This window comes from Streptomyces sp. ST2-7A (genome assembly GCF_021390475.1).
Taxonomy (GTDB): Bacteria; Actinomycetota; Actinomycetes; order Streptomycetales; family Streptomycetaceae; genus Streptomyces.
Genome location: NZ_JAJUWS010000026.1, coordinates 1 through 55759 on the forward strand (window position 1 = coordinate 1; position 55759 = coordinate 55759).

Annotated in this window: 58 protein-coding genes, 3 pseudogenes and 2 CRISPR repeat arrays (1 of these 63 cut by a window edge); of the genes and pseudogenes, 18 read left to right on the plus strand and 43 right to left on the minus strand. The window is 71.3% G+C overall.

The features are described from left to right. The first annotated feature begins 183 nt into the window (after window positions 1-183). Window positions 184-1797: a CRISPR direct-repeat array (repeat unit 29 nt; unit sequence GTGCTCTCCGCGCGAGCGGAGGTGACCCG). Window positions 1798-1961: 164 nt separating this feature from the next. The 11 genes from cas2e to LZF96_RS16420 all read right to left on the minus strand — a co-directional run bounded on the left by cas2e (window position 1962) and on the right by LZF96_RS16420 (window position 15244). After that, window positions 1962-2318 (minus strand): type I-E CRISPR-associated endoribonuclease Cas2e, encoded by a 357-nt coding sequence (gene cas2e / locus LZF96_RS16370; protein WP_233872495.1) that lies wholly within the window; start codon window positions 2316-2318, stop codon window positions 1962-1964. A 17-nt stretch (window positions 2319-2335) separates the two neighbouring features. Next, window positions 2336-3253: a type I-E CRISPR-associated endonuclease Cas1e gene (gene cas1e, locus LZF96_RS16375; protein ID WP_233872727.1), complete on the minus strand. Its 918-nt coding sequence runs from the start codon at window positions 3251-3253 to the stop codon at window positions 2336-2338. A 59-nt stretch (window positions 3254-3312) separates the two neighbouring features. Beyond that, the gene (gene cas6e / locus LZF96_RS16380; protein WP_233872498.1) at window positions 3313-3984 is read right to left on the minus strand and encodes a type I-E CRISPR-associated protein Cas6/Cse3/CasE; all 672 of its coding nucleotides are present in this window, start codon (window positions 3982-3984) and stop codon (window positions 3313-3315) included. Further along, window positions 3981-4814, minus strand: a complete 834-nt coding sequence (cas5e, locus tag LZF96_RS16385) for a type I-E CRISPR-associated protein Cas5/CasD (RefSeq protein ID WP_233872501.1) — start codon at window positions 4812-4814, stop codon at window positions 3981-3983. Before cas5e ends, cas6e begins: the two co-directional genes overlap by 4 nt. After that, window positions 4811-5977: a type I-E CRISPR-associated protein Cas7/Cse4/CasC gene (cas7e, locus tag LZF96_RS16390; RefSeq protein WP_233872504.1), complete on the minus strand. Its 1167-nt coding sequence runs from the start codon at window positions 5975-5977 to the stop codon at window positions 4811-4813. Before cas7e ends, cas5e begins: the two co-directional genes overlap by 4 nt. A 52-nt stretch (window positions 5978-6029) precedes the next feature. Continuing rightward, a complete protein-coding gene (gene casB / locus LZF96_RS16395; RefSeq protein ID WP_233872508.1) occupies window positions 6030-6770 on the minus strand; it encodes a type I-E CRISPR-associated protein Cse2/CasB in 741 nt (246 codons plus the stop codon). A 49-nt stretch (window positions 6771-6819) separates the two neighbouring features. Continuing rightward, on the minus strand, window positions 6820-8376 hold the full coding sequence (casA, locus tag LZF96_RS16400) for a type I-E CRISPR-associated protein Cse1/CasA (protein ID WP_233872511.1): 1557 nt from the start codon (window positions 8374-8376) through the stop codon (window positions 6820-6822). Window positions 8377-8635: 259 nt separating this feature from the next. Further along, window positions 8636-11485, minus strand: coding sequence for a CRISPR-associated helicase Cas3' (gene cas3, locus LZF96_RS16405; protein WP_233872514.1), 2850 nt, complete (start codon window positions 11483-11485; stop codon window positions 8636-8638). 178 nt (window positions 11486-11663) lie between these two features. Next, window positions 11664-12667: direct repeats of the CRISPR family, unit length 29 nt; unit sequence GTGCTCTCCGCGCGAGCGGAGGTGACCCG. 44 nt (window positions 12668-12711) lie between these two features. After that, window positions 12712-13824, minus strand: a complete 1113-nt coding sequence (locus LZF96_RS16410) for a DnaB-like helicase N-terminal domain-containing protein (RefSeq protein WP_233872517.1) — start codon at window positions 13822-13824, stop codon at window positions 12712-12714. Next, window positions 13824-14888 (minus strand): DNA cytosine methyltransferase, encoded by a 1065-nt coding sequence (locus LZF96_RS16415; RefSeq protein ID WP_233872730.1) that lies wholly within the window; start codon window positions 14886-14888, stop codon window positions 13824-13826. Before LZF96_RS16415 ends, LZF96_RS16410 begins: the two co-directional genes overlap by 1 nt. Beyond that, window positions 14885-15244, minus strand: coding sequence for a hypothetical protein (locus tag LZF96_RS16420; RefSeq protein ID WP_233872520.1), 360 nt, complete (start codon window positions 15242-15244; stop codon window positions 14885-14887). Before LZF96_RS16420 ends, LZF96_RS16415 begins: the two co-directional genes overlap by 4 nt. 180 nt (window positions 15245-15424) lie before the next feature. On the opposite strand from LZF96_RS16420, the gene LZF96_RS16425 reads away from it, so the two are divergent. Further along, window positions 15425-15973, plus strand: a complete 549-nt coding sequence (locus tag LZF96_RS16425; protein ID WP_233872523.1) for a DUF4262 domain-containing protein — start codon at window positions 15425-15427, stop codon at window positions 15971-15973. Window positions 15974-16463: 490 nt separating this feature from the next. Here the strand turns inward: LZF96_RS16425 and LZF96_RS16430 are convergent, their stop codons facing one another. The 4 genes from LZF96_RS16430 to LZF96_RS16445 form a co-directional block, all read right to left on the minus strand. Continuing rightward, window positions 16464-18263: a TraM recognition domain-containing protein gene (locus tag LZF96_RS16430; protein ID WP_374203258.1), complete on the minus strand. Its 1800-nt coding sequence runs from the start codon at window positions 18261-18263 to the stop codon at window positions 16464-16466. 136 nt (window positions 18264-18399) lie between these two features. Continuing rightward, window positions 18400-19215, minus strand: coding sequence for a DUF317 domain-containing protein (locus LZF96_RS16435; protein ID WP_308294219.1), 816 nt, complete (start codon window positions 19213-19215; stop codon window positions 18400-18402). A 49-nt stretch (window positions 19216-19264) separates the two neighbouring features. Continuing rightward, the gene (locus LZF96_RS16440; protein WP_233872528.1) at window positions 19265-19654 is read right to left on the minus strand and encodes a hypothetical protein; all 390 of its coding nucleotides are present in this window, start codon (window positions 19652-19654) and stop codon (window positions 19265-19267) included. Between the two features lie 75 nt (window positions 19655-19729). Continuing rightward, entirely contained in the window at window positions 19730-20479 is a 750-nt protein-coding gene (locus LZF96_RS16445) for a hypothetical protein (RefSeq protein WP_233872531.1), read from the minus strand. Between the two features lie 275 nt (window positions 20480-20754). Between LZF96_RS16445 and LZF96_RS27065 the strand changes: the two genes are divergently transcribed. Together LZF96_RS27065 and LZF96_RS27070 are read left to right on the plus strand one after the other, a co-directional pair. Then, window positions 20755-20928, plus strand: a complete 174-nt coding sequence (locus LZF96_RS27065) for a hypothetical protein (RefSeq protein ID WP_308294220.1) — start codon at window positions 20755-20757, stop codon at window positions 20926-20928. Then, window positions 20922-21179: a GNAT family N-acetyltransferase gene (locus LZF96_RS27070; RefSeq protein WP_308294221.1), complete on the plus strand. Its 258-nt coding sequence runs from the start codon at window positions 20922-20924 to the stop codon at window positions 21177-21179. Before LZF96_RS27065 ends, LZF96_RS27070 begins: the two co-directional genes overlap by 7 nt. 61 nt (window positions 21180-21240) lie before the next feature. On the opposite strand, the pseudogene LZF96_RS16455 reads toward LZF96_RS27070, so the two are convergent. The 17 genes and pseudogenes from LZF96_RS16455 to LZF96_RS16535 all read right to left on the minus strand — a co-directional run bounded on the left by LZF96_RS16455 (window position 21241) and on the right by LZF96_RS16535 (window position 36110). After that, window positions 21241-21661 (minus strand): annotated as a pseudogene (locus tag LZF96_RS16455) (hypothetical protein). A 119-nt stretch (window positions 21662-21780) separates the two neighbouring features. Next, window positions 21781-22278, minus strand: coding sequence for a hypothetical protein (locus tag LZF96_RS16460; protein ID WP_233872534.1), 498 nt, complete (start codon window positions 22276-22278; stop codon window positions 21781-21783). Between the two features lie 152 nt (window positions 22279-22430). Then, the gene (locus LZF96_RS16465) at window positions 22431-23522 is read right to left on the minus strand and encodes a hypothetical protein (protein ID WP_233872537.1); all 1092 of its coding nucleotides are present in this window, start codon (window positions 23520-23522) and stop codon (window positions 22431-22433) included. 188 nt (window positions 23523-23710) lie between these two features. After that, window positions 23711-24826, minus strand: a complete 1116-nt coding sequence (locus tag LZF96_RS26615) for a GNAT family N-acetyltransferase (protein ID WP_267940990.1) — start codon at window positions 24824-24826, stop codon at window positions 23711-23713. Continuing rightward, window positions 24823-25356 (minus strand): hypothetical protein, encoded by a 534-nt coding sequence (locus LZF96_RS16475; protein ID WP_233872540.1) that lies wholly within the window; start codon window positions 25354-25356, stop codon window positions 24823-24825. The genes LZF96_RS26615 and LZF96_RS16475 overlap by 4 nt, the downstream gene beginning before the upstream one ends. Next, entirely contained in the window at window positions 25284-26060 is a 777-nt protein-coding gene (locus LZF96_RS16480; protein WP_233872542.1) for an ATP-grasp domain-containing protein, read from the minus strand. Before LZF96_RS16480 ends, LZF96_RS16475 begins: the two co-directional genes overlap by 73 nt. 11 nt (window positions 26061-26071) lie before the next feature. Beyond that, window positions 26072-27322, minus strand: coding sequence for an MFS transporter (locus tag LZF96_RS16485; protein WP_233872545.1), 1251 nt, complete (start codon window positions 27320-27322; stop codon window positions 26072-26074). Between the two features lie 86 nt (window positions 27323-27408). Further along, window positions 27409-28080 carry a hypothetical protein gene (locus LZF96_RS16490; protein ID WP_233872548.1) on the minus strand — a complete coding sequence of 224 codons (672 nt, stop codon included), beginning with the start codon at window positions 28078-28080 and terminating at the stop codon, window positions 27409-27411. Then, complete coding sequence (locus LZF96_RS16495) at window positions 28077-28235, minus strand: hypothetical protein (protein WP_233872551.1); 159 nt, start codon at window positions 28233-28235, stop codon at window positions 28077-28079. Before LZF96_RS16495 ends, LZF96_RS16490 begins: the two co-directional genes overlap by 4 nt. A 204-nt stretch (window positions 28236-28439) precedes the next feature. Then, window positions 28440-28784, minus strand: a complete 345-nt coding sequence (locus LZF96_RS16500) for a hypothetical protein (RefSeq protein ID WP_233872554.1) — start codon at window positions 28782-28784, stop codon at window positions 28440-28442. Between the two features lie 104 nt (window positions 28785-28888). Next, a complete protein-coding gene (locus LZF96_RS16505; RefSeq protein WP_233872557.1) occupies window positions 28889-30394 on the minus strand; it encodes a VirB4 family type IV secretion system protein in 1506 nt (501 codons plus the stop codon). A 37-nt stretch (window positions 30395-30431) separates the two neighbouring features. Beyond that, window positions 30432-30914: a DUF6238 family protein gene (locus tag LZF96_RS16510; RefSeq protein ID WP_233872560.1), complete on the minus strand. Its 483-nt coding sequence runs from the start codon at window positions 30912-30914 to the stop codon at window positions 30432-30434. A 35-nt stretch (window positions 30915-30949) separates the two neighbouring features. Beyond that, window positions 30950-32422 carry an SCO6880 family protein gene (locus tag LZF96_RS16515; RefSeq protein WP_233872563.1) on the minus strand — a complete coding sequence of 491 codons (1473 nt, stop codon included), beginning with the start codon at window positions 32420-32422 and terminating at the stop codon, window positions 30950-30952. A gap of 81 nt (window positions 32423-32503) precedes the next feature. Further along, window positions 32504-33883 carry an ATP-binding protein gene (locus tag LZF96_RS16520; RefSeq protein ID WP_233872566.1) on the minus strand — a complete coding sequence of 460 codons (1380 nt, stop codon included), beginning with the start codon at window positions 33881-33883 and terminating at the stop codon, window positions 32504-32506. 35 nt (window positions 33884-33918) lie between these two features. After that, window positions 33919-34614: a hypothetical protein gene (locus LZF96_RS16525; protein ID WP_233872569.1), complete on the minus strand. Its 696-nt coding sequence runs from the start codon at window positions 34612-34614 to the stop codon at window positions 33919-33921. Beyond that, window positions 34614-34922, minus strand: a complete 309-nt coding sequence (locus tag LZF96_RS16530; RefSeq protein WP_233872572.1) for a DUF6112 family protein — start codon at window positions 34920-34922, stop codon at window positions 34614-34616. Before LZF96_RS16530 ends, LZF96_RS16525 begins: the two co-directional genes overlap by 1 nt. Window positions 34923-34997: 75 nt before the next feature. Beyond that, window positions 34998-36110, minus strand: a complete 1113-nt coding sequence (locus LZF96_RS16535) for a C40 family peptidase (RefSeq protein WP_233872575.1) — start codon at window positions 36108-36110, stop codon at window positions 34998-35000. Window positions 36111-36584: 474 nt separating this feature from the next. Between LZF96_RS16535 and LZF96_RS16540 the strand changes: the two genes are divergently transcribed. From LZF96_RS16540 to LZF96_RS16590, 11 genes are all read left to right on the plus strand, one after another. Then, window positions 36585-37340, plus strand: coding sequence for a site-specific DNA-methyltransferase (locus tag LZF96_RS16540; protein ID WP_233872578.1), 756 nt, complete (start codon window positions 36585-36587; stop codon window positions 37338-37340). Window positions 37341-37524: 184 nt separating this feature from the next. Then, window positions 37525-38073, plus strand: a complete 549-nt coding sequence (locus LZF96_RS16545; RefSeq protein ID WP_233872739.1) for a DUF4913 domain-containing protein — start codon at window positions 37525-37527, stop codon at window positions 38071-38073. Further along, window positions 38070-38543 carry a hypothetical protein gene (locus LZF96_RS16550; RefSeq protein ID WP_233872581.1) on the plus strand — a complete coding sequence of 158 codons (474 nt, stop codon included), beginning with the start codon at window positions 38070-38072 and terminating at the stop codon, window positions 38541-38543. The genes LZF96_RS16545 and LZF96_RS16550 overlap by 4 nt, the downstream gene beginning before the upstream one ends. A gap of 98 nt (window positions 38544-38641) precedes the next feature. Continuing rightward, on the plus strand, window positions 38642-39361 hold the full coding sequence (locus LZF96_RS16555; RefSeq protein WP_233872583.1) for a hypothetical protein: 720 nt from the start codon (window positions 38642-38644) through the stop codon (window positions 39359-39361). 262 nt (window positions 39362-39623) lie between these two features. After that, window positions 39624-40085, plus strand: coding sequence for a hypothetical protein (locus LZF96_RS16560; RefSeq protein ID WP_233872586.1), 462 nt, complete (start codon window positions 39624-39626; stop codon window positions 40083-40085). Then, window positions 40082-40525 (plus strand): hypothetical protein, encoded by a 444-nt coding sequence (locus LZF96_RS16565; protein ID WP_233872589.1) that lies wholly within the window; start codon window positions 40082-40084, stop codon window positions 40523-40525. Before LZF96_RS16560 ends, LZF96_RS16565 begins: the two co-directional genes overlap by 4 nt. After that, on the plus strand, window positions 40522-40953 hold the full coding sequence (locus LZF96_RS16570) for a hypothetical protein (RefSeq protein ID WP_233872592.1): 432 nt from the start codon (window positions 40522-40524) through the stop codon (window positions 40951-40953). The genes LZF96_RS16565 and LZF96_RS16570 overlap by 4 nt, the downstream gene beginning before the upstream one ends. A gap of 42 nt (window positions 40954-40995) precedes the next feature. Continuing rightward, window positions 40996-41859 carry a winged helix-turn-helix transcriptional regulator gene (locus LZF96_RS16575; protein ID WP_233872595.1) on the plus strand — a complete coding sequence of 288 codons (864 nt, stop codon included), beginning with the start codon at window positions 40996-40998 and terminating at the stop codon, window positions 41857-41859. Continuing rightward, window positions 41856-42332 carry a hypothetical protein gene (locus LZF96_RS16580; RefSeq protein WP_233872598.1) on the plus strand — a complete coding sequence of 159 codons (477 nt, stop codon included), beginning with the start codon at window positions 41856-41858 and terminating at the stop codon, window positions 42330-42332. Before LZF96_RS16575 ends, LZF96_RS16580 begins: the two co-directional genes overlap by 4 nt. A gap of 77 nt (window positions 42333-42409) precedes the next feature. Then, window positions 42410-43276, plus strand: coding sequence for a DUF317 domain-containing protein (locus LZF96_RS16585; RefSeq protein WP_233872601.1), 867 nt, complete (start codon window positions 42410-42412; stop codon window positions 43274-43276). Between the two features lie 31 nt (window positions 43277-43307). Beyond that, window positions 43308-43646, plus strand: coding sequence for a hypothetical protein (locus tag LZF96_RS16590; protein ID WP_374203259.1), 339 nt, complete (start codon window positions 43308-43310; stop codon window positions 43644-43646). Here LZF96_RS16590 and LZF96_RS16595 read toward each other — a convergent pair. From LZF96_RS16595 to LZF96_RS16605, 3 genes and pseudogenes are all read right to left on the minus strand, one after another. Then, window positions 43634-43837 carry a hypothetical protein gene (locus LZF96_RS16595; protein WP_308294222.1) on the minus strand — a complete coding sequence of 68 codons (204 nt, stop codon included), beginning with the start codon at window positions 43835-43837 and terminating at the stop codon, window positions 43634-43636. The genes LZF96_RS16590 and LZF96_RS16595 overlap by 13 nt on opposite strands. Window positions 43838-43934: 97 nt before the next feature. Then, a pseudogene (locus LZF96_RS16600) lies at window positions 43935-44469 on the minus strand (DUF234 domain-containing protein); the annotation flags it as partial. 183 nt (window positions 44470-44652) lie between these two features. After that, a complete protein-coding gene (locus tag LZF96_RS16605; protein WP_233872606.1) occupies window positions 44653-44826 on the minus strand; it encodes a hypothetical protein in 174 nt (57 codons plus the stop codon). A gap of 454 nt (window positions 44827-45280) precedes the next feature. Here LZF96_RS16605 and LZF96_RS16610 point away from each other — a divergent pair, with 454 nt between their 5' ends. The 4 genes from LZF96_RS16610 (at window position 45281) to LZF96_RS16625 (ending at window position 48125) form a co-directional block, all read left to right on the plus strand. After that, complete coding sequence (locus LZF96_RS16610; protein ID WP_233872609.1) at window positions 45281-46309, plus strand: IS630 family transposase; 1029 nt, start codon at window positions 45281-45283, stop codon at window positions 46307-46309. Window positions 46310-46537: 228 nt separating this feature from the next. After that, the gene (locus LZF96_RS16615; RefSeq protein ID WP_233872613.1) at window positions 46538-46891 is read left to right on the plus strand and encodes a DUF317 domain-containing protein; all 354 of its coding nucleotides are present in this window, start codon (window positions 46538-46540) and stop codon (window positions 46889-46891) included. A 108-nt stretch (window positions 46892-46999) separates the two neighbouring features. Further along, complete coding sequence (locus tag LZF96_RS16620) at window positions 47000-47290, plus strand: hypothetical protein (protein WP_233872616.1); 291 nt, start codon at window positions 47000-47002, stop codon at window positions 47288-47290. Between the two features lie 7 nt (window positions 47291-47297). Then, window positions 47298-48125 carry a DUF317 domain-containing protein gene (locus LZF96_RS16625; RefSeq protein ID WP_374203261.1) on the plus strand — a complete coding sequence of 276 codons (828 nt, stop codon included), beginning with the start codon at window positions 47298-47300 and terminating at the stop codon, window positions 48123-48125. A 622-nt stretch (window positions 48126-48747) separates the two neighbouring features. On the opposite strand, the gene LZF96_RS16630 is transcribed toward LZF96_RS16625, so the two are convergent. The 8 genes and pseudogenes from LZF96_RS16630 to LZF96_RS16665 all read right to left on the minus strand — a co-directional run. After that, the gene (locus tag LZF96_RS16630) at window positions 48748-49191 is read right to left on the minus strand and encodes a hypothetical protein (protein WP_233872619.1); all 444 of its coding nucleotides are present in this window, start codon (window positions 49189-49191) and stop codon (window positions 48748-48750) included. A gap of 62 nt (window positions 49192-49253) precedes the next feature. After that, window positions 49254-50955, minus strand: a pseudogene (locus tag LZF96_RS16635) (relaxase/mobilization nuclease domain-containing protein). Between the two features lie 4 nt (window positions 50956-50959). After that, window positions 50960-51757 carry a plasmid mobilization relaxosome protein MobC gene (gene mobC / locus LZF96_RS27380; RefSeq protein WP_374203260.1) on the minus strand — a complete coding sequence of 266 codons (798 nt, stop codon included), beginning with the start codon at window positions 51755-51757 and terminating at the stop codon, window positions 50960-50962. Next, complete coding sequence (locus tag LZF96_RS16645) at window positions 51739-51930, minus strand: hypothetical protein (RefSeq protein WP_182608467.1); 192 nt, start codon at window positions 51928-51930, stop codon at window positions 51739-51741. Before LZF96_RS16645 ends, mobC begins: the two co-directional genes overlap by 19 nt. Beyond that, window positions 51927-53696 carry a hypothetical protein gene (locus tag LZF96_RS16650; protein ID WP_233872624.1) on the minus strand — a complete coding sequence of 590 codons (1770 nt, stop codon included), beginning with the start codon at window positions 53694-53696 and terminating at the stop codon, window positions 51927-51929. Before LZF96_RS16650 ends, LZF96_RS16645 begins: the two co-directional genes overlap by 4 nt. Next, window positions 53693-54325 carry a WhiB family transcriptional regulator gene (locus tag LZF96_RS16655; RefSeq protein ID WP_233872627.1) on the minus strand — a complete coding sequence of 211 codons (633 nt, stop codon included), beginning with the start codon at window positions 54323-54325 and terminating at the stop codon, window positions 53693-53695. Before LZF96_RS16655 ends, LZF96_RS16650 begins: the two co-directional genes overlap by 4 nt. Window positions 54326-54396: 71 nt before the next feature. Continuing rightward, the gene (locus LZF96_RS16660; RefSeq protein ID WP_233872630.1) at window positions 54397-55089 is read right to left on the minus strand and encodes a hypothetical protein; all 693 of its coding nucleotides are present in this window, start codon (window positions 55087-55089) and stop codon (window positions 54397-54399) included. 3 nt (window positions 55090-55092) lie between these two features. After that, window positions 55093-55759, minus strand: partial view of a helix-turn-helix domain-containing protein gene (locus tag LZF96_RS16665; RefSeq protein ID WP_233872633.1) — the 3' portion only. Its footprint extends 227 nt past the window's final position; 667 of the gene's 894 nt are visible here — the last part of the coding sequence; its start codon lies beyond the right edge, outside the window; the stop codon is at window positions 55093-55095.

The following is a 55759-nucleotide window of genomic DNA, read 5'->3' on the forward strand; positions in this document are numbered from 1 at the left end:
TTCAATCACGACGCCTTCAACCCGGTGGAACCACAGGTCCTGGAGAGACAGATCACCCACAGCCGTTCATGATCGCGGTTGTGGTGACCCTCTGTGGCCCTGGCACGGAAAGTGATCCAGAGCCACGGTTCAAAGAACGACGACAGACCCGATCTCGCGGATCGAGGTCGACTGCTCGCTGTCGTGCTCTCCGCGCGAGCGGAGGTGACCCGCGAACCCGTCTCGTTGGCGTAGTTGTTGAAGCGTGCTCTCCGCGCGAGCGGAGGTGACCCGATGCGGGCGCAGCAGGAACTCCCCGAAGAGGAGTGCTCTCCGCGCGAGCGGAGGTGACCCGTCACGGTCGGCAGGCCCACGACTCACCGTGCCGTGCTCTCCGCGCGAGCGGAGGTGACCCGCCCCGTGAGGAGCACCGATGGCCGATCCGCCGGTGCTCTCCGCGCGAGCGGAGGTGACCCGTTCTGGTCGACGATCGCAAGTAAGGTCATCCCGTGCTCTCCGCGCGAGCGGAGGTGACCCGTCTGGGTGTCGGAGACTCGGACGCGCGGGATGGTGCTCTCCGCGCGAGCGGAGGTGACCCGTCGCTCAGGAGGATGGGTTGGGCCCTGAGCGTGTGCTCTCCGCGCGAGCGGAGGTGACCCGGTGATCCCGTCGGCTACGGGAATCGACGCCCGGTGCTCTCCGCGCGAGCGGAGGTGACCCGCGGACAAGGTAGTTCTCGATGGGGTCCTCGTAGTGCTCTCCGCGCGAGCGGAGGTGACCCGGACCTGGCGCACCGGGCCGGGAAGTGGCTGGGGTGCTCTCCGCGCGAGCGGAGGTGACCCGATCCGCGCGCAGTCCGGTCACGCCGAGAACTCGTGCTCTCCGCGCGAGCGGAGGTGACCCGCCGCCGAGAACCGGCTGCGCGACCTGGACGCCGTGCTCTCCGCGCGAGCGGAGGTGACCCGCTGCGCGAGGCCCTGGGTCTGGCCCGAGAGGGGTGCTCTCCGCGCGAGCGGAGGTGACCCGCGTTCGAAGAGGAGGTCGTGGGCGATGGGGTCGTGCTCTCCGCGCGAGCGGAGGTGACCCGCAACTTCGGCAGCTTCATCGCCCGGCGGATGCGTGCTCTCCGCGCGAGCGGAGGTGACCCGAACAAACACCAAGAACGCTCGGTGCTACCGGCGTGCTCTCCGCGCGAGCGGAGGTGACCCGCGCTCCTCGTCCGACCGGCCGTCGTTCTGCTTGTGCTCTCCGCGCGAGCGGAGGTGACCCGCGAACGGCCGCCGGGGTGTCCAGCAACCGCGGGTGCTCTCCGCGCGAGCGGAGGTGACCCGGGGACGGTGACGGCAGCCCTCGAAGCCCTGTCGTGCTCTCCGCGCGAGCGGAGGTGACCCGGAGACGCTCCGGCACTCCACCATCGTGCTGACGTGCTCTCCGCGCGAGCGGAGGTGACCCGTCCCCGGAGGTGCGTGCGGGCGCGGCGGGTTGGTGCTCTCCGCGCGAGCGGAGGTGACCCGTCGGCAGGGACCGCCGTGGGGTCCAGCGGCGGGTGCTCTCCGCGCGAGCGGAGGTGACCCGTACTGGCGTCAGCGGTGGTTGCCCAGGACGCAGTGCTCTCCGCGCGAGCGGAGGTGACCCGCAGTGCATCCGTTTCCCGAGCCCGGCCTGTCGGTGCTCTCCGCGCGAGCGGAGGTGACCCGCCGGGGCGCTCCGGGTAGGGGCCGTCCGAGTCGTGTTCTCCGCGTGAGCGGAGGTGACCTGTTTACGTCCCCAGCGTGAAGGGACGCTCGGCAGTGTTCTCCGCCAAGTGGAGATGGCCTGTGTCCGGTGGCGGCGGGGCGGTCGGAGGTCGAGTGCTCTTCGTGAGAAGAGGAAGACCCCGAGGCTGCTCTGCTGAGGCGGCCCCGGGGTGCCTTCCTCGCCGGTGAAACCGACTCGTCGGCGGGGTCGGGCGGGTATGCTCCGCGTTTTGGTTTGCCGTGGTGCTACTCCTGATACGCGGGGTATTCGGATGTGGGAATGGGGCGTGACCCCGTGCTGGGTTCGGCCTCTTTATTCGCTCGTTGGAAGGCGATGAGGGTGAGGCCGTCGAAGTCGATGGGGTCGCGGCGTTGCGTTCCTGCGGTGCGGAGCTCGAAGCCCTGTTCGTTGTTGGCAGGGTGGGCGAGGACGGCTGTGCCGGTTCCGATGGTGGCCGTGACGGCGTTCCACAGTTCGTCACGGACGCGAGCTGAGACGGTGCCGACGTAGAGCTCGGGGGTGACTTCGAGGAGCCAGCGGGTGAGGGCGCCGCGCAGGTGGTCGGGGACGGCGGTGGCGGCCAGAACTGTCATGGAGGGCATGTCGGGAGCCTCGGGTGTCAGCTGTCGGTGGCGTGGTTGATGCCGCCGGGGATGGCGCCGGCGACGGGGTCCCACAAGTCGACGAGTTCTTCATCCGGGTCGGGGGTGTCGTATTCCCCGCTGGGGTCGAGGATGCGCTGGATGTCGCTGACGATGCGGGGCAGGAGTTTGAACAGGCGCAGGCCGTCGCGGAAGGAGCGGCGTGCTTCGGCTTCGGGGTTAGTGGAAGCGTGCAGTGAAAAGGCGAGGGGGATGATGAGCCGGGCTTTGTACAGATCGGCGATGTCGTAGACGAAGGCCTGTTGGTTGCCGTTGTGGATGAAGCCGAGGGCGGGGGAGCAGCCCAGGGCGTGGATCGCCGAGTGGACGATGCCGTACAGGCAGGTATTGGCGGCCGAGAGGGCGAGGTTGACGGGGTCCTGCTCGTCCCAGGACTGGGGGTCGTAGTTACGGCGGAAGCGGCCGATGCGGTGCTGCTTGGCCAGGAGTTGGTAGTGGGCGCGGACGCGTTGCCCCTCGAAGCCGCGTAGTTGCTGGAGGGTGCTTCCCGAGGGGAGGGTGCCGCTGCCGAAGCGCATCTCGTACATGGTGACGGCGGCTTGCAGACGGCGGGTGTCGTCGGCCCAGATGCGGGTTTGTCGTTCCAGCCAGGTGGTGGTGAGGGAGTCGGGGAGGGTGGCGGCGTAGCAGCGGACGCCGCCGGATCCGGTGACCAGGACGGTGGTTCCATGGCGGGCGAGGGTGGTCAGGGCGCGGCTGGTGATGGAGGTGCCGGGGCCCAGGAGTACGCAGCTGAGGGCGGCGGTGGGCAGGTAGACGGTTTCGGTGCCGCGGGCCTCGGTGGTGATCTCCGCACAGACGCCGGTGTCGTCCTGGTGGATGCGGACGATGTCGAGATAGAGGAAGGACAGGGAGTCGGCGATGCGCGGGAGCATCGCGACGGTGGGGGCGGCCAGCCGCCGCCTGGCCCGGGTGGCGGACACCGGGGTGGCGTTCACGCGGGCCTCCTGGCGGGGGCGATGCTCAGCAGACCGCAGCCATAGGGCTTTCCGCGTCCGATGCCCTCGATGATTTTGGTGCGCAGGAGGTCCGGGTCGGTGACGGTGGCGGTGCCTTCGAAACGGGTGCGGTTGTGGCGGATGCGCGGGGCGCGTCGGTCGTCACCGGGGCGCGGGCTGTTGACGGGGTCGATGGGTTCGTGGTGGGCGGTGTGGGCGGTGATGCCGGTCTTCTCGGCCTGGCGCATCCACCATTCGGCGGCGGCGGTTCCCTTGAGTGGCACGACGGCCGGGAGGTTGTAGGCGGCGCGGGTGGTGGCGCCGGGCTTGCGGACGGCACTGGCGACGCACCGGTAGTGGATGTGCCGGCCGGGCTTCAGCGCGTCCAGCAGTGGGTCCAGGGAACTGGTGACGAGGGTGCCGTAGCCGTGGGGCAGGCGGCCGGGGTCGGGGCGGTGATTACTCTGGATGATCAGGTGCACGCCGGTGGGGGTTTCCTCGGCGCGGTAGAGGACGCCGAAACGGGCGCGGGGGTCGGGGCCTGCGTCGTCGGGGTACAGGGACATGACGCGTCGGTGGAGGTGCACCGGGCTGTCGGGGCCGGTGGCATCGCGCCGGGCCTGTTCGCATTGGGGGTTGAGGGTGAGGCGGGCCAGCCAGTGGGTCACGGGGTACTCCTCTCGGTGTGGGTGGAGGCGAGGTAGTGGGTGAGGTGGTTGAGGTAATGGGTGCCGTGCCCGGCGAATTGGCGGGCGGGCAGGGGAATGGAGCAGCGGTAGAGAGGGCGGGCGCGGAAGGTCCGCCGGGATGAGCTGCGGTCGTCGTTGATCTGACTGGTGGGGCGGCTGGAGTCCCGGGTGGGGGTGGGCAGACGGTCCAGGGGACGGTCGCCCACGAACTCGACGGCGGCGTTCTCGCCGTGCGGGCGTCGGGCGCGCAGGGGGAGGTGGAGCAGCTCGTGGAGGGCGTCGCTGCTGGTGGTGATCAGCAGGGGGCCTTCCGGGGGACAGGAACGGCGCCCGAGATAGGGCGGCCAGTGCGGTGAGCGCAGGGCCCGGGCGCAGAGGTCGAGGGTGTTCCGGTCCCGGCCGTCGGGACTGGTGAGGGCAACGGTGAACGCGGCGTCGGCCAGGTACCAGCGGTGGGAGAGCAAGGTGGCGGTGTCACCGGAGCGTTTCTTGCCCTCCGCTGTGGTGACGGTTTCCTTGGCGGGCAGGCCGCCGCCGACGGTGTGCAGGTCACGCATCAGCACACCGGGGCGGTCGGCCCGAACGGTCAGGGACAACCGTTGGAGGTCCTCGATCGGTTCGCCCCGGCGGCGGCCGAGTGCTGCGGCCAGTAGTCCGAGCACTCCGGAGCGGGTGGGGAAGCTGCTGGTGTCCCGTTCGTTGAAGTGGCTGCGCTCGCCCCAGGACTGCAGTGGCCCGTTGAGGGACAGCAACAATCCCGGTTCGGGCGTTGGGCCCTCGGTGCGAAGGGGGTGGGCGGTGTGGCTCACTCGGCGTCCTTGGTGGTCAGGGCGGCGTCGAGGGCGGTGGTGATCAGCTTGTCAAGAGACGGCAGGCGGTCGCCGAGGCCGTCGATGTCGCGGGGGAGGGGGGAGGCCCAGCCGGAGGCCAGGACGCGGCCGGGGCCCAGGAAGGCGTTGACGTTGCCCGCGTACTCGGTGAGCTTGTCGACGGATTGGGCCTCGAATCCTCCGTGGGCGGCGGCGGAGACCGGCTCCTCGAACGCGGCGGCGTAGGACAGGGGCCGGTCGGCACGCACGGAGAGGTGGACCAGGGAGGGCGCGGTGTGGACGGCGGTGGAGTTCTTCTTGGCCCGTGGGATGGACTCGATGAACGAGCTGAGGAAGGCGGTGACCAGTTTGCGGGAGTCGGCGGTCGCGGGGCCGACGTTGGCGGCCAGGTCGCGCAGGTCGATGGTGGCGTAGCGGTAGAAGGTGCCCGCGCTGTACTCGGCGTTGCCCATGTGGCCACTTCCGGTGGAGTCCGCCCAGGTGGCGGTGACGTCGTCGACGGCGGAGAAGTAGTCGAGTTCGATGTCGGTGGCGTGAGTGGTCAGGGCGTGGGCGACCTGGACGGCGCCGTCGACACCCGCGTCGTCGACCTCGGCGAGCATCCGACCGAAGAGGTTGATCACTCCGTTGCGGGAACGCAGGATCGCGTCGATGTCCTGTTGGGGCAGCACGCTCTTGTCCGACGGCTTCTTGATGTCGACGGCCTTCTCCAACTGGGCGCGGTGCTTTTCCGCCAGGTCGGCCAGTTCGCTCACCGCGGTCTCGGGGACGTAGACCAACGCGTTGGTCAGGACCTTGTTGGTGATCGGCTTCTTGTCCTCGGTCTTGGCGAGTTCGAACTTGATGCTGCTGCCGGCTGCGACGTGGGCGCCGGCGCGCTCGGCCAGGTCGCTCGGCCATTCGCGGGATCCCAGCTCGCGGGTGACACGCTCGGCGATGCGCCGGGTGCGCAGGGCGTGCTCACCGATGCGGTCCTGGAATTCCTCGCGGGTGGCACGCTTCCAGCACTGGCTGCTGACGCGGGTGCGCAGCACGTTGCCCCATTGGACGGTCTTGACGGAGTTGGTGTCGTCGCGGTTCAGGTTGGCGAAGGGGACCGACTGCAGGATGTGGATGTCGAGGAATCGCGCGGTGGTGGTCATGATTTCCCTTTTTCTCTGATCTGAAATCGTTGGTTTGGTCGAGGTGCAGCGGTTACGGGGTCTCGACTTCGGCCCGGTCCTCGCGCTCGGCCTCGGCGAGGGCGTTGTCGTTGAGGAGCTGGTAGAAGTCCTGGCGCCAGCGTCGGCAGATGTCATCGCGGCTGCGGGGCCAGACTGCGAGTTCCTCGAACAGTCGGGGCCAATGGGGACGAACACCGTGGTTTCGTAGGTGTCGAACGGCCCGGGGCAGCGTCTTGTGCACGCCGGTGGGGGTCTGTCTGGCGAGGAGTTTGAGGCGGTCGCGGGCGGTGCTCTCCCGCATGTTGTGGGAGATCACGGCACGGGCGTAGGCGGCTCCCAGGCTCTCGCCCCGACCGGGATTACGAACCGGTGCTCCCGGTTGCCGGTCACCGGCCAAGGAATCGGAGGAGTCGGCAGGGGCGCTCTCCGTCCCCTCGGAACCGGGCCCGAGGCCGGTGGATCCGTCCTGCGTCGGAGTCTGCTGCTCGTCCACCTCGTCGTCCGGATCGGAGAACTCGTGACGCGGACGATCGGCGATCATCATGGCGAGGGTGTAGTAGACGGCCTGCTCCTGCGGCGGGCAATTGTTCGGCAGCCATGGTGCGATGCACCGGTCGAGCCGGTCGGCGGTCTCGGCACTCTGACCCCGGGCGTCCTTGCGCAGGGCGTTGCGGGTGCCCGGGTCCCGGCATTCCTGCTCGATCCAGGCGGGGAACTGCCACCGCCTGCGGCGTGCCTCATCCCCGCTCTTGGGGGGATAAATGACCTTCATGGTCACCCGGCTCCATTCGTCTCGTCGGGAGCGATGAGGGAAAACATCACTACGCCTTTTTGGTCTTCTTCCGGCGTCCGCCGTAGATTTCGGCCCGCGCGGCTACCACTGCCCGCGCTCCCCGCTCGGTGCGGAAAGCGGTGGCGGTCACGTCCTCGTAGACCCGGAAAGCCAGGGCCAGGAACTCTTTGCGCGCCGCCACGGTGTCCAGTTCGGAGCCCTCGGCGTCGAGGTCGCGGCCCAGGGCGCGGAAGTGCTTCCAGAAGATCTCCTCCGCTCGGGGCCAGTACCGCCCCTCGGCCTCGGTCTCCCAGGTCTGGGAGGAGTTCTTGGGGTCGTCGACATAGCCGAGCCACGCCTGCCGGACCGCGCGGCTCAGACGACGCCCGTACATATCACCCAGATCACGGAGCTTGGCCACGGGCGCTGCGGTGTGTGCGGCCTCCCGTTCCACGTAGCCGAGGATGGGCGGGGTCGAGGCGTCCACGAACTGGATGTCCTTGGCCTGGTTCTCCTGCTCGAACCCCAGTGCACGGATCCGCAGATCCTCCGAGACATCGAGGGCCGTATCGAAGATCACCGGCCGCTGTGCCCGAGTGGTACCCACCTCTCCGTGCAGCAGGAGGGCATCGAGGTCCCGCCACAGCGCGCGCCGGGAGTCGGCCGGACGCGGGTAACGGTTCCCCGCTTGGCTGATCTGCCAGATCAGGAACGGGTCGTCACGCGGGATTTTCCCCGTGCGGTAGGCCCAGGTGATGTAGGCATCGGCCACCAGCCCCGGATCGTTGTCGTCGGGGACCAGGAGCAGGGCGTGCTGGGAGCAGCCGGTCAAGCGGGCGCAGCGGCCGGCCGGTGGTTCGGGAGCCCGTGTGGGATCGGGTAGCTCCTCCCGTTCCCACGGGCACGGATCCTCCGCACGACGCAACCCGGCGGGCGGCTTCGGCAACCCGGCCAGGAGCGTTTCGAACAGACTCGTACCCTCGGGGTGGTAGGACAGCGCGGTGCGCAGCGGTCCCGCCGTGGCACTGGCGGACTTCTCGCCGTCGACCTCACGCGAGGAACAGCGACCTGACGGTCCGTAGTAGTGCCAGATGAGCATGTTCAGTACCGCCTCGGACACCGTCGGCAGCTCGGGAGAGTGGGGCGAGCCGTGACGGAACCAGGCATGGTTGTTGCCCGACGGACGGGTGACGATCAACTTGTCGACACCAGCGGTGTTCGCCGGATCACACTGTTCCGCCAGCCGGGGATCCTGCATCCAGGGCCTGCCCCCCTCGGGGTCGAAGACGAAGAACCGGTGCTCGAAACGCCCCAGGTACTCCTCGATTCCCTCGGCGGGGAGCCTCCCGGTCTCCACGATGTCGTCCCGGCGCTCCTCCCAGTCGTCGTCACCGGCCTCATCCAGCCCGGTGACCCGGGCGGTGAGGGCGTACGAGACCCTCAGCGTCGCTGCCTGGGCCGGGGGTTCCGCGATCGCGAACCCCGCGATCTCGTGGCTGCGCGAGAGCAGTTCGTGGAAACCGACCCGATCCGGTCCCGTGCAGCCGGGCAGCCAGTTGACCGGGAAGGTCTCCTCGTGGAGCACGTTGTGCGAGGGGGCTGGCATGAAGCTCCTATCGGTACGCCACAATTGGATGGCTGGGGCCCCGCAGGAGCGGGGGTGAACCGGGTCTGGCGAGCGAGTCTCGGAGGCAGGTCACCGGCTTGCCCGCGCAAGCGGGTAGTCCGCCCCGGTGAGCCGGAAACCGGAGAGGAAAGCGGCTCGCCGGGGCAGTGAGCCAGGATCCTGACAGGGGCGAATGTTCTCCGCAAACCATCTGCCAAGGGTCTAGCTTGTGAGTTACGGTAGTAGTTTGGGTGTGACGTCAGCGTTCCAGCCCGTAGTCATGGGAGTAGGTGAGTGGTGACTCGCCGCCTCGGGTCTGCCACCCCTTCCCCTCGTCATGGAAACGCAGGAGAGTCAGGTCTCGTAGAAGAGAGCGCTTCTTCCAGGCATCGGGCAGCTTTTCGGCGTCGGTGTCACCACGCAGCCAACTGCCCGGGACGGGCACGACATGCTGCATGATCGTTTCGAGCGTGTTCCTGCTCGGCGAGCGCCAGTCGGAGGGCAGGTTTGGGGAGCCCTGGGGTCGCAGGGCCGGCTGTCCGTCGGGCTGCTCGAACAGACAGAGCACGCGTCCGGTGTCCGCCCCCAGTCTGGTGGTCAGCAACTCCTCGCTGACTCCGGCCTCGGCGCGGCTGATCGGACGTAGATCGCACTTGATTTCGAAGGGGGCCGGAATCGTCGTCATCCGTGCGAGGTGGGTCTCGGCGGAGTCTCGCGCCAGACGCTCCTCGTCCATGCGGTCCAGCTCGCGACTCGTCGCTTCACCCAACCCAGTGGTGAAGTCCCTGGCATAGACGGCGTCGATCAGGTGCTGCACATCTTCGGGGACCGCGATGCCTTCGTCGCGGTTCTGCAGAAGCCGGGCTGTGCGATGCAGCAACCCGGGGTCGTAGACCGCCCCCATCGAGAAGCGTGGCACCGACGGCTCGCCCTTGGCGTCCATGGGCATCAACACAACGAGCCGGGGCCGGTCCTCGGGAAGAGCCCACTGCGGACGCCCACCGGCACCCCGGTCATGCCTTCGGCATCGGCCCGCCCGTTGCAGGAGCTGCGCCATCGGAGCCAGATCCGTGACCACCAGGTCGAAATCCAGATCAAGTGACTGCTCGACGATCTGCGTCGCCACGAGAATCGAAGTCGGCCTCACTTCTTTTGGCGCGTCCCGATCCGGTTTGCCATAGGAATTCTCGCACTCCGCAGTGATCTCTCCTCGACGGTGAGCGGGGAAGCGTGAGTGCAACAACCGCAGGCCGCCTTTTCTCGCAGCAAGGGCGGGGAAGGCAGCACGCAGGTCGCGATAGGTTTGCTGAGCCTCCGCCACTGTGGTGCAACAAACCAAGGCGGTGCCCCCATCGGTCACCACCGCATCCAGGGCCTCGCGCAGTGCCGCCCGCCTGCCTCCCTCCCCCGGCTCGGATTCCGGCGCGGAATCGATATCCCAGTGCACCGTTTGAAGCGACACATCGAGCTTTCGTGAACGCGAGCTGGGCAACTGCGGAGATGCGATGACCTCGCCTCCCGACCCGGCGAAAAGCCAGCCGGGATAGCGGACGGTGGCGTCCTCGCCGACAGGGGCGCCGCGCCCGCGCTGATATGCGCTCACCAGTGAACCCGCCACTTCACCCGTGAGAGTGGCCGAAAGGAGCACGACAGGAACCCGCATCGCGCCGAGCCACTCCAGCAGCCGTGTCAGCAACGTATGCATCCAGGGCCCGTAGGCGTGCGCTTCGTCCACGATCAGGACCTTCTCGGAAAGTCCGGTCAAACGCAGCATGTTGCGTGTGGTGGGAAGCACCGAGGCAAGGACCTGGTCGATTGTCCCCACCCCCAACTGTGCCAGCAGACCTCGTCCTCGGCCCCGCAGCCACTCCCCGGCCTCCACCGCCCATGCCGGATCCGTGCTCAGGTCGCTTCCCGCTTCCTGTCCGGCGCCTGTGGTCTGGGCGTAGGCCGGGCTCAGCCACGCCATCGAATGCAACAACGTCAACGCCCGGTCACCTCCCAGGGCTGAGGTGGCGAATCCACCCACCCGGGGGAACATGGCATCGGCCGTGGCCATCGTCGGAAGGGCGAAGAAAAGCCCCCGCGCCCCACTGGCCGCTCCCAGAATGCGGGCGGCCCACAATGCCGCCTCCGTCTTCCCGTCCCCGGTGGGAGCGGTTACCAGCACCAGGCCGGCTCCTTGCTCCTCGACGAGGTGGGGAAGTCGCTCGGCGATATCGCGTTGCAACGCGTTTGGGGCGAAGGGAAACGCTTCGCTGAAATTCCGACATGGGGAGAAGTCCACTCGCCCCAAACGTGCTTCGGTGACCACATCAGGAGCCCTGGTCAGTGCGGTCTCCCAGTGCGCCAGCAGTTCGGAACGGTTTCCCTTCCATTCCGTCGGGGGGATCCGGGGGATGATCCACTCGGTTTGGCTCGCCAGCCAGTCCGCTGTGATAACAAGCCCTGTCAACACCACGACGACGTCAGCCGGTAGCAAACCCTTCGGAAGGGCGCCCGCTTCCAGGATGGCTCGGACCTCATCGAAGTGGAGACGCCGTTGAATTTCCCATCCCGGTCCACCCACTCCTTTCTGGTAAGCCTCCGGATTCTCCACGTGCTTGTTGAGCAACGCCAATCCGAAGCGACCGTGGTGACCACCCAGCAGCTGAGCAACTTGATGAGGGACCGACCGCCTCACTTGGGCTTTCTTGGGGTAACCACTTTCCTGTAGCAGCTTCGCCAGAGCCCAGTGGCTGGCCATCTCGTGCCGAAAATCCCGACATGATTCCGCACCCGCTCTCGAACGGTAGAATTCGTCCTGCTTCAACGACTTCCAGAGCTCCGGGACCTGCACCTGAAAAGGTGGAGAGATCTTCCCCAAGTCGTGCATGGCCGCCCAGAAGGCGAGTACGCGGTGTGCTTCGTCCTGTGTCATCCCGAGCATGGATGAGATGCGCTGACGTTGCCCTTCACCCACGATCCGGTCCCAGAGGCACAGGAACACCGCTGCGGTGTCCAAGAGGTGACACACCACCGGGTACGGCCGGGGAAGTCCGGACTCCTTGCCCCACAGTCGCGCGTCGATGCGCTCATCCAGCCCACGAGGGACCCACACGTCGGTCATGGCCACAGGGATAGCAGGGACCACTGACACTCGGTTTGGACCTGGGATGGGAGCGACACCAGGCTCGTAGAATCCTCCCGTGAGGCTGGAACCCATCTCTGACTCGGCAGGGTGGCAAGCCTGTCCCGCGAGGAGTAAAGGAATGGCAAACCGCCTCTAACGCTGCAGGTCAGGAAGTGTGCTCTCCGCGCGAGCGGAGGTGACCCGATGGACGGCGCGATGGGCGGATGCCTCTCGTGGTGCTCTCCGCGCGAGCGGAGGTGACCCTGCGCCGGTCGTCTGATCGAGATAGCCGAGGTGTGCTCTCCGCGCGAGCGGAGGTGACCCGGGCGACGCAGTCCCGATGCTGCGGCCCTTTTTGTGCTCTCCGCGCGAGCGGAGGTGACCCGGCGGCGAGGTCCTCGTCGCTCGCCGACGCCATGTGCTCTCCGCGCGAGCGGAGGTGACCCGCGCCCCGCCGAGTGGCACGAGCTGCGGCGCCGTGCTCTCCGCGCGAGCGGAGGTGACCCAGTCGGGGTCGTCCAGCCGGGTCTCCCAGTCCTCGTGCTCTCCGCGCGAGCGGAGGTGACCCGAAGCCCATGACGCGGAACCGCATCGTGGTCCAGTGCTCTCCGCGCGAGCGGAGGTGCCCCGACCGTTAACCCGGCCGTGCAGTGATGTTCCGTGTGCTCTCCGCGCGAGCGGAGGTGACCCGTTCCGGCGGCCCACCTGCGCCGACTGCGGCAGGTACTCTCCGCGCGAGCGGAGGTGACCCGCGGCGCGCTCCTCGGCTGCAATCCGCCGCTGCGTGCTCTCCGCGCGAGCGGAGGTGACCCGCACAAGAAGCGCACGCCGAGCCCGGTGCGGATGTGCTCTCCGCGCGAGCGGAGGTGACCCGCTTCAGGTCCATGCAGCCGTCAAGGACGCGATGTGCTCTCCGCGCGAGCGGAGGTGACCCGTGGGTCGAGGCCCGGAACTGGGAGCACCGGGCGTGCTCTCCGCGCGAGCGGAGGTGACCCGCACCCCGCGATCGACGGCGCCCGCCTCAAGTGGTGCTCTCCGCGCGAGCGGAGGTGACCCGGCCCTCACGGACCTTCGGACCCAGCGGGACGAGTGCTCTCCGCGCGAGCGGAGGTGACCCGGTGCTCGGCGCCGGCATCGACGACGCGAACTTGTGCTCTCCGCGCGAGCGGAGGTGACCCGGTTGATGTCCATTCCGGCGCTGTTGTCAGCCTGATGCCCGGTCATCAACGAGGGATACGGACGGTGGTGGGTGGCGTGGTGCATGGTGGGCCTGCGCGAGGCGGAGCGGGTGCTCGGGTGGGCCGGCTGGGTGGGGTCAACGGTGAGGTGGCGTGGTTCCAGCGGACACGCAGTGAGTTGAAGTTGGTCAGGGAGTGACGGCTGGCGAGGAGGAGGTGGTGTGGGTTGATCGCGGGGTTCTTGGTGTGTGCCTCGATGTGGCGGCCGGTGTGGTGGGCTGCCGTCAGGAGGGCGCGTTGAAGGATGCGTCGGCCCCAGTGGGAGGGGGAGCCGACCGGTTCGGTGAGGAGGCCGAGGATTTCGGTTGGTTCGATGTCGGATGTGAGCAGACCACCTTGTTGTGCTTCCCACAGGACGGTGACGGGGTCGATGGGGGAGTGCCTGCGGGCCATGGTGGTCAGGCATCGCCACAGTCCGGCGTGGAGGGGGAGGGTGAAGTCATCGGGGGTCAGCCATCGCATGCGTTCGGCTTCAGCGGGGTGCGCGGTGGTTGTGGCGAGCAGTAGGAGTTCCTCTTCCACGGCCTCCTGGTGGGCCGGGTTCCGATCCGTGGGGGGCGGGGTCGGGATGGGGTGGGGGGAGTCGGGTCGGGGGGGGAAGCGGGCGGAGAGTTCCTCGATCAGGGTGGTGAGGGTGTCGGCTTCGGTGAGGGTGGCGTGGACGGGGTCGGGGAGGGTGGGGTCGGTGGCGGTGTGGGCGAGGCGTTGGGCTTGGGCGCGCAGGGTGCGGCGGGCGTGTTCGGTCTGCACGATCCGCGCATAGGCGGGGGCGTGGCGCGGTTGGGGGCAGGCACGGACCAGGCCGTGGAGGTGGGAGGCGGTCAGGCCGCGGGCTTGTCGGCGGGCGGTGGCCAGCACCCGGTCCAGCCAGGTGGTGGTGCGGGCATGCCGGGCGGGGTCGGGGGCTGGTAGGGAGCGGATCGCGGTGAACAGGGCGCGGTGCTCGGCGGTGGAGAACGCCTCCGGAACAAGGTGAGCGGCTTCCTGCAGGCGCCGGGGCTCCAGGAGGAGGGCGCCGAGCAGGGCCCGCTCGGCGTGGTACACCGGCGGTGCGGGATCGACGTCATCGAGGTCGTCGTCATCGGGGGTGTGGGGCATCAGGCGGCCAAGGTGAAGTCATCGGGCTCGAAGCCGACGCCGAGGTGCGGCGCGAGCAGGTGGGCGGCGAGCAGCGGAGGGACGGCGTTGCCGATCTGGGAGAACTGCCGGCCCTTGTTCCCGGCCCAGGGGTAGTCGGCGGGGAAGGTCTGCAGCACCCCCGCTTCACGGGCGTTGATCCGCATCGGCTCCGGCAGCATGGGTGGCCTCGCCACCGCGGAGGTGGTGGGGAGGGGTTCGGCGATCCAGAGGCATTCATTGGCCCGGTTGCCGAAGAACAGCGTTCCGGCCGGCTCGGACAGCGGCCGGACGGTGGCGTTGGCCTGGTTGTTGGTACGCAGGCACCACGCCCAGCCCTCCCCTTCCGCTGGCGGCGCGGCGGCCGGTGCTCCCGACGTGCCGAGGACAGCGGCCATGGAGACCCACCGGGCACGGCCGGGCCCGAACAACGACGGTGGTTCGGCCTCCCGGGCGTGGGTCGGCACGGGTGGCCGGGCGGGTCGGATCCGGGAGGCGAGGAGGATGGCCCGCCGCCGGGTCTGCGGCACCCCGTAGTCGGCGGCGTTCAACACCCCCGCCCACACCGAGAATCCCCATGACCGGAGGATGGCCGCGTACTGCCTCCACAGCGGCAGCACCTGCGGCACCTCCTCCATGACCACCCACTGCGGCTCCGCGACACTGTTCAGGGCATGGAGGTAGCGCATCGGCTCCGCCGCCAGCAGCGAGCGTTCGTCCCGGCACGCGGCACGCAGGCCTTCGCGGGTGTCCAGGCCGGCGGCCAGGTCGGCGACCGCCCGGTGCACCAACGGCTGATCCACCCACCCCAGACGCTTACCGGCCGAGGACCACGCCTGGCACGGTGGGCTCGCGATCAACCCCCGGGTGCGGCCGACCCACGGCCACGTCGGATATCTCGCCACGTCCGTCCGGATGGTGACCTGTCCGGCCGCGGCCCGGGTGGCGCAGGCCCATGCGTCCCACTCCAGCCCCACCTCCCGCACGCCGAGGACCGAGAGCGCGTGACTCCACCCACCCGGGCCCGCGAACAGATCCAGAATCAGGAGGCCAACCCGAAATCGTCCCGCGTCGGCGCGCCGCCCTCGCCCCGGCACGCCCACGGAGAACATCCGTCGAGCACCCCGTCCTCCATCTCCTCCGCCTCCGCCGCACCACCGCGCAGGGCGGCACGCTCGGCGGCGGTGACATGGTCGATCGGCGCCCGGTCCAGCGGTACGCGCGGGCGGTGGAGAAAGGCTTGGCCGAGTAGTCGGTTGTCGGTGGCATTCGTGTGGGTGGTGTCCTTGCGGATGGCGGCATCGAACTCCATGAGGTTCGGCCCTTCCTCGGGGCTGCTGTCCTGGGCGTGGGGTGGCGGGGAGTTGTGGTACAGGGAGAAGTTGGGCGAGGGGTGATCCACGGGGCGGTCTTTCTACGGAGGGAGAGGTCGGGATTCAGGGCAGTGGGTGGGCTTGAGCGGGGGGCCAGTGGGGATGGACGGTGCGGAAGCGCCCCTTGCCTCCCTCGACAAGACCTTCGGTGGGAGGGGCGGGGAACCCCGCTGGCGTCTCCTGCGGGCGACAGCCGTAGCCTCGGAACCATGTCCCGGACTTCCTTCGAGTGCCGCTGCGTTCTGTGCCACGACTACGGCGGTCGTGGGGAGGCGGACGAACTCCACCTGAAAGTCCTGGAGAACGTACGCCGGTACGGCTGGCACGTGATGATGGTGGCGGGGGACGAGGTCGTTCCCGGCTTCGCCTACACGATCGGTCTGGCCCACACCCACGGCGTTCCCGAGTTCGCCGTGTTCGGGCTCGATCTCCCCACCATGCACCGGATGGTGAACATGTTGGGAGACAGGGCCGTGGAGGGCGCCGGGTTCGGGGACGAGGAGGAGCGACGGGAGGTGGTGGAAGGCCATCGACTCGTGTTCAAGAGCGCCGACCTGCGGTGGTACCGGACCTTCTTCGGGAGGGCTATCGGCTTCTATCGACGTCCTCCCATCCCTCTGCTGCAGGTGACGTGGGCCGATCCGGCCGGCCTTTTCCCCTGGGAGGAACAGGCTTCCCCTCAGCATCGGGAGTCACAGCCTCGGCTGTGGCTGCCACCGGAGGATCACCCCTCGGGGGTGTGGACCACGGAAATGTGAACCCACCGAGCCGCGAGGAGAGAGGTCTCCATGGCCGCCGATGACGGTGCGGGACCGGCGAGCTCTTCGGAGATGATCCGTCAGTCCCGTTGGAGTCCCGGAGCGGGGCTATCCGTGAGCGGATACAGCCGCTTCCGCTCGGTCCCGGCGCCGAGCCGGTCACGGTCGTGGGAGTTGATCCTCCGACTCCTGAACGGCGAAACCGCTGCCGACGTATGGGCTCAGCTGCCGGAAACCGGGAGCCGTGGCTCCTCGACCGGCTGCTCCGGGGAACGCCGAGTTGACGGCCCGAGAACCGCCGAGGGCGGTCCGCACGATTGGCAGGGCTGCTCTGTCATCGGGGCGCTGGGCTCCGCCGTTCCGTCGTTGTCGGTCTCGGCGTCGAGGGGCGTGGGTTTCTTCGGGCTGTGGGTGTGATGGGTACATGGGGGTGAAGAGCGGCCTTGCACCTTTCCCGGGGCGGGTCGGCACGGGGGCGGGCACAGCTCTCTCACGCCGCCGGTCCGTAGTCCTCGCGGCGGGGGGTGGCCTTGGCGATGGCGCGGGTGGTGATGGCCTTGGAGGCGCGGGCGGAGGCGGCGGAGAGTTCCTCGGCTCCGGGTTCGGCGTACCAGGGGCGCAGGTCGAGCATGGCGGCGCGCAGGCCGGTGGCGAAACACAGGGCGGTGCCCTTGGGCAGGGCGCGGATGGCGTCGGCGGGCAGGATCCGCTCCTGGCGCATGGACACGGAGCTCGACCTGCCGGACTCGGAGTGGGAGGTGGAGGTGGTCTCCACGTCGTGGTCGCCTATGAGGCGGGAGAGTTTGTCGGCGAAGTCGGGGTCGTCGATGCCCGCCCCGATGACCTTGATGGTGGAGGCGGACCACATGGCGTCCATCCCGGCGTCTCCCCAGACCTTCTGGCCCTGGCGGTAGGACTGCAGGATGGTGATCGGGATGATGCCCCGGCTGCCGAGGTGGGAGTACAGGTCCGGCAGGTCGCTGATCTTGCAGACGTTGGCGGCCTCGTCCAGGATCGCCAGCATCGGCGGGTCCAGGCGCCCGCCGGCGCGCTCGGCCTGTGCGGTCGCGGCCTGCATGACGGAGTCCGCGCAGGCGGCGATCAGCGCGCTCGCGCCGCCTCCGCCGTCCTTGGACAGCAGGTAGAGGGTGTCGGTGGAGGTGACGAAGTCGGCTGGCCGGAACTCGGGGACGTCGCTTTGCGGGGTGACCCAGGCGGCGATCTCGTTGTTCAGCAGGGCGGCGGCGTACTGGCGGGCGGTTTCGTAGATGCCGTCGCGGGTCTCGGGCGGGCCCTCGACGGTTCCCTTGAGTTGGGCGGCGACAGCGGTGAAGTCGTGGTCGCGCAGGATGTCCAGCGGGGTGCGGTCGGCGGGGAAGGCCAGCCACCGCATCACATCGGTGATGGGGCGGGCGTCGAGGGCCGCGGCGAGGAAGAGTTGGGAGAGGATGTTGGATCCGGCCTTGGACCAGAAGTCGCCCTGCTGGTTCGCGTCCACCGAGGCGGCCAGGAAGTGCCCGGCGAGCCGACCGGCGCCGTCCAGGGTTCTGGCGTCGGCCAGGGGGTTCCACCACATCCGGCGGTCCGCGTGCGCGATCTGCTGCGGATCCATCGACCACACCCTCCCCACCCGGGCCCTCGCGTCGATGGTCGCGGTGTAGGCGTCGCCCGCCGCCTTGTTCGAGGTGAGCAGGACCGGGCCGGGCGCGTTGAGGATCGAGGGGATGGCCAGGGAGGTGGTCTTCCCGGAGCGCGGGGCCATGATCGCGACGGCGACGTCCTCGTAACCCATGCGGACCTCGTGGCGGGTTCCCTGGAGGTTGCCCAACAGCACGCCGGTGTCCTCGGGCGCGATGCGCTTGGCCGTCTTCAGGCTCGGCCGCAGGGAGCGGGCCTTGGCGGTGATCGATGTGGCTGTCAGGGGCTCGATGTCCCTCGGCTTGGCCATGCCGGTGATCTTCTTCCTGCGTCCGCCCCCGTTGGCGGTGTGGCGGGACCACAGGACGGCGGCCGTGGCACCGAGCGCGAGGAGGACGGTGATCGGGATGACGCGGGTGCCGATCAGCAAGGGGACTTCCCCGACCCCGGACCAGAGCCGTTCGGGGTGCAGCAGCGCGTCGGTGGGCTGGTAGGGAGCCCATGCGTCGGTATCGGTGAGGTGGGCGGTGAGGTTGCCGCCCAGCCAGGCCAGGTGGGACAGCGGCACGGCGATCATCATGGCGACGAGCAGGACGCGGAAGGCGATGTCATAACCGTCACCGGAGGTCGAGGGGCGGGCGGGAGAGGACAAGGAAACCCGCTTCCGGGAAAGGAGAGGGGAAGGAGAGTGGTGGGTGCCGGTCGGGGAGGGGAACGCCCCCTGTGCTGGAGAGGGGGCGACAAGGGGCGACCCCCTCTCCCGGAACCGCCCCGCGTGCCCGGCACCGTCAGTGCCGGGAGACGCCGAGCGGGGACGGGCGGGACACAGGGGCCGGGCTCGTTCGAGGGCCGGGCCCGGGGCGTCGGGCGACACGGGCCCGGGTGCGGAGGGCTCGGATGCGTTGGGTGTGGGCGTCGACCACCTGCTGGGGGGACAGCGCGCTGGGCTCCTGTGTCACGCCGGGGTGGGCGGTGCGCTCGTGCATGCCCCGCTGCACCGGGGCGGGGTCGGCCAGGGCGGTGACGAAGGCCTGCACCAGATGCTCGGGGGCCCGGGCCCCGAACATGGCGTGCCACAACCGGGGCCCTTGGGGCCCGCGGTAGGGATCGTGGGCACGCACGTACCAGGCCGTGGTGCTGTTCGCTTCACGGAGCCGTTCGATACGGCATGCCCTGTCGGGGGAGTTGGCCACACCGCGCGCATCGATGACCCACCCCGCGTCCCTCACCGCCGTCAGGGGGTCCTGCGGTTCGCTCGGCGAGGGGAGAACGAGGGACTCCGCGACAGCGGCGAGAATCTCGGCGGGAACGAGTTCACCGAATTCGGCGTACCAGCCCGGCTCGGTGTCGGTTGACTGCGCCCGCAGTCGCCACCAGGCGCTGGTGGAGGACCGGGGCTCGAACTGCAGGCTGTGCCGGTGGTCCGGGCTGCTGAGCACGATCTCCGAACCCAGCGGATCGGAGACGGGAGTCCAACCGGCCGCGGCCAGGACGTGGGTGAAGCGCCGGTCGTCCCCCGGACCGGCCAGATGGCGCGGGGAGGTGTCGAAAGGGACGCGCCACAGATGGGTGTCGGCGAAGGCGGCGAGCTGCCGCTCGGTCACGGGCACCGGCGACTCCCCTTCCGCTCGCTTCGGGCCCTGCGTCGGGTGTTCACCGGCGCCTCCTGACGAGCATGTCGCAGGCCACGGGCTTCGCCGGCGGGGCGCCCGGGCCGGTGGGAGGCTCCGCGAGGCGTCGCAGGTCGGGGAGATGCTCGTCTAGGTCCAAGCCCACGTCGTGCAGCTGGTTGCAGGCGCGTCCCAAAGCGAGCGGGACCTCCGGTGGCAGGGCACCGGTGCGGGCGTGGTGACGGGTGAAGTACGAGCCGGTGGCGAGCAGTTCGGTCATCCGGCCCAAGGCTCCCCGATCGCCGTCCAGGACGGTGCCCAGAACGCGGGCGACCCGGTGCGGCGGGGCGTGGGTGAGGCGGTCGTTCAGCCGGCCGAGACGTTGGGCGATGTCCTCGGCGAGGGCGAGCGCATCGCCGGTGGGGTCGGTCATGGGCCTCCCGGTTTTCGGAACAGCGGTGGGCGGGGTGGTGGGTGGGGTGCGACCGGTCGCAGGGTTGGGGGTGCTTCATCGCCCCCTGGCGCTCGGGGTCCCGGGGCCGACCGGGGCCGGTGCGGGAGCGGGCGGGAGGGTGGAAGGAGGCATCCGGCCCGGAGGGTGCTGCAACGCCGTGGCGATGCCCAGCGCTTCGAGCCGGGCTCCCAGCGCCCGCACGGCGCGGGCCTGCACGGCGGTGTCGTCGCCGCTCAGACGGTGGATGCCGCTTTCCTCACGGACGAACCCGTGCGCGGTCAGGATGTCGGCGGCTTCCTCGGTGGCGGGGAAGGCTGCGAGGCCGCCGTCGGGCTGCCAGGTCAACACCACCCGGTCCGGTCGGGACGGACGGACTCCTGCGGCGTGGTGGCGAACCCGGACGAGGGCGGTTTCGACGCGGGGCAACAGGTCACCGGCCACCAACTCGGCGCTGCGGAACGGGTCGTCTCCCACGGCGATGCCGTCCGGTTCGCGGACACCCCGGAACGCCTCGGGGGGAAGGTCGTCGGGTGCCACGGCGGCGACGAGGAAACCGTCGTGCCCGGGGTGGTCGAGGATGGCCAGCCGGGCCCCGTCCGTCCGGGTGAGGACGACCGCCTGCCGCAGCGGATGACCGGCCAGGGACTCGGCGACGAGATCCAGGTCCCAGACCCGGTCGGTCAGTTCGGCCAGGTCGTCCTTGTCCTCGGGACGATGGTGCGCGCGGGTCCAGGTACCCGGCAGTTCACCGGCCAGGACATCGGCGAATGAGGCGAGGTGCTCGGAGTTCTCGTGATCGTGCATGTCTTCCTTGATCGGGTGGAGGGGCACCGGCCCGGGCCGGGGGAGCCGGGAGGAGGGGGGACGGCACATGGTGAGGAGGTGGCGACCACACCGGACGACGAAGTGATGGGGCTGGTGGCGGGACCGAGCGGTCGGGTGCTGTCCGGCTGGAGGAGAGGTGCCGGGCCTCCGCCGAAGGCAGGGGGGCGACCATCGCCCTGGCTGTCGGAACCCGCGGGGAGCGGCTGTGCGAGGGAGCCGGCGAGCGTCGATGGGCTCCCGACAGGGAGGTCCGGGTGCAGGCCGTCCGGGAAGCGGATCAGGAGCTTGTCGATGCCTTCGGCGGGCTGCTGCCGCAGCTGTTCTCGACGGTCGAGCCGTTGGACCGGGAGGCCATCGACCGGATGGTGAGCTGCGAGGCCACCACGGTGCCGGGCGCCCGAACCCCTGAGGCGATCAGCGGGTGCTGACCCTGGTGCTGTTGCCACTGCCCTCCGGCCTGCGGGCCCGGGGGGAGGGTGTGATGGTGGACGGCACGGGGCGAGGACGGGGAGCGGCCGGTCTCCTCACCGCGGAGGCACCGCGGATCGCCCGGGAGACGGGAGCCCGGACGGTTGATCTCACCTCACGCCCCGACCGGGAGGCGGCGAACCGGTTGTACGAACGTCTCGGTTTCCGGTCCCGGCGGTCAACCGTCCATCGCTTCCCGGGCGGTGGCTGATCCCACCGGGCCGTAACCGGCTTTCCGCTGCTGCGGGACGGACACGGTCACGGGGCGCAGATCATCGAGGACCCCGGGCGTCGGCGATGTGCACGAGCTGCCCGAGGGCGGTGGTGGTGTACCAGCCGCAGTCGATCAGGGCGTTGTAGCCGGCGTATCTAGGCAGGAAGCGCTTTTCCAGGGCGCCCAGGTGGAGCAGGCAGTCGGGGCAGCGGCGCGAGAGGTGCACCAGGTAGCGGGGGTGGCCGGTGACGTAGGTCCGGGCCCCACCGGTGGCGTCCCGCAGCCGCCACCCGTCCTCATCGGTGGGGGTGTGCCAGGAGGGGGCCACGACGCGCATGGCGTCCCCCCCACAGCTCGGCGCCCGCGACTCCCTTGATGACGACGACCCGGTCCCCGGCCTCGAAGTGGGAGTGGGTGATGTCCCGGGCGGGGGTGAGCGGATCGGGTGTCGGGGCGAAGGCCGGGGTGCTCGGGGGCAGACGGGCATCGGTCACCGAAGGTCCTTCCAGGGGGAGCGACGGAGCGGTGGGAGGATCAATGGTCCGGACGATCGCCGGTTGGCCAAACCGGCGATCCCCGGCTATGTTGCGGCCCGTTATCACCAGTGGGGATTCTCGGTTCCGCGGTCAGAATCGTCGGCGGCGTCGAGGAGTTCCGGCAGGTCACAGCCTTCCGCCTCCCGCTGGTCGATCCACCACCCGGCTCGGGCGATCGCACGCGCCCGCTCCTCCAGGGCCGCCCACTCGCCCTCGTCCCCGGTGCTCTCGACGACCAGCGCGGTGTGCGCGGCCACCATCAACCGGTGACGGCAGCGCTCACCCCAGTCGAGGATGTTCTGGGGGCCCTCCAGCGCCGGCATGTGGAAACGGGAGGCCCATTCATCGGCGGCCTGCCGTTCCTCGGCGCGCTTGGCGGCGAGCCACTGTTCTTTGGAGAGGGTGTCGGCCTCGCGAGCGGCTTTCCAACAGTCGGTGCAGTCCCTGGCCGCGAGCCAGCGGGCGAAGCCGGCCCGCCTGTCGGCGGGGCGGTGGGCCAGGTCGTGGACGGCCTCGTGACCGCAGTCGTGCGTGATCGTCCACCGGGTGCGGACAGCCATGAAGCGCTCCTTGAAGAGATGGCGATGGAAGAACGGCCTGTCGGACGGGGTCCTGTGGTGCCGGTGCTGCCGTGATCCGTCGCGGGTGATCACGGCCGGCGCACCGGGAAAGGGGCCGGGGGCGCGCCGGGTGTGTGGGGAGGTGCCCGGATTCACCGGCGGGGCGTGTGACGCCCCGGTGGGTGTGGCCGGGCCGGCGGGGCGAGGGCCGGGGTGTCGGGGCGGGTGGGAGGAGCCGCCGCACGGGCCCGGCGCAGGAACGTTTCGCCGTGGGTGAGCCATGTCTCGATGGCCGACCGGAGCGGCGCATCGGGTCCCGGCGACCCCGAAGAGGCGCCCCCGTCCAGGCTCTCCACGTCAACGAGGGCGTCGATCAGCTGGGCGAGGACACGGTTATCCGGAGAGCCCTCGGGTGCCGAGGAGCGGCATCGGTCCAGGAGAGGGGGAGCATGCCGCAGGACGGAGCGGAACTCCTCCCACACCCGGCCCGGGAGCCTCGCGGTCGCCTCTTCCGGGACCGGTGCCCCGATGTCGTCGCGCTCAGGGGCCGTGCCGGTGCTCCGGTCGTCGTGCCGGGCGCGGATGCGGTCGAGCGACTCCGCGACGCATGCCAGCCGCCGGTCGTGAACGGCGCGCCGGTAGGCGGGTAGGTAGTGATCCGTGATGGCCCGGGCCGCCGCAGCGGCCGACCCCGGGACGGCGATGCCGCGTGGGGCGTGCCGGTCTCCGTGTCCCTCCTCGAAGAAGTCGGGGGAGAGGGCGCCGAGCAGATAACCGGCCTGTCGGTCGGGGTGCTCGATGAGCAGCAGGGTCGTTTCGGAGGCCGTGTCGGTGAGGGCGGCTGCGCAGGGGACGCGCTCGTGCCGGACGACTCGGGCGAGTTCGCCGCTGTCCCACAGCCACGGCACCAGATCCCCCTGCCAGTGGGGGTTGGAGTAGATCTCGACGCGGGCTTTCCATCCTCCGGGCAGACGAGCCGCGATGTCTTCGGCAATGTCGCCGATGAACTGCCGGCTGCCGGTGGTCACCTCGGCACGGTAGAACTTCGCGAGACGGACCAGCGAGGCCACATGGGCTCGGGCAAGGTCCGGTTCCCCGTTCGGTAGGTGGTGCACTCCGCTCTCGTCCTCGCGGAATCCGCAGGAGGTGAGCAATTGGTGCGCGGCCTTGTACCTCGCCCCGTGGGCGATGGCGACGATCCCCTTGCCGCGGCTGTAGGTGAGGAGGATCTGCGGGTCACTCAAGACGCGCCACCGAACCGGGAGCCGGAGGGCCGGAAGGTGGGTCCGTGCTTCGGAGCGGTGGAGCCTGCCCGGGCACACGGCTTGTGCGGAGCCATCGGGTCGTGGTGCCGGGGCAGCCGGAGGAAGGACCGAGGGGGTCCACGATCGGCGGGGTCAGGGAAGGGCTCCTTTCCGGACGGGGAGGCGGCTCACCAGGGGGTGCCCGGGGGCAGGTGGGGCAGGGCCTGTTCGCCCAGTCGCCGGGCGAGGTCGCCCAACGCGGTGGTGGTCGCGGTATCGGGGCGGGGGAGGAGCACGACGGTGCGCAGCGGCTGGGGCCGGCAGCCGACTCTGAGCTTGGCGGCGTAGTTGGCGCGGCCCAGGTCGAGGGTGTGCGCTCCCCGGTCGATGGCCCAGTGGGCGGATTCGGCCAGCAGCCACTTGTACACGCGGCGCGCGGCCGGGTGTCGGTAGTCGATACCGCAGGCCCACAGGTACAGGCAGCGGCGGTGGAGCCAGCCGTAGAAGCCACCGACCAGCCGGTTCCCGTCCCGGGCGGCCAGCAGGACGGCGCCGGGCACATCGGTGAGGTGCTCGAACATCTCCGGCCCGTACAGGCGGGTGCCGTGCCGGTCGGCGGTGCCGTTGGCCAGCTGGGTGAAGAGCGGCAGGTGGGGGAGGGCGGCGGCGCCGGTGTACGGGGCGAGGGTCAGCCCGGCGTCGGTGCCGCGGCGCCAGGTGCGGCGGGCGTCGCCGCGGTACTTCTGCGGGATCCCGGCCCACCACCGGTCCGCGTCCGCGCCGAGGGAACGGGTGAACGCGACATCGGTGCCCAGGTCGAGTGCGGTGACGCCGGCGGGCGCGGCGGCGGTGAGGGCGGTGGCCTGGCCGGGGGTGAGACCGGGGTGGACGACGGCGCGGGCGCCCAGGCTCCGGGCGAGGCGGAGTCCGGCTGCGGTGGTGGCGGCGGAAAGGGCTGCGGTGGCGGTGCCCGCGCCGCCGTACTCGGCGTGGGGGCTGCCGGCGTAGAGCACCGGGCCGGGCCACACGGGCGGGCTGCCGGCGTCGGTCTCCAACCGCGACCAGTAGGGGCTGCCCCGGCCGGGGACCAGGTGGAAGGAGACGGTCTCGCCGATGCCCCGGGCGGGGTCGTGGAGGTGGACGTGGCGGTGGGCGAGGACCTGTTCGGTGCGCACGTGCTGCCATGCCCTGGCCCATGCCCGGGTGCGGGAGGGGTGCAGGGCCTCCAGGGTGTCCGGTGGGGCCTGGTCGACCTCGTCGTACCAGGTGGCGCTCGCCCGGGGTTCGGCGGTCGTGGTGGTCATCGGCCGCTCCGGGTGGGGGTGATGCCGGCGCGCACGGAGCCGGCGGCCCGGTCGAGACGCGCGCGGCACAGCTCGGGGGTGGGGGCGGTGGCCACGACGTGGGCCAGGCGCGAGTGCAGGCCGTCGCCCGGCGGTGGGCTCACCTCGTCGCCCGGCGTCCTGGTCGCCACCGCGCGCTCGCACCAGGCCACCTCTCCCAGCCGGGGGTCGATGTCCAGGCGGGTGAGGCGACCGGCCGTCGGGGGGTAGAGGAAGCGGACGCCGGCGCTGATATCGCGGGTGGGGGTCAGGTCGGGGGACAGCCCGGTACTCAGGTCAGCGGCGGCTGCGACGACGTCGACGCCGGTGGCCAGGTGGACCAGGTGGGGGATGAGGTCTCCGCCCGGTCGGGGGTTGATCTCGATGACGCGCGGTCCGCCGGGGGTCAGGCGCAGTTCGATGTGGGAGACGCCGTGGGTCAGGCCCACCGCGTCCAGGGCGGCGAGCGCCACACGGACGGCGGGCTCCCGGGGGTCCGGCAGGCCGTGCACCAGATGCCGGTCTCCTCGAAGTACGGCTCCGCGCCGAGGGACTTGTGGGTCAGGGCGAGGACGTGGTGGCGGCCGTGGTCGGAGGCGATCTCGACGGAGACCTCGGGGCCGGAGAGGTAGGACTCCACCAGCAGCCCGGCGTCTTCCCGCCCCCGGGCGGCGGCTTCGGCGGCGAAGGCGTGGGCGGCGGCCAGGTCGCGGGCGGTGTCCACCTTCCGCACGCCGAAGGATCCACCGGCCGCGGCGGGCTTGAGGACCACGGGGAACCCGATCCTCCGAGCGGCTTCCCCGGCCTGCTCCACGGTGTTCACCCGGGCCCAGGGCGTGGAGGGCACCTGTCGGGCGTCGAAGCGTGCGCGGGCCGCGGCCTTGTCGCGGCAGGTGGCGACCGCCTCGGGACGGGGGCCCGGCAGCCCGAGGTCACGGGCGGCCTCGGCGGATCCCACGGTGGCGAACTCGTCCCAGGTCAACACCCCGTCCACCGGATGCCGGCGGGCCAGTGCGCGGGCGGCGGCACGCACCCGGGTGGGATCGTGCGGGTCGGCGGCCTCGTGGTCCACGATCCGGGAGGAGGGCCGGGCGGGGGCGGTGTGGTCGATCAGGGCCACGCGGTGGCGGGAGGTGAGGGCGTCGAGGGCGTAACCGCGGTAGACGGGGTCGCCACGGCCCACGAGAATGATCAGCTTCCGGTCGCTGTCGTGCACGGGATTTTCCTTCACGGAGTCGGGGAGAGCGGGACGGCGGTCAGGGAGTGCCGGTGACGGCGCAGGCCGAACGCGGCGGTCACGGTGATGGCGGTGTGCAGCAGGGCCACGGCGATCAGCAGCGCGGGAAGTCCGGCCCGGGGAGCGGCGGCCAGCAGCACTCCGCCCACCGGCATGGGGGCCAGCAGTACCAGCGCCATCACGGCCACCGTGGAGCCGAAGACGTGCTGGGGGATCAGCCGGGCCCGGGTGGTGCGCAGGGCGACCAGGGCGGCGCCCTCGGCCGCCGCGAGCAGCGCCATCGCCGCGACGAACTGCGCGTAGGTTCCCGCCAGCGCGGCGCCGACGCCGGCCACGGCGGCGGTGAGGGAGGCGCTCAGGGCGATGGCCGGCACCCCGACCCGGCCCAACCGGCGGGCGCACAGCAGAGCGGCGAGCAGGGAGGCGGCGGCACCGATGCTCCACACCGCGCCGGTGGCCGCGGCCGAGCGGCCGTAGGAGGAGACGATCACGGGGACGGCCGCCTGGAGCAACCCGGTCAGCAGGTTCATGGTGACCAGCCCGGCGAGCAACCAGCACAGGGCAGGGGCCGACCGCAGCGCCCGGGCGCCGGCGCGCAGTCCCCGCGACCGCCGCCTGTCCCGCCCTTCCACCTCGGCGGGGTGCGGTATCCGCACCATCGCCACCAGCAGGGCGGTGATCAGCGACAGCGCCAGGGCGGCACTCAGACCGACCTGCCCACCGACCACCAGCAGCACCCCGCCCACCAGGGGGCCGACCATGGCGCACGCCTGGTCGATGGCGGTCTGCACGCCCTGGAACCGGGCCTGGTCCCGATGCCCCCGGCCGACCGCCGCGCCGAGCGTCTCGGTGGCCAGATAGGCGACCTTCGCCAGGAAGCCGCAGGCCACTCCCAGCACGACGATCGCGGGCGCCCCGGCACCGGCGGCCAGTGCCGCCATTCCCCCGGCGAGCAGGATCGCGCGGGCCAGGGCGACGGCGAGCAGGACGACGCGCGGACGCAGCCGATCGACGAGTGGACCGCCGAGGCCGATGGCCACGATGCGCGGGATCCACTCGGCGGCGAACGCCACACCCGCCCAGGTGGCGGAGCCGGTCAACTGGTAGACCAGCACGGGCACCAGGTAGTCCACGATCGAGGTGGTCAGCCGGTCCCCGGCGCGCAGGGCGTGCACACGCCGGACCAGTTCCGGTGGCGCGGACGGGGTGATGGGGGGCGTCGACGACGCGACAGCGGGCATGGCTCCTCGAAGGCGGTGGGATGGAGCGTGAAGGACTTGCCCGACGGCGACACGGGCCCGGGCGGGGAGATGGGAGGTGGGGCGGTTCAGCGCCCGCCGGGGCGGGGGCTCGGCGGTTGCGCCGGGACCGGGAGGGTCGGGGGAACCGGTGTCGCGACGGCCGGTCGGGTCGTCCCGGGGGCCGGGGAGGGCCGGGCGCTGCGGGTGTAAAGCCAGGTCAACCCGTGGAGGTGACGGCGTTGCTCGCGGTGTCGAACAGCGAGTGTGTTCACCCGCGCGGCGTTGTGGAGGATGTCCCCGTTTCCGAGGACGGTGACCTCAAGCCTGCCGTCCACCAGCCGGGCCAAGGCCTCGCGCAGACGCTCGGCTTCCTCCAGGAGCAGGTGGTCGGTGGTGTCGAGGTCGTCGGCGGCCGAAATGACCATGCGGGCGATCTTGCGAAGCGGGTCGTGCGTCTCGTGACGCGTCACCAACTCATCGATCGAGAAACCGAGTTGTTTCTCGACCACGGTTGATCCGGCCGATGGTTCCGAGGTCTTCCGTGAAGGGGTGGGCACGTGGTCCTTTCCGGGTGGGGGAGGAGATGGTGGGCGCCACGCCCGGGGAGCGTCGGAGAAACGTGTCCGTGGGTCCCGGTCCCAGTCCACGACCCGGCCCCGGGCGGGGCCGTGGCCGGTGAGGTGGATGACCTCGATGCCGGTGGGCCGAAGGACATAGGCCCAGCTCAGGTCTCCGTCGAAGGCGTTGCTCTCGTTCACCGGCGTCCCTGCCTCCGGTCGGCCGGAAGCGGCTCGCGGAGAGGGCGCCAGGGGTGCTCCGGGGTGGGGGGGTACACGGCGGTGAGGGCGGTGCGCAGGGAATCCGGCGTGCCTTCCAGGAGGTCGTTGCCCAGGGTTTCCCAGCCGGTGCGCACATCGTCGATCAGGTATCGGGCCAGGGCTTCGGTGTCCCCGCCGAAGCGGTACCGACGGGCGGCCAGGAGCAGGGGCAGGTGATGGCCGGGGAAGCCGTCGTAGTGGACGTAGGTGCCGGAGAAGCCGTTCGGGGTGGGGCGGGCGATGCAGGAGCGGGTGGCCAGGGTCGTCTCCCGGGCTGTCGGCCGGTTGTGGGGCCGGGGTCAGCGGGTGCGGCCGGGGGTGGTGGAGGGCGGAGGGGGCGGGGGAGTGCCGGGGAGGCGACGCGAGGGGCCGGCCGTGCGGGGCGGCGGTGCGAGCGCGTGCATGCGGAGGGGTACGCCGTGCAGGTCCTCGGCGATGTCGCGCAGGGAGGCCGCCGCATGGTCGAGGTCGTCGCGCAGGTCGAAGCCGTCATCGGTCTCGGTTTCCCGGGCCTTCTCGGCGGCTGCCTCGAAGAAGTCCGCGAGCCGTTCGAGGAGACCCTCGGTGGGGTGGAGGACGGGCTCGGTGAGCGCGGCGGCTTCCTCGACGCTGCGGGCGGCGTTGAGTCGGTCGGTCAGCTCCATGACGGCCCGGCCGTGGAGGTGGCGGCCTTCGAGGTCGCTCGGGGGCGGTGCGAGGGGAGAGGCCGGTGGCGTGTGGTGGGTGCAGCTCAGGGGTTCCTCCGGGGTCAGTGCATGCGGGCGTCGGTGTCGAAGAGGGACAGTTCGTGGGGGTGGAGGAGGTGTTGGACGACGAAGGAGCGTCCGGCGACCTTCCACAGTCCGCGCCCGCGGTTGAGGTGGGAGATGGCCTCGGTCTCCACCGAGGTGAGGCCCAGCAGCGAGGCGGCGGTGTGGATCTGGTCGGTCTCCTGCCGGTAGATGATGCGGGTGGAGCAGTCGGCCAGGAGTCCTTCGGCCAGGGCCCGGCCGCGGGAGCCCGCGTCGCCGGCGGTGAGCAGGTCGGACAGCCGGTGGATGACCATGAGGTTGGCGATGCCCAGGCCGCGGGAGAGTTTCCACTGCGCCTGCATGCGGGCCAGCAGGCCGGGGTGGCGCATCAGGCGCCAGGCCTCGTCGTAGACGATCCAGCGCCGGCCGCCGCGCGGGTCGGTGAGGGCCGATTCCATCCAGGCCGAGGCGCAGGTCATGGCGAGGACCAGGGCGGTGTCGTCGCCGGAGCCGCCCAGCCGGGAGAGGTCGATGGTGAGCATCGGGCTGTTCGGGTCGAAGGCCACGGTGCTGGGCGCGTCGAACATGCCGGCCAGGTCGCCGTGGACCAGGCGCCGCATGGCGTGGGCGAGGTCGCGGGCGGCGTCCCCGAGCCGACCGGACATGAGGCCTGCGGCCTCGTCGAGCCGGTCGGGGTTGTTGAGGGCGGAGGCGATGTCCCCGAGCAGCGGTGTCCGGGCCGAGCCGGCCGCTCGGGCGACGACGGTGTCGAGGGCGACATCGAGAGCGGTGTGCTCCATCGGCAGCAGGTCCCTGCCGAGCACGGTGCGGGCCAGGGAGCCGAGCAGGAGCAACCGGCGCTTGCGGACCTCCCCGGCCCAGTCGCTCTCGGCCACGGAGGCGGGGCGCGGTGCGGCGTCCAGCGGGTTCAGCCGGCCGGGAAGGCCGGGGCCCAGCGCGACGGATGTGCCGCCGAGCGCGCCGGCCACGGGGGTCCACTCGCCCTTGGGGTCGCAGGGCACGTAGACGCGGTATCCGAAGGCGACGGAGCGCAGCGCGAAGGACTTCGCGAGGGCGCTCTTGCCCTGCCCGATCACCCCAGCCAGCAGCACGTTCGGGTTGGTGAAGCCCTCGACCCTTCCGTACAGGGCGAAGGGGTCGAAGCAGAAACTGGCCTCGGCGTGGACGTCCCGTCCGATGTAGACCCCCTCGGCTCCCAGCCCGCCCTCGGCGAGGAAGGGGTAGGCACCGGCGGCGATGGCGGTGGTCATGCGGTGGGCGGGCAGCTTGAGCCGGTTCCCGCGGGCCGAGGCGGGGCCGGGGCGCCCACCGGCCGGGTAGAGGGGAGCCGACTCGACGGGTTCCCCGGGGGCCGTGTCGGGGGAGGGGGCGCCGGTTTCCGCGCGGGCTTTGGCGGTGGCCTCGGTCAACCGGCGGCGTGCGGCCCTGCGTTCGGCGCGATCGGTGCCGTGTGGGGTGAACAGGGGGGAGACGGAGGCGCGGCGCGCGGCGCGGGGGGTCATCGTGGAGGGGGCCTTCGCGGGGGAGCGGGCGGGTTCTTCAGGTGACGCAGTGGGTGGTGTGGCCGTGCGGCGGGCCCTTGAGGTCGGTGGGGGTGGTCCGGCGGCGGACGGCGTGGCCGGAGGCGAGGTGACGCCGGCAGATCGTCATCAGCGGCGGCCCCTCGGGCAGCAGGTCGGGGTGACACTCCTCCTCATCGGTGTTCCGGTACGGCGCCGGGAGAAGGTGGAAGGCCTCGTGGAGGGCCCCGGCGGTCTGCCACAGCCGGGTGCGGGCGATCGCCAGATGACGGCCCGCGGCCGGGTACGGGGGGCGGGTCGACTCGGTGAGGTGATCGAGGAGCCGGTGCAGGGCGGTGAGGTGGGCGTGCAGGACGTCCAGGTGAACGCGGTCCACCGCCTCCCGCGGCCGGGCGGTCCGCTCGGTGAGGGAGCGGGTGTGGTGGCGCACTCCGGCACTCGCGGCCCGCAGGTAGGGGTGCGCGTCGTTCGGATGAGAGGGCAAACGGTCCTGCCTTTCCAAGGGGGTTTCCTTCCCGCCCCCGGGCGGGGGCGGGGTCACAGGGCGATGCGGGCCAACGGCAGGGCGCCGAGGAGGAAGGCGTCGGGCTGCTGGTAGTTGAGCCGGCGCAGGTCCACGCCCGCGGTGACCGCGGCGGTCTCGATCTGCGCGCAGGCGGCGTCGAGGAGGGCGTCGGTGTCGGCGGTGACGGTGACCAGACCGGTCAGCGCGACATCGGCGTGGCCGGCGATGAGTTGACGCTCGCGGGCCTTGACGTCGGCGTACTCGACGGAGTCCTCCTCGCTGTCGACCTGACCGCGGCGGGCGCGTTCGTTGGCGTCGGCGATGATCGCGGCCTTCTTCCGCTGGACGTCCCGCAGCGCCGCCTCCAGGCTCTGCGGCACGTACAGCAACGAGAGGCTGCGCCGAACCCCCGCGCTGAACATGAGCCCGTGCAGGAAACCGGCGCCCATCTCGGTGCGGGGCCAGTTCTCCACCCAGTAGGTGGCGTGGCGGGCGGTGTCGGTGGCCAGGCGGTCGTACTCCTCGACCTGGAGCACCGGTCCGGCCGCCGCCGGATCGGCCTCGGCCCGGCCGCTCGCGGACCACTGTTGGAGGGCGGCCAGGGAACGCGGATCGTAGGCGGTGCGCACGAGCGCCGCGATCTCGCGGGCGGTCAGCCATCCGGTGACCACCAGTCCGGCGTCGCGCGCGGCCTGGGCGACGGAGGCGGTGGTCTGCGCCATGACGGTGAAGGCGCCCGGAAGTCCGCCGCCGGCCTGGGAGATGAGCCGTTTGGCGGCCCTGAGATCCAGGGAGATCGCCAGGTAGGTCTCGTGGGGAGCGGCGGCGGGCCCGGCGGAGGCGACCAGTTCGGAGTAGACCTGTCCGGCGACCGGTGCCTGTGGCCGGCCGTGTCGGGCCCAGTGCCGGGTGAGGCCGTCGCCGGAGTCGGGGACGGTGCGTTCCAGGACCTGGACGCAGGCGACGTGTCCGGTGCGGGCGGCACCGGCCAGCGCGCGCCCCCAGCCGTTGACGTTGGTGTTCTGGGTGGCCGGGTCGAGCAGCGCGAACGCGCGGGAGGAGACGCGGGCGACGGCGGTCAGGGTCCGCCGGTGCGGGTCGTGCAGGGCCGCCGCGGCGTTGGTGGAGTCGCCGGGGGTGACGACCTTCAGGGAGGCCGCGGTGCCGGGCAGGTGCAGTGCGCCGTCCCGGCGCGGGCGGGTGACCGGTCGGCCGAGCCACAGGGTGTGACCGGTACGGCGCCGGTAGGCGTACCGGGTGACGATCGGCGCCCATTCGATCAGGGATCGGCCGTGGCGGCGGATCGCGACCAGGGCGGCGACGACCGCCCACACGGGGGCCAGCGCCAGCGCGCCGAGGAGACCGGCGGAGATCACCGCCACCAGCAGCAGGGCCAACGCGCAGGAGAAGAGGAGGAGTTGGGGGAGGGAGAGGCCGAGGAGGATGCCGCGCCGGGAACGGTGGGGGAACTTCACCGTGACCGGGGCGACGGACAGGTCGGACAAGAGGCTGGTCCAAGGGGGCGCGGGCGGGGCCCGGGGGCGGGGAGAGGGATGGGCATCCCGCCCCCGGGCGCACGGGGTGCGTCAGGGGTTGGCCCAGGGCGGCTTGGACGCCGAGGGCGTGGCGGCCCGGGGGCCGGCGGCCGGAGGGGCTCCCTGCGGCGGCGGACTCGTGGTGGGCGGCGGGGACGTGGTCGGGGGTGTGGACTGCCGGACCCCGGTCGGGCCGGGTGCGGGCGCGGGCGTCGGTGCGGTGCCCGATCGGTCGCCGGTGGTCCCGGCAGGGCCGGTGGGCGGTGGAGCCGTCCCCTTCGGCTCCGCCGTGCTGGGGCCGCCGGCGGTTCGACCTCCGCCGTTATCCGAGCCCTTGGTGCTTCCCCCGCCCGTCGGGGTGGGGTTGCCGGCGCCGGGGAGGGGGTTGCCCGTCACCGTGGCCGGACCCTGGGGCGCCGCGCGGGACCCGACGCGGGCACCGCCGGCCAGGGCGGCGGCTCCGCCGGTTCCGGCCGTGCCGGCCATGGCCGCGACCTTGCGTCCGGCGCGCTCGGTGTGCTGCCTGGCCACCCCGGCTCCGGCGCCGGCGGCGCGGTGCAGGGACTCGCCGTCGGAACCCTCGGCCGCCCAGTGGACGAACTTGAAGGTCGCATACGGGCACAGCAGCACCAGGACCATGACGACGATGCCGGCCATGACGTCGGCGAGTGCGGCGACCCCGTCGCCGGGCTCGGTGTCGCCGATGGCGGAGACACCGAGGAGGAAGACGATCGTCATGAGGAGCTTGGAGACCACCAGGGTGGCGGTGGCCTCGATCCATCCCCTGCGCCAGCGGCGGGCGGCCTCCCAGCCCCCACCTGCCCCGGCGAAGACCGCGAGGGTGACGAGCACGAGGATGCCGACCTTGCGGACCATCATCACGCACCAGTAGAGGAATGCGCCGATGGCGCATCCCAGGGCCGCGATGGTGGGCACCAGCCAGCCCAAACCGCCCAGGGCCCCGATGTGGGAGAGCTTGACGAGGCGTCGGACGGCGTCCTCGAAGCTGCTGTTGGCGGCCATGAACAGGCCGTCGGACAGGGCGTCGACGACCTCGATCGCCACGGTGGTCAGGGCGATGGCGCAGAAGGCGAACAGCACGCCGCTCGCCGTGCCGGTGAAGGCCCGGGTGAGGGCCTGACCGTCGCGGAGGAACGCCGCTCGAACGAGCTGGGCGCAGAAGGTGCCGACGAGGACGACCAGCCCGATCGGCAGGATCATCTCGTAGTTGTCGCGGAACCAGCCGGCGTTCAGATCCACCCGGGTGGTGGTGTTGACCGCCTCGGCGGCGAGTTCGGCGGCTGCCGCCGCCAGCTCACCGGCCGATTTGGCCATCCAGTTGCCGATCGCCTCGCCGGGGTTGGCGATGAAGTCGGCCGCGTCGCTGATCGAGCACAGGGCGCCCGCCAGCGGAAGGTCGCAGAATTCCATGGGTAAAGAGGCAGTCCTTCTCCGGTCGGATCCGGTCAGGGCGCCACGTGGGGCGCGACGGCGACCAGGGAGCAGGCCCGGGCGGGGCGGCACTGCACGGCCAGGGTGATGGAGCGGTCCTCCGCGCCGCTCCCGCCATTGGCCCATGTGATCCGCTGGGTGCCGGTGACGGTGACGGCGTAGATGTACGCCTTGGTGATCGCGGCCGGGTCCTCGGCCAGGGCCTGCCGGAACGCCGAGGGGTAGTGCCCGGTAGCCGCGTCGGCGGTGGCGTGCTGCCCCTGGTCGGCCATCCGCGACCACAGGGTCGGATCGGGGACCCGGGCGGAGACCGAGGACCAGTCGCGGTACCGCGACTCGGTGGTCATCCACGCCTCCACACCGGCCAGGTGGTGCTCGTGGTCGGTGTCGCGGGTGTCGTAGGACCACAGCATCACCGCGGCGGCCTCCGCGAAGGCGACGGGATCGGAGATCTTCGGCGGCGCGGGCACCGGCCCCGCTCCGGGCGTCGGGTCCGTCTCAGCCGGCCCGGCCGGGCCGGTCGAAGGGCTCGGCGGGGCGGCGGCCGAACCGCCGGGCGGGGAGGAGGGCTGTTCCTCGCGACCGGTGATGTGGGCGCTCACCCCGGCGGTGACCAGCAGGCCGGTCAGGACACCGGCGAGCACGAGAGCGCGGCGCCCCGTCGACCAGCCGGTGCGGTGGCCCGGGAGGGGGAGGGATCGCTTCGGCATCACTGGACCTGCGACCCCAGGGCCGAGAAGAAGGCCACGATGCCGTTCGCCGCACCCAGGCCGAGGGCGGCGCCCGCCGCCACGACGGCTCCCTTCTTGCCGTTGGCCTCGGCCTGATGACCACCGCTGTGGTGACCCCATGCCCACACCGCCAGGCTGACGGCGAGTGCGCCGACCACGGCGATGATGCCGAACAGGTTGATCGAGCTGACGACGTTCTTCAGGACGGCCAGGCCCGGTAGGCCGCCCCCGCTGGGGGTGATCCCCGGGTCGAAGGCGATGAGGACGTGTTCGGCGAGAGGACTCATGGCTGCGGCAGGGCTCCTTGCGTACGGGCCGGTGGGTCGGGGCGGGGAGGAGGAAGAGCCGGTCGGGGGCCGGGGTCACAGGACGCGGCGCACGGCGAGCACGTCCCAGTCGGCCAGGGGGGTGATGCGCACGGGCCTTCCGGTGCGCGGGGCCTCGATGACGAGTCCTTCGCCCAGGTACAGGCCGACGTGCTCGGGGCGGGCGGCGGTGCCGCGATTGAAGATCAGGTCGCCGGGTTCCATCGCGCTCGGCGAGACCGCCCGGCCCTCGTTGACCTGCGTGTAGGTGGTGCGGGTCAGTTGGACACCGGCCTTGGCGTACGACTGCTGCACCAAACTGGAGCAGTCGCAGCGCCCCATCGGGTCCGGGCCGTGCGGAGCGGTGCACGATCCGCCCCACTGGTACATCGTTCCGAGCTGGTGCATCGCCCAGGTGATCGCCGTACGGGCCCGTGGGTCGGCGGTCGCCGGGATCCGGTAGCCCTCGGGCACCGCGCCCTCGGGGATGACCCCGAAGCCGGAGCCGTCGGCCGGATCGCAACCGGCGAGCGCACCCCCGCTGCCGACGTCCTCCCCGGAGGTGCCCGGGGCCGTGGTGGGGAAACCGGCGGCGATCACCTGCTGCAGCGCGGTCGCCAACGGTTCCCACTGGGCGTACTCGTCCGGATAAGCCGACCTCTGCACCGCCTGGGCCGCCCGGGTCACACTCATGTGCTCCCAGCCGGGAACATCGAGCAGGGCCCGGTAGAAACGCTCGCTCGCATGAACCGGATCCCGGATCTGCTCGGGAGTCCCCCAGCCCTGCGAAGGGCGTTGCTGGAACAGGCCCAGCGAGTCGCGGTCCCCGTGGTCCAGATTCCGCAACCTGCTCTCCTGCACGGCCGTGGCCAACGCGACGATCTGCCCGCGCCGGGGCACCTGCAGACCGATCCCGGTGGCGACGATGGTCCGGGCGTGCGGGATCTGCTCCCCGGGCAGCTCCAACCCCTCGATCTCGACACCGGAGGCATCGGCTCCGTCGAGAATCGCCGCGACCCGCTCGGCGATCCCGTCGGTGTCCGGGTCGGACAGGCAGCGGCCCACGGAGCCGCCGGCGGCTTCCCCGGCGAGGGCCGTCACCATGGCCGCACCCCCCAGGAGGAAGGGGGAGAGGAGCACCACACCGACACCGGCGGCGATTCCCCTCAACCGATCCCGCCCCCTCGCGTGGTACGGCACGCGGACAACAGGGCGCAACGAGAGGTCACCGAAGTCTCCTTCACGAGCGGATTCCGGCATGCCGCGTACGCCTGCGACGGGTGGAAGGGGCGCGGCGCCGGGAGGGGCGAGCACGAGGTACCGACCCGTGGACGAGTTGCCTCTCGACCCATGGGCGGAAAGAAACCGCCACAACGGAACATCACCGGTGACGGCGTTCCCCGGGCGGTTCCACAACAGTAGATCCGGATCGGCCGCCGACCAAAAAGTCGGCACGGGGGATCGGAATCCGTTCCCCTTCCCGGAGCGTTTTGGTCGGCGGCCGAATCGCCCCTAACGTTGTGGGACTCCCTCGCCCGCCGGCCCCCGGTTTCCCGGACGTGCGCGCCCGATGCCCGGCCCGCTCGGATTGCCCCGGCGAAGGGATGTCCTCTCGAATTCCCCCACCCGAATCGGGGTACCTCTTTGCCTTTTTCCCTGCACCGGGGCGACGCCCTGCGTGTGCTCACCACGCTGCCGGACGGTTGCGTCGACTCCGTGATCACCGACCCGCCCTACAACTCCGGCGGCAGGACCGCCAAGGAACGCACCTCCCGCTCGGCGAAGCAGAAGTACACCTCGGCCGACGCCAAGCACGCCCTGGCCGACTTCACCGGCGAGAACATGGACCAGCGCTCCTACGGGTTCTGGCTCACCCAGCTCATGACCGAGGCCCACCGCCTGACGAAGCCCGGCGGCACCGCGCTGCTGTTCACCGACTGGCGGCAGTTGCCCATCACCACCGACGCGATCCAGGCAGCCGGATGGCTGTGGCGCGGCGTGCTGGCCTGGCACAAACCGCAGGCCAGACCCCAGAAGGGCCGCTTCACGCAGAACTGCGAGTTCGTCGTGTGGGGGTCCAACGGGGCGCTGGACGGTTCCCACAATCCCGTCTACCTGCCCGGCCTGTACTCCGCCTCCCAGCCCTCGGGCTCCAAACGGCGGCACATCACCCAGAAGCCGGTCGAGGTGATGCGCGAGCTGGTCAAGATCAGCCCTCCGGGCGGCACGGTGCTCGACTTCTGCGCCGGCTCCGGCTCCACGGGAGTGGCCGCCCTGCTGGAGGGACGCGACTTCATCGGGGTGGAGAAGACCGAACACTACGCCGCCATCGCGAGGGACCGGCTCACCGAGACCGCTCGGAAGACACTCACCCGCGACGACCTCGTGCTCACGGCCTGACCCACCCGGCTCCCGGGGCTCCGCCCCGAAGCCCCGGTGCGGTCTTCCCCTGTCGGACACCGCTCGAAGGAGACCCCGCCCGTCCATGACCGATCCCGACAACCCGCCCGGGGAGGGCGAGATCGCTCCGGTGCGCCTGCCCGAGACGCACCTGGAGGAAATCGAGGCCGGAGTTCGGAAGCTGATGGAGCAATCCGCCCAGCAGGCGCGCCGGCTCGACCACCTGGCCTCGGCCCCCACCTCCCAGTCCTCTCCGTTCTCCGCCCTCGGGGCTCCCGCTTTCGGCGGGCCCCCGCCGGCGGCCCCACCGGAACCACGTCCGATCCTGGAACTGGAGGGCGAGGAGTACGAGGACGAGCTCGACGCCCTGTCCGACTGGGTGGACGACTTCCTGATGCCCAGCTACGGCGCGGAGGTCACCACGGCGGCGCCGTGGTGCCTGCGCTGGCAGGAGCACGACGACGTGGTGGCCTGGCTCCACGCCCTGTGGCTCGCCTACCAGCAGCACAAGGACCCCGAGGCGGGCCCTTCCGGACTGCTGGTGTGGCACCGGGACTTCCTCACCCACACCATCGCGGCGATCCGCGCCCCCGGCGGGCCGCTGTCGGCGTGCATGACCTCCCCCGACCGTCCCGCCCACCGACTCCTGCCCGGCCCGCCGCCCTCGATCCGAACGGAGGAGGCCAACGCGGCCGAGGCCGGATCATCCGGTTCGACCGGGTCCGGATCGTGAGCGCCGGGCGACCGGCCTTCGGCCTCAGCTTCGACCCACGGGCCCTGACCGACCTCCTCGGGGCCCCCGACGAGGTCCGCGACACCGCCCTGTCCCATCTCCGGGACGTGGTGAACGCCGAGCGGCGGGGGCTTCGGCTGACCGGGGACCTGGAGGGGTACCGCAAGCTGTTCGTGGATCCCCACAAGGAGTGGCGCCTCGTCTACGGTCTCCGCCCGGCACCGGAGACCTCCGCGTATCGACAGGAAGTCCACGTCGTCGCCGTTCGGCCCCGGGCCCGCAACGACGTCTACGACACCGTCGGCATCCGCCTGGGCATGTCCCGCCGCCCGCTGAGCGCCCGCGCCCACGCCGCCCGGGTCCGTTCTCCCCAGCTGACCGACCCTCTCCCTCTTCGGCCCGGTCCGGCTGCCGCGATGTCCGGTCCGCCCCGTCCCGCGACCGTCGTCCCGAACGGGCCCCTCCGTTGACCCCACCCCCGGCTCGGCCGGGCCGGGAACGGAACAACCCACCGGCGCCACGCCGCCCACTGCCCGCCCACCGAGCCGGCCCGCACCGAAAGGGGACCGTGCACCCACCCCACCTCGACCTCCGCCTGGACGGCTTCCGGGCCACCGATGAACAGACGGAAGAGGCGTTCCGAGACGCCATCGGCATCGACCGCACCGACCTCGTCCCCCTGGCCGAACACCACACCCCCGAGGGCACGAGCTACTACCTGCTCCATCACACCGCAGCCACCTGGGGCACCCCCGGCGAGCCCCAACTCATAGCCCTCCACCTGTGGCGCGACCCGCGCGAGAAGACCTTCGGTTTCACCCACGCACCGCTGCCCCTGGTCGCCATGGCACAGGCCTGGCTCGCCCACCGCGGCTGTCCCCGCGAGAAGATCCGTCTCGCGCCGGACACGGGCACAGCGGCGGCCGATGAGACGACCCGGGCGTTGGAAGACCGCCTCACGCACGAGGGCGACCACTTCGCCCTCCTGGACAGCTACACCGACGACGATCCCGACCACGCCGTGACCGTCGTGATCCTGCGCTCCCTCGACGAGCACAGTCCCTCACCGTTCCGCGTGCTGCACGAGACCGTCGACACCGCCTCCCGAACCCACACCCTTCGAGAGGGCGGCTTCACCACCCACACCGAAGCCCTCCGATGGTGCGGGGACGCCCTTGCGGGAAAGGCGGCTCCCCTGCCCCCCTTCCGGTCCACGGTCCGACCGGGCCCGCAGCCGATCGGTGTTCCTCCGGCGTCCGGCCACCGCTCCGCGGGGCGCGGGCGCTGAGCGCTTTTCCCGGAAAGCCGCACAACATAGACGGGGGCCGCCGGTTGGGCAAACCGGCGAATTCACGGATTCTGATTGCGGCCGACGGAACGGAACGACCGATTCGAATCTCTTCGCATTCCCGATGCTCGAAGAACCTCATTCGGGGTGCGCGTTTCCCGACCCGCCACCGCGAGTTCTGCGATGAGGGTCGGGGCGGGATGATTCGACGCCCCGCTTTCCCATCCCCGGCCATGGCTCACCCTCTGGAAAGGAAACCTCTGTGTCCGACGGGACAGACGATGTCGTGGACGTTCTCACCGAACAGATCGAGCGCCGCTTCGACATGAGCATGGACGAGCTGAGGGCCGCGGTCGCGGCGGCCCCGGAGGCCCACGGCGAGGCCACCGAGCTCGTGCGCTGGCACGCCCTGCTCACCGAGGCCCAGACCGCCGTGGACACAGCGGAGAACGACCTTCTCCGAGCGATGGAGACGCAGACCGACACGATCGACGACCCCACCATGGAAATCGCCCAGCGAGCCAACAACGCCGTCTTCGCCCGTGACGGGCGCGCCATGGTCGTGCGCTGGCTGCTGGACCCCGACGCCCCCGGCAAGCGAGGGCCCACCGCCGAGCAACGGCCCCGCCCCGGCCTAGACCGGCGCCGGGGACCGACTCCGACCACCCCCGCCCCGCCCGGGCCCACCACGGCCACGACCCCCACACCGGGAGTCCGACGGTGAACGTCCGCGACAAGCCCTGCACCCACGACGCCCGCCTCCGAGAGGTCTTCGACGCGCCGGTCGCCGACCTGTACGAGCAGGCCGGCGGACCGGACGCCCCCGAGGCCCTCACCCGGGCCCTGGAGTTGCGCGGCTTCCTCGCCCTGGCCGAGGAACAGGTCACCCGGGTCCGCGACCGCGTGCACGGGGCGATGGCACCCGAGCGCGACATGAACGACCTCTCCGCCGAAGACCTGCGCTTCGACGCCCAGTGGCTGGAGGCGGCGCTCTCCGCCCGTGACGGCTACCGCACCGCACTGGAGAACCTGCTGCGCACCCCGCCCCCGCCCCACCAGCCGGTCCGGCCCAGCCGGTTCGTGCAGCACACGGTCACCACCCCTCTGTCCTCCACCGCCCCGACCCCCGGGCGCACCGGGACACCCCGTCCACGTCGAGGATGAAAGCTCCCATTCGATTGCCCCCACCCACCGCCGCCGAGATGGCGGCGCGGATCGAGGAGCTGTACGGCGCGCCCCTGCCCCACCTCGAAGCCCACGCCCGCGATCGGGAGCCGGGCATGCTCGCCGCCCTCCTCGCAAGCCACCGCACCATCGCGCTGGCCGAGCGGAACATCACCGTCCACCGTGAACGTCTGCGTCAGCTGACCCACCCCGAACAGCGGATCGACGCCCCCGAGGTCTCCCACCTTCTCGACTGCGCACGCCGTCTCGCCGAAGCCGTAGCCGTTCGGGACACCCAGGCCGCCACCACCGACGCGGTCCTGCGCAGCCTCGGCCGCGCCCCGGCACCGCAACCGCCCACCACCTCACCCGCGACCGCCCCAGCCGTTCCCTCCTCGCCGGCCACGAGCCCCGCCCCCGGCCGTTGACCCGCCCGGGCCCGGCCCTTCGCGCATCAGGAGTTCACCCCCTTGGTCACCACCGGTCTGCCGCCCGCCGACGCCGCCGATGTCGCCCGGGTCACCGAAGCCCTCCAGATGATCACCCCACGGTGGAACGTGCGGGTCCTGCTGACCCTGAACCGGACTCCCCGGCGCTACAAGGAGATCGTGGCCAAGCTGCCGTACCTCCACACCAGCCACCTGCACTCCAAGATCCGCTCGCTGTGCAACGCGGGCCTGGCCGAACGCACCGAGCACTCCGCCCGCCACGTCACCTACGGCCTCACCCCCCGCGGCCAACAGCTCCTCCCGGTGCTCCCCCGGATGGCGAGGTGGGCCGAACAGCACCTGGAGAAGCCGGAACAGCCGCTCGCCGCGATCGAGCAGATCGAGGACACCCTCGCCCTCCTCACCCGCCGGCAGGCTCCCGCGATCCTCTGGGTGCTCAAGTCACGACAGGAGGCCACCGCCCTGGCCCTGGCCGGCCTCGTGATGCCCACCGGCTTCTGGAACAACATCTATCCCCACCTGCGGCAACTCATCGACGACGGCCTGGTGACGACCGAGGGCACCGGGCAGCCCTACCGCCTCTCGCGGGCCGGCGAGGCATTGAGCCCCGTACTCGGCGCCCTGTCCATGTGGTCCGCCGGCCGACCGATCGACGGGGCCGCCCGACACCCTGTGTGGGGCAACTCCGCCCCGCCGGCCGTGAATCCCACGCGTGTCTGGACCAGCCACCAGGCACGCTTCCCCGCTCCTCCCGCCGTTCCCACGGCCCCCGCCACACCCGCACGGCCCGCGCACCGCCCCGGGTGGGCAACCGGCGAGCTGTTCTCCCACGCCCCACCGCCCGGCGTGAAGGTCCCCGCGACCGCCGGAGGACCCCGCCGATGACTCCCGACTCCGCCCGGCACCACCTCCATGACACGTGCACCGCCCTGTCCTGCTCCGTTCTGATTCGCCTGATCGGTGAGATCGACGACCACGGAGCCCTCCCCGCACGCGCCCTGACCCGGACTTTCACGGACCTCCCCGCCCACCGGATCCGGCAGGCGGTCGAGCAGGCGGATGCCCTCGGGCTCCTGACCCGAACCGCCGGCGGGCTGGACCTCTCGTCAGCCGGCCGCGACCTCGCCGACCTCTACGACGCCACCGCCCGCTGGGCCCGAGGACACCAACACCCGGCCTCGCTGTGCGACTTCGCCGGACGGATCCGGCACACCTTCGCCCTGATGGGCACCGAAACACCCCACCCTCGGGCTTCCGGCGACGAGCGCGACGTGGGACTCGCACGGATCGAACAGCTGATGAGCCGGTGGATCCGCGCCCACCGGCGAAGCCGGGACGCCTACGGCATCACGGCCTGACCCCTCTCCCGGATCGCCCCCATACCGCTGACCCGCTGCTTCGCGCCGTCGGCGCTCCCTCCCGAACACGGAGATCCATGCCACCCCACGACGCACCTCGCCCGATCGACGGGGACGTGTACGTCTCACCCCGCCACCTGGCCGCAGCCACCTCGACCGGTGACGCCGCTCTCCAACCCCTGCTCGACGCGGGATGGGAAATGGCACACGACGACCTCGGTAACCTCCACGTTCACGCACCGGACCGCAGGATCCGCCTCGGCTACCTCCCCGAGGGCGAGGACGACGGCCTGTGGCGCATCAACGCCTACGAGGACCCCTTCGGCCCACCGGCCTGGGGAGCCTGCTTCAACAACACCTGCCCCACCGAGTTCGTCCACGCCTTCACCACCGCTCTCGCCCGGGCATACCGCCGGGGCCCGCAGGCCTACCTGGCGTCACCGAACCCGATCCGCGAGGGCCGCGAACCGGCCCTCGCCATCGACCCCCTCGTCAACCGCGGATGGCGCGCCTCTCATGACCGCCGGGGCACCCTGGAACTCCACGCCCCCGACGGACTCGCTGGACTCGCCATCCCCACCGGACGCCTGGACCCCGAGAAGGAGTTGACCACCCGCGACGCCCGCTGGCAGTTGTGGGCCGGCACCTCCAACGACCACCCCGTCTGGTACGCCACCGCCAGTACCCACACCCCTGTGGCCCTGGTCCGGGCCGTCACCGAGTGCGTCTCCGATCCCGCTCCGCTGCCGCGATGGCGAAAGGACACCCGCAGCTACATCCAGGGCATGGCTCGACTCACGCCCATCCTTCTCCCTGACCCGCCGGGGCCGACCCCGCTCGACATGCGGCGCCTCGCCGGCCTGCGGCCCGCCGGGCTTCCCTCGTCCAGCGTCCCGCGATGGAGCACCACCAGCGCCCCACCCCGGCCCGGCTCCCGCCGCTGACCCCGCGTCCTCCCGAGCAGGAGTTTCCTTCATGTCCCTGCAGGCCGCCGAGTTCTTCGACGAACTCTGTCCGCCGTTCCCCCACAGCGCGGTGGTCGGTGACACCTACTACGCGATTCCCGTCCCGGCCGGGCCCTGGCGGCTGAGCATCGGCTTCACCCGGACCATCCACGCCGACACCTACGGCGGTCTGCGAGCAGCCGTCCTCCACGCGGAGCGGGGCGAGATCGACACCGTCACCCTCGGATTCACCGACCACGGCACCTTCCATCGCCGCGATGAAGTCCTCAACACCCCGCGCGGCAGCAAACGCTACGGAACCTTCGACACACCACCGCCCCGACCACCAGGGCTTGATCAAGCTCCCTGAGGGTCGGGGTTGTCGGTGATCCCGACGAGTGGGAGGGCTCGTTCGAGCTGGTCGCGGAGTGTCCGGGTGGTCTTGGCGATGTTGGCGGCTCCGAGGGTTTTGAGCAGGCCGATGGCGAGGTTGCGGAAGGTGGCCATGGCGCGGGGTCCGGTGTCGGTGTGGAGGGTGGAGGCGTCCTCGGCGTAGGTCACGTCTCTGACGTGGTGCAGGGCTTCGATGCGCCAGTGGCCACGGACGGCCCCTCGTGAGACATGGTGCGGTCCACGCCGCGCCGGACGGCGCCACCTCTCACGAGGACCGCGGCTCCCGGGCCGCCGGCAGGTCCCCGGGACCGAGGGCGGCGGCCGGCCCGGAACAGCTCACCCCCGACCGCACCACCGCGACGAGTGGCACCGGCTCGTCCGTCACCGCGGCCCGGTGCCGCTGGAGCGCCAGCAGGTCGTGCTCGTCGAACGGCGCGTTCTCCAGCCACTTCACCGAACCGAGAAGGAGCAGGCGTTGGGCCACGGGTTCCCGGTCGGCGCCCACCAGGTCGATCTCCACGTCGTTGCTGCGGGTCCAGTACCCGCCGACCACGGGCGCGGTTGGCACCTCCCCAACGGGCAGCAGCCGGACCAGCGCCTCCCGCACCAGGGGCTCCACGGGCCCGGCCGCGCAGACTCGTCCCCTGCCGCCGGATCCGTGCCGGCACCAGGTCGCCGCGGGTCCGTTCGATCTCCGGGAGGTGCGGGCCGAGGAATTGGAGCCAGAAGCGCAGGTAGGGGTCGGCGACCCGGTAACGGCGTTCCTTCGAGGGGCGCAGCGACACCGGCAGTTCCGCGCTCCCACAGCCGTCCTGTGCCGCACCCGTCCGCTGACGTTGTTGCCAACTGCCGTCACACATCACAGAGGCCCCGCCATTCACAACCGGCGGGGCCTCTGCTTCACAGTCCTGACCTCCGGAGTGAACCGAGGGTGCGGCAAGTCACGGCATGGGATGCCCGTGCCTCAACTCTGCGACGCTGTCTCACCTCGACACGAAGGCCATCATCGTAATCATCAAAGGAATCCCGACAAAAACCATCAAGGCGACCAGGCCAAGGATCCCAAGAGTCGCCCAGATAATCAGCCAGGACAACCTGGTGTAACGCTTCTCCTTTTCGGTCAGGGTCTTGAGCTCCGCTTCTTCCCGCGATTCCACAAGGCACCTCACTCACCGAAACATGATCGTCTCCGTCCATGTCACAGTAATCGAAACATCACGCTGGCCAGAGGGGAAGACCCCCCCTGTATGTGGTCAGCAAGTTGCGTTAGACCCGGTATGGTCGCACCGTCATTGTACCCCGCCGCCGTGGGTATTCGCAGACCCGACTCCCGGTTCATCACATCCGTCAGCACCAATTCGACTTGGACTCCGGTCGTATGGAGCGACTTCAACTCCACCGTCAGCCCATAAGAACCCAACGCCAAGGATGGCGGGTTAAACGCCGCGCCATTCCCTGACTCATGCATATCGGAATAGGGAGGAAAGGGCGTGAGTGGGGGTCTCTAATTTGATCTCCGAGATTTCGCCTGGTGCTTGAGTCGCTTATTGGTCCGTCACTTTTCGGTGTCTCGCTCGTTGGCATGGTATGGGTGATGATTTGAGTGGGGACATGCGGAGGCTTTCGCCTGCTCAGCAGGAGGCTGTGCGGATGCGGGTGATGGCCGCGATCGACGCGGGGTTACCGGTGGCCGAGGTGGCGAGGGTATTCGGGGTGTCGACCAAGTCGGTCGGTCGGTGGAGGGCTCGTCGTGATGGCGGTGGGGCGGAGGCGTTGCGGTCCGGAAAACCCGGCCGGAAAGTCGGATCGTGTCGTTTTCTGTCGGAGAGCGAGGAGGCCGCCGTCCGGCAGGCCATCATCGACTATCGCCCTGAGCAGCTCGGCCTCGGTGGAATGCTGTGGACGACGAGGAAGGTCAACGAATTTCTGCACCGGCATTTCGGAGTACGGTTCTCCCACGGCGGGTTGTGCAAGTTGATGGATCGGATGGGGTTGTCGTTCCAGCGGCCCGACCGCAGGGCCCGGGAGGCCGACCCCGCCTCCATCGAGGAGTGGACACGCACCACCTATCCGGCGATCCGGGCCCGCGCGGCGGCCGAGAACGCCCTGGTCATGTTCGCCGATCAGGTCGGGATCCGCTCCGATCAGGTTTCCGGCCGCACCCGGGGGGAGCGGGGGAAGACCCCGATCGTGGCTCGAACCGGACAGCGGTACGGCGTGAACGCGATGTCGGTGATCTCCACTCGGGGCACCATGCACTTCACTGTATTCGCCGACCGTTTCGCCGCCGCTACCTGCATCACCTTCCTCAAGCGGGTGATCGGCAATTTTCCCGAACAGAAAATTCACCTGATCGTGGACCGGCACCCCGTTCTCCGCTCCAAAAAAGTGAACACATGGGTCGCCGAGCACACCGCCTCCATCGAGCTGCACTTCCTGCCGCCCTACGCACCGCACCTCAACCCCGACGAACTCGTCAACGCCGACCTCAAACGCCAACTCGCCGACAAGGTCATCGACAACCGGGCTCAATTGGAGGCATCAACCCGCAGCATCCTCCGCGGAATCCAGAAATTCCCCGCCCGCGTCAGGGGATACTTCCGGGCCTCATACACCAGATACGCGGCAGACATCATTTAGTGACAGATCAATAATTTTTTGCAATCAGGTTTCTTTTTGATTCCCTCTTGGGGTGTCATTGGTCCAATCTCGTAAATCAAGAATCTTCGTTTCTTCGTGGTGCCGGTGAAAATTGTAGTTCGCCGTTGGCAGACAGGGAAGATCGCGGAAGGACTGGCCAACTACGCTCAGGTTATGTCAACGTGGACAGCCTTCCCGGAGTTTCTCGGTTGGGAGAGGTGATGGCCTGTGGTGGCGGTTCCCGGAGGTTCTGCTTTTCGTGTCGCGGTGGAGGGTTTGCGGCGGCGTGAGTGGCGGCTCGGTGCGGGGCGGGCGGGGGTGGTGATGGAGCAGTTCTCTGCTGATGATTTCCATCTCGTGGTGGATGATCGGGCCGACGTACACGTCAATTCCAAGGATGGCTGTTTCTATCTCGATTGGTTCCCCCTCGGGTGCCCCGGTGCCGAGGGGGAGGGGTGGAGGATTGCTGTCACGGGAACGGCCACGGTGCCCGGCTACCACATCTCCTTCGGTGTGCAGGCACCGGCCGATGTCGTGGCCGTCGCTGTGGCGCGGGTGCTGGAGACCTCCCGCCGTCTGTGAGGAAACCGGCCCGGACGGCGGGGTTTTCAATACTCCTATGTCGCGTGGCGGTGGCTGCGCGGAAAGCTGCTGTGGCTTCGCTTTTCCTCGTACAAGGAGGCTCGGTCCGTGACGCCCTCGGAGATGACCGTCGGTGAACTCATCGCTCGCCTGTCCGCCTGCGACCGGAACGCTGTGGTGCGGCAGGCGATGAACCCGTTCTTTCCCATGGCCCACCGCCTCGACCAAGTTCTCCAGGCCACCGATGGAGCGGGCCGGCCGGTGGTCTACCTGGCCGAGGGCCCGGAGGTGGACACCCGGCTCGGCCACCTGCCACCGGAGGTCGCCGTCGCCCTGACCTGGCAGGAACCCGTCCAGCCCCCGCCACGCCGCTGGCGCCGCACCGCCGGCGGCCGGTAGACCCCGCATCGGCTCCCCGGAGGCGCCCCTGTATCCCGACCCTCCCCTCGACCCGTCCACTCCCAACTCCTCCGGGCCCGTCCACCGGGTCGGGCCCCGGCACCTGGCCGGTGATGACGGGCGCCCTTACGACGCCGTCGCCGACACCCTCACCGAGCTGGGCTGGAGAGGACTGACGCTCGTGCGGGGTCGCCGGGAACCGCAGGAGACACCGGAGGACCGGCAGGTGGTGCGCAGCACCGTTCTGCACATCGGCCCCGACGCCCTGCGGTGGGCCCAGTGGCTCCTGCCGGACGAGCCGTTCCACCTCGGCGGCCTGCCGATCTCCTGGCAGATCAGCGCCCGTGCCCACCCCGACGGACTCGCCGGCTGGTCGGCGTACTTCACCCCCGAGGTTCCCGGGGAGGTTCTGGCGGACTTCCTCACCGCCCTCGATGCCCGCGAGCAGCCCACCGTGCCCTTGGCGGACCCCGAGGCGGTCCTGCGGGCTGCCACCGCCCGGGGCTGGCTGCGCGACATCGACCGGCCCGGGGCGGGGGCGATGGATCCCACCTTCACCGGTCACCTCCACCTGGGCGGGGTACCGCCCCTGATCCAGGACGCCGACCCGCGCACCCTGCTCTCCGAAGGAGGGGAGGACAGCCCGTCCGGATGGCAGGCATGGGCCGAGCCCACTCCGGGCGAGGGGTACCTGTGGGCCGCATCCTTCTCCTCCGGGGTACCGCACGACCTCGTCGCCGCCTTCGCCGCATCCCTCGCCTCCACCGCACCACTCCTGCGCCGGGTCCTGCCCGACAGCACCCGCGACCGGCTCCTGCGACCCCCGCTCGACTGACTTTTTCCCCTTGTCCGCCGCAACAGCGCCGCGCCCGACCTCCTCTTCAGGAGGTTGGGCGCGGCGCTGTTGCGGCGGACGGAAAAGGGATCCTGTGGTGGGAGGGGGTGCCAGGGGCCGAGGCTCGCCCGGGTGAGGGCTTTCCGGAGGTGCCGGTCGACCGGTCGGAGGAACCGGAGGGAACCATCAGTGGGTTCTCTTCACCGATGGCGGTCTGTGTGATGACGCTCGCCTGGTCTCGGCGGAGAGAGCCGGTAGTTGACACCGCCTCTCGCCCCCGAGCCACAGGGAAGGTGCCCGGTGGGCGGTGACCCCGACGGCGGTGCTGCCGCCGGAGAGTCGGCGCTCCGGGCAGGCTGTCGTGGCCTCGAAGATCCGGTCGGTGGCCCGGGGGCGCCTTGGCGATGGTGTCGCTGTACATCTCCCGGGTGAGTTTCGCGTCGCTGGCGCCTGTGTGAGCGAAGGTGACCTCCGCCTTGTGCGGGAAGCGGGGACTCCCGCCCGTGGTCGCACCGTCGAGTTCGTTCAGCGCGGGGCAGCCGAGAGCGGTGGCGACGCGAACTCGCAGGGGGAGAGGCCCCTTGCGCTGGACAGGGGTAGCGCGGTGCGGCTCGGGACGGGGTCAGTGGCCGAGGTGGCGCAGGCAGTCCTCGAAGGTGGCGTGCGTGACGTCCGCGGGTCCGGCATGTCGGTTGTACCAGGCGGTATCCAGACGCTCCTCGTGCTGCTGGTGGCCGGCTCGGCACCGCAGTTGGATCCGGTCGTCGGTGGAGAGGACGAGCCAATCCCGATACGCCCCGCATCCAGCGCAGGTGACGACCTGCTGGTCGAGGACAAGCGGCCACGGCCAGGGCATCATCCGGCCGCCGAGCTGGGCGGGTCCGGGAATCCGCAGCTCCGGGGGAGGGAAGTCGTCCACCATCGGCATCGGCTCCTCCGATCGGGGGGCGGGCTCGGTCGGGGTGTCCTCCGGCGGCACGGCCCCGCCCGACCCCCTGGCCGGGCGGGGGAGCGGACGCCGGAGGCCGGTGGTCTCCTTCACCCGGCGACGTATGCGGTGCACCACCCTGGTCCTCCCTCATCTCGTCCTGCGCGTCCGATGAGCATGTTCCGAGCCCCCGACCCGCTTCAATTCACCCGACCCATAATCATTTTCGGCCCGGCCGGGCGGCCTCGTCGTGCTGCGCGTTGGTCGGTCACGTTTCCCGGGCGGCGGGGCGTGTGGTGGGTGGGGGCGTCGGCGGGGAGGTCGGCGGTGTGGCGCAGACGCCAGGTCAGGACGTCGCTGAGGGAGTGTGCGCTGGCCAACTCCCGTTGTCCGGCGGCGTCGGTGAGCAGGGTGGCGGGGTCGTGGGGGGTGGTTTCGAGGTCGGTGAGGGTGGCGGCCAGGGCGGGCCAGCCGGGTTCGGCGAGGATGCGCTCGGCCACCTCCGGCAGAGCACGGCGCAGCACGGCCGCCTGGCGGCGCTGGACAGGGCGGGGCAGATGTCGGCCGCGGTGGCGGAGGGCGCCCAGTGGGCCGGGGGCTGCGGCGCGGTAGGCGGCGCGCAGGTGGTCGGCGGCCTGGTGTGCGGCGGCGGGCGTGCCGGTGGGCGGTGGTGGTGATCAGGAAGAACAGCATGTCGATGACCATCGCGGTGGTGGCGCCGTCCTCCCCGCGGCCCAGCGCGGGGCCGGCGTGGATCAGTTCCCGGGCGGCTCGGCGCAGCGCCCGGTCATGGCCGCGTTCGGCGCGAATGTGAGAGCGGGAGGCCCGCTCGAACGCGCGGGCCGCTTCGTGCAGGGCGTGGCGGGTGTGGGCGGCGGAGGTGAGGGCGAGGGCGTCCAGGACCTCACCGGTGGCGGCGATGTGCGCGGCGACCACGGCGTCCGGGCCGTGCTCGATGACCACCACCGCTTTCCGCGCGGCCGTCGTCGCCCGGCGGCGGGCGCCGGCCGGGTCGCCGGGTGCGGGGGAGGGGCCCGTGCGAGGGTCGGCGGGCGGGTCGTGGTGGGTGGTCCAGCGTTCCCGGATGCGGGGCAGGGAGAGGTCGGGGGCCAGCCGTGCGCCGGCGTAGAAGACCGGCTCGCCGTCCTTGTTCCGGTCCCCGGCCAGGGCCACCTTGTAACCCAGCAGGTCACCGGAAGGCGCCACACGTCGGCGGATCAACAGACCGGCGGCGGCCAATCGCTCGAAGAACTCCTCCTCACCCCACGCCCCGGCCACCGCACCCCGCACCGCCTCGCGCAACTCCTCCCGGGCCGTGCGCTCCCGGCCCTGGCGCCGGGCCTTGTGACGCTCGGCGCTGGTGGGCCGCTGCGCCGCGGTGCCGTCACCTTGGTTGAGGCGACGCAGCCCCAATTCCACCTCCAGCGTTCGAGCCCGGTTCTGGACGCGGACGGCATCGTTGTGGAGGTGGGGTTTGTAGCCGTCCTCGCGCGCCAGGGTGGCGACGATGTGGATGTGGTCCTCGGCGTGCCGTACGGCCACCCATCGGCACCCCGCACCACTCTGCTCGGGATCATCGATACCGGCGGCGGCGACCATGCTGCGGGCGATGTCACCCCACTCCTCGTCCGTCAGGACGCGGTCCTCGGCGGCGTTGCGCACCGACAGGTGCCACACGTGCTTCCTCGGCCGGTCGGAGGCGTCGAGGTTCTCGATCGGCTGGTCGAGGAGTCGCTGGAGCTGTTTGAGGGTGGCGTTCCCCTCTCGGCCGGGATCGGGGGCGTTGTGGTCCCAGGAAGCGACCAGGTGGGGGTCGGTGTGCTCCTCGAACTTCCCCGGCCCGTACAGGTAGTGCAGGAGACCGAGCGTGCGCTGCCCGCGCTTGTGGATCCTGGGGATCATGCCGCTACGGCTCCCGGTCCCGCTGGAGAAGTTGATCGGTGGCGTGCTGGACCCGCCGGACGGCTCGTTCGGTGGCCGCGAGAACCGCGTCGAGTTCCGGTGGACGGGCTCCGGAGTTGACCGCGCGGGCGACCTGATTGAGGTTGTTGCCGACCCGGCCGAGGTGACGGCGGGCGGCGAACAGTTCGGCGACCAGTTCTCGTTCCCCGGCGATCGTGCTCGCGGTCCGGTCGAGGTCGCGTGCGGCGCCGAGGGCCGCTCGGGCGAGGAAACCGGCGACAGTGAGACCGGCGGTTTTGGCTCCGGCGCTCACGAGTGCGAGTTCCTCGTCACTGAAGCGGGTGGTGCGAACATGAGGACGCTGACGGCGTTGGTACTTGCGACGTCTTGTCCGAGGTGGCGGGTCGACGGGGAGGGGAGCAGCGGGCTCACCGTTTCCGCCTTCTCCTTGTCGTCGCGATCCGCCCTCGGTCGAGGCTTCCTCGTCAGGCGTCCCCCGGCGCCGGACGCTTCCCTGCGCCGAGGGGGCAGGGGAACCCTTGGATACTCCGCCCGGGGCGGAGTATCCAAGTGGATAACTTGCTCCGCCGGTGGCCGGGGTGGGGTGTTCCGGCGCGGGGGAGGGGATCGGGTTCGTCCCCGTTGAAATGCTCCGGGTGATGGGGCCATCCGCGAGGTGGGTGGGGTGGGCCATGGCGTTTTCCTTCGTGGAGGGGGTGGTGGCCCGGCATCGTGCCGGGCCACCCGTAGGGTCCTGTGGGGCTTCGGATCGGTGCGGTGTGTTCAGCCGCACTCGGGGCATCGTTCGAGGTGGCCGTTGAGGGCCCTGGCCATCCGGGCCCTGGTCGAGGCGGCGTGCTTCGCGCTGGACTTCGCCGATGGCTTGCCGGCGTGTTGCCGGGCGTGGGCGCTCAGGTAGCCGATCTCCCGCTCGTACTCCTCGCGCAGGCTCGCGAATCGGGGACAGGTCCTCATCGGGCGGTGCTCCTCGTCTTCGTGGTGGCTTCTTCGGTGCGCAGGCGTTGCAGGACGAGGCTCAGCCGGTCGTTCCGGCCGCCCCTCAGACCTTCGCGCCGCAGGATTTCCCGCAGTTGGACCCTGGTGACGGCCTGGTTGCCGTCCCGTGCGAGCAGGGCGGGGACGTGGGGGCGGACCTGCTCGACCAGGTGCTCTACCGACTGCTCCGGCTCGCGCGGCGCACGCCGGGCGGGCGGGCCGGGGGACCGGTCCCGCCGGTCCCCCGACGTGTTCGCCCTCGCGGAGGGTTCCCGACGGCGGGCCACATCCGATGCCCGGTCCCCGGTCCCGAGGGGACGGTCCCCGGTTCCCGGGGCGGGATTCGCGGTCCCCGCCGTGCCGTTCCCGGTCCCCGGAGCACGGTCCCCGCCGGCCGGGGCGCGGTCCCCGGTTCCGCAGGGACGGTCCTCGCTATCCGGTCCCCGCTCCCCGGTGCCGGGGACCGGTCCCCTCTCCTCGTGCGGTCCCCGGTCCCCGGCAGGGTGGGTGTCGGTCCCCGGGAACCGGTCCCCGGCTCTTGGCCGACGGTCCCCTGCGGAGTCGTTTCCCTGCCGGCTCGGGAGGTGCTCCCGGTCCCCGGTCCCCGGCTTTCCTTCCCGGCTCCCGGTTCCCGCGACACCGTCCCCGTTCTCCGGTCCCCGGGCCCCCGTTCCGGGGACCGGTCCCTTCTCCCGGTGTGGTCCCCGGTCCCCGGCAGGGTGGGCGCCGGTCCCCGCGTCACGGTCCCCGGCTCCAGCCTCATGGTCCCCACTCCTGCCGAGAGGGTCCCGGCTATCCGGTCCTCGATTCCCGACCCCGGTCCCCGGTCCCCCGTCCTCGTGCGGTCCCCGGTCCCCGGTCGGGGTGCTGTTGGTGTCGGTGCGGGGTGTGCCGTAGGGGGACCAGGGGGAGGGCAGAGGGACCGTCGCCAGGGTGAGGGCGTGGCGGCGGGCGGCGAGCTGGTCGAGCAGTTCGGCGCGACGGACGGGGTCGGTCCCCACCGAGGCTTTGCCCAGGGCCTTGGACAGCCGGCGGGTGAGGCGTCGACCGCGTCGGTTCCGCTGCTGTTGGGGGGTCATCTCGGCGAGGGCTGCGGCCAGGGCGACGGCGCGGGCGGTGGCACGGTCGCGGGTGATCTGCGCGGCGTCCCGGTCCCGGGCGGCCAGGCCCAGGCGGGAGAGGAGACGTTCGCGCCCCTCCCGCGCGAGGGTGGCGATCAGGCCCCGGGAGCCGGCTTCGGGGGAGCGCAGCCGCACCTCCAGGCCCATGGCCAGGTGCCAGAGCATCGCCGCCATCACGGGGCCCACGAAGGCGCGGACGGTGCCGCCGACCGGCCCGCTCTCGGCGTAGGCGGGGATCACCTGCACGGCGGTGATGACCCAGATCAGGGTGCCCGGCACTCCCGGTGCTCCCTGGGTGACCAGGTTCTGTCTGGCCATCAGCGCGGTGGCGAAGAGGGCGAGTTCGGCAGCTGCGAACATCGCGGCGCGTTCGGCGGTGCCGGCCATGTCGAGGTGATTGGCGGCGAAGCGCCAGCTGGTGTCGGCGCTGTAGGCGGTGCAGGCCAGCGCGGCCAGGGCGGCGACCTTGACGGCCGGGTTGCCCGAACGCTTCCGCGGACGCCGGGCACGCCGCAGGATCGCCCAACCGGTCAGGCCTAGGAGGCAGGCGCCGGTGGGAACACCGAGGGCGAGGAGGAGGGAGAGGTCGGGGGCGAGACCGAGGGAGGGCAGGGGGAGGGTCATGCTGCCTTTCCGAGAGGGGACTGCGCGGATGGCCGCCGGACCGGCCGGGGGGTGGGGGCCGGAGTGGAGGGAGCCTCGGCCGTGGAGGGGGCCGACCGCTTCCTTCCCCTGCTCCCGGCTCGGGGCATGCCGTGGTTCCGGTCGCGGTCCAGGACCTTGTCGGCTGCCTGCCGCAGCAGGTCGCGGGCGTGTTTGGGGTTGATCCGCAGGGCGAGGGCCAGTCGTTCGGGGCGCCAGCCCCGGACGTAGGCGTGGTCGATGACCACGCGGCGTTCGGTTTCGCTCAGGTGGACATCGCGGCCCTTGAAGAAGGCGATCACGCGGCTGTGGTCCAGGCGGTGGGACAGGCCCTCGTGCCAGGGGCGGCGCTCGGCCTCGGTCAGCCCGCCCCAGGTGCCCTCTCGCAGGCCGTTCTCCAGGGCGTGGTTGAGGCACTCGCGGCGCACCGGGCACGGGTCACACAGCTCTTTGGCCTCGGCGATGGCCTCGTGGTCGCGGGGGAGTGGGAAGAAGAGGGCGTCCGCGTCCCCGGGGTCCATGCCCCGGCACCCGGCGCGGGCCTGCCAGCTGGTGTCGCCGATACCGCGCAGGTCGGTGGCCGGCGCATCGGGGGTGGTGAGGTCTCGCACGGTGGTCTCCGGTGTGGCCGCCGCGCCTCCCGGCCGGAGCCGGGAGGCGGGAGTGGTGGGGTGGGGGTGGGTCAGGTGGTTTCGGGCTGCCGGGCCCGGTGGGCCGCGGCGCGGTCGACGCGACCCGGATGCGGGGTCGCGCGGGGGGTACTGCCGCGTGCCGCGCCGTCGGGGGCGATCCGCCGGCGTCGGCACGGCTCGCCGACCGGGGCGTGGCACCACTCGCAGCGCACGGTCAGGGCGTCGGGCAGCCCCCGGGCGATGGCCGCCTCACGGGCCGCGCGGGCGGGCCGGTAGGGCGCCAGGGCTGCTCGGGCCCGGGCGGGGATGCAGGAGCCGACCTCCCGCAGCCGCGCCTCCAGTTCCGGGCGGGGCCGGGCGCCGGTGATCTGCCGGAGGTGGACCGGCGCGGTCCTCCCGCTCGCCACGGCACGTCGGGTACCGGCCAGTTCGGCGTTCCAGGCCACCGGATCATCCGGGTCGGCACCCGGGGTGGGGTCGGTGTGCCGTTGCAGGCGGTCGCGCCGATGGGCTCGCCATGCGCGGGCGATGTCCACCGGCATGATCGGGTACGGGGAGGTCAGGACGTGCTCACGGGCGACCACGCGGGCGTCCCAGCCCTGCGGCGTGGCGGCGGGGACCTCCGCGAGCAGCTCGTGCCAGCGGTCGAGCTGTTCGCGGACCTCGGCCGGGTCGGTGCGGATGGTGCGGGGGTCCAGCCGGCCGATGTAGGCCAGCAGGGCGGCGCTCTCTCGACGGTCCACGGCTTACTCCGTTCCGGTCGGCTCGTCCAGGGCGGCCAGCAGGGCCGCGGTGTGCGCCTCGGCGCGGGTCATGCCACCGGGGCGGGCGGTGTTCCCACCGGTCGGGAAGCTGGGATGGGGGCGGGCCGGGGGGTGTTCCCGGGCGATCCAGGAGCGCCAGTCCGCGGCCCAGAGGTCCGCCGGGCGGGGGCCGTGGGCGGCCCGGTGGGCGCGCCACTTGGCGTCGGCGGCGCGCAGACCGTCCTCGCCGAGGCGGTCGAGGTGTCCCTGTTCGTGGATCCAGGCCCGGGTGGCGGGGTCCACCCGCCACTCGCCGGCCGGGGTCGGTGCACCGTCCCCACTGCCCTTCCTACGGTTCACCTTCGGTTCTCTACGGTTCTGGGGGTCGGATCCCGTACCCCTGCCGGGTCGGATTCCGGCACCCCGGGGGGGCGGAATCCGCGCCCCTCCCGGGTCGGATTCCGTACCGGTCGGATTCCGTCGGGAGGGCTCGGATCCCGGCCCCCGCCGGGGGTGGATGCCGTACCGCCGCAACCTCGCCTCATCCGGCTCGGGCACCGGGACCGCTTCCGTCGGCGGCTCGGGATGCGGGTCCTCCCGCCGGGCGTGCTCGGTCTCGGCCGACCGGGCGGCGGCGTGGGGCAGGTGGTAGACCGTGGTCCGATGCGGG

What these genes read in the sequence shown, in the direction of transcription:
- LZF96_RS16525 (WP_233872569.1), bottom strand. Translation starts at nt 34,614, where the DNA reads ATGCCGAAGCGATCCCTCCCCCTCCCGGGCCACCGCACCGGCTGGTCG.
- LZF96_RS16485 (WP_233872545.1), bottom strand. Translation starts at nt 27,322, where the DNA reads ATGCCCGCTGTCGCGTCGTCGACGCCCCCCATCACCCCGTCCGCGCCA.
- casA (WP_233872511.1), bottom strand. Translation starts at nt 8,376, where the DNA reads ATGCCAGCCCCCTCGCACAACGTGCTCCACGAGGAGACCTTCCCGGTC.
- LZF96_RS16520 (WP_233872566.1), bottom strand. Translation starts at nt 33,883, where the DNA reads ATGGAATTCTGCGACCTTCCGCTGGCGGGCGCCCTGTGCTCGATCAGC.
- LZF96_RS26615 (WP_267940990.1), bottom strand. Translation starts at nt 24,826, where the DNA reads ATGACCACCACGACCGCCGAACCCCGGGCGAGCGCCACCTGGTACGAC.
- LZF96_RS16585 (WP_233872601.1), top strand. Translation starts at nt 42,410, where the DNA reads ATGCCACCCCACGACGCACCTCGCCCGATCGACGGGGACGTGTACGTC.
- LZF96_RS16425 (WP_233872523.1), top strand. Translation starts at nt 15,425, where the DNA reads ATGTCCCGGACTTCCTTCGAGTGCCGCTGCGTTCTGTGCCACGACTAC.
- LZF96_RS16460 (WP_233872534.1), bottom strand. Translation starts at nt 22,278, where the DNA reads ATGGCTGTCCGCACCCGGTGGACGATCACGCACGACTGCGGTCACGAG.
- LZF96_RS16590 (WP_374203259.1), top strand. Translation starts at nt 43,308, where the DNA reads ATGTCCCTGCAGGCCGCCGAGTTCTTCGACGAACTCTGTCCGCCGTTC.
- LZF96_RS16440 (WP_233872528.1), bottom strand. Translation starts at nt 19,654, where the DNA reads ATGACCGACCCCACCGGCGATGCGCTCGCCCTCGCCGAGGACATCGCC.
- LZF96_RS16445 (WP_233872531.1), bottom strand. Translation starts at nt 20,479, where the DNA reads ATGCACGATCACGAGAACTCCGAGCACCTCGCCTCATTCGCCGATGTC.
- LZF96_RS16500 (WP_233872554.1), bottom strand. Translation starts at nt 28,784, where the DNA reads ATGGAGCTGACCGACCGACTCAACGCCGCCCGCAGCGTCGAGGAAGCC.
- LZF96_RS16645 (WP_182608467.1), bottom strand. Translation starts at nt 51,930, where the DNA reads ATGAGGACCTGTCCCCGATTCGCGAGCCTGCGCGAGGAGTACGAGCGG.
- mobC (WP_374203260.1), bottom strand. Translation starts at nt 51,757, where the DNA reads ATGCCCCGAGTGCGGCTGAACACACCGCACCGATCCGAAGCCCCACAG.
- casB (WP_233872508.1), bottom strand. Translation starts at nt 6,770, where the DNA reads ATGAAGGTCATTTATCCCCCCAAGAGCGGGGATGAGGCACGCCGCAGG.
- LZF96_RS16410 (WP_233872517.1), bottom strand. Translation starts at nt 13,824, where the DNA reads ATGCCCCACACCCCCGATGACGACGACCTCGATGACGTCGATCCCGCA.
- cas7e (WP_233872504.1), bottom strand. Translation starts at nt 5,977, where the DNA reads ATGACCACCACCGCGCGATTCCTCGACATCCACATCCTGCAGTCGGTC.
- cas3 (WP_233872514.1), bottom strand. Translation starts at nt 11,485, where the DNA reads ATGACCGACGTGTGGGTCCCTCGTGGGCTGGATGAGCGCATCGACGCG.
- LZF96_RS16530 (WP_233872572.1), bottom strand. Translation starts at nt 34,922, where the DNA reads ATGAGTCCTCTCGCCGAACACGTCCTCATCGCCTTCGACCCGGGGATC.
- LZF96_RS16545 (WP_233872739.1), top strand. Translation starts at nt 37,525, where the DNA reads ATGGAGCAATCCGCCCAGCAGGCGCGCCGGCTCGACCACCTGGCCTCG.
- cas2e (WP_233872495.1), bottom strand. Translation starts at nt 2,318, where the DNA reads ATGCCCTCCATGACAGTTCTGGCCGCCACCGCCGTCCCCGACCACCTG.
- LZF96_RS16650 (WP_233872624.1), bottom strand. Translation starts at nt 53,696, where the DNA reads ATGACCCTCCCCCTGCCCTCCCTCGGTCTCGCCCCCGACCTCTCCCTC.
- LZF96_RS16610 (WP_233872609.1), top strand. Translation starts at nt 45,281, where the DNA reads ATGCGGAGGCTTTCGCCTGCTCAGCAGGAGGCTGTGCGGATGCGGGTG.
- cas1e (WP_233872727.1), bottom strand. Translation starts at nt 3,253, where the DNA reads ATGCTCCCGCGCATCGCCGACTCCCTGTCCTTCCTCTATCTCGACATC.
- LZF96_RS16505 (WP_233872557.1), bottom strand. Translation starts at nt 30,394, where the DNA reads ATGACCCCCCGCGCCGCGCGCCGCGCCTCCGTCTCCCCCCTGTTCACC.
- LZF96_RS16580 (WP_233872598.1), top strand. Translation starts at nt 41,856, where the DNA reads ATGACTCCCGACTCCGCCCGGCACCACCTCCATGACACGTGCACCGCC.
- LZF96_RS16570 (WP_233872592.1), top strand. Translation starts at nt 40,522, where the DNA reads ATGAAAGCTCCCATTCGATTGCCCCCACCCACCGCCGCCGAGATGGCG.